Here is a 45750-nt window from a genome sequence, read left to right as displayed (position 1 = left end):
GGCCCGGGGATTGTCCCCGGGCCGCCGCCCTTCTGGTACGCCGGTGCCGCGTGGCTCAGCTGAAGGAGTCACCGCAGGCGCAGGAGCCCGTCGCGTTCGGGTTGTCGATCGTGAAGCCCTGCTTCTCGATCGTGTCCACGAAGTCGATGGTGGCACCGCCGAGGTAGGGGGCGCTCATGCGGTCGGTGGTGACCTTGACGCCACCGAAGTCCTTCACCACGTCGCCGTCGAGCGAGCGCTCGTCGAAGAAGAGCTGGTAGCGCAGGCCGGAGCAGCCGCCGGGCTGGACGGCGACGCGCAGCGACAGGTCGTCACGGCCTTCCTGGTCGAGCAGCGCCTTGACCTTGGACGCGGCGGCGTCGGTCAGGATGATGCCGTCGGTGACGGTGGTGGTCTCGTCCGATACGGACATCTACATCTCTCCCGGGTTGTACGGAGACTGCTTGCCGACGGTTCCAACCGGCAAGGCCGCGGATTCATTCCGGGGCGGGCCCGTGTCTTTCTCCCCGGGCTTCCCTTCATGCTCGCACACGCCCCGGGGAGCGGACAGCGGCTGCGGCACCGGGATTCACGTCACACCGACACTATGGGCATCGTCAAAGTGACGTGAACCGGTTATGATATATAGCGTCAGTTCGACGAAAAGTAGAAAGGGTGCGTGTCGTGACCACCGCCCAACCCCAGGAGCTCGACGTACAGCCGTCGCCCCTCGCCCTGCTGCTGCTCGGCCGTGAGGCCGACCCGAGGAGCGAGCGCGGCGTGGAGTGCCCCGGCGACCTGCCCTCGCCCTCCGACCCGGACCTGGTCGCGCGCGCCCGCGCGGCCAAGGAGAAGCTCGGGGACAAGGTCTTCGTCCTCGGTCACCACTACCAGCGGGACGAGGTCATCCAGTTCGCGGACGTCACGGGCGACTCCTTCAAGCTGGCCCGGGACGCCGCCGCGCGCCCGGAGGCCGAGTACATCGTCTTCTGCGGCGTCCACTTCATGGCGGAGTCGGCGGACATCCTGACCTCCGACGACCAGAAGGTGGTCCTGCCCGACCTCGCGGCCGGCTGTTCCATGGCCGACATGGCCACCGCCGAGCAGGTCGCCGAGTGCTGGGACGTGCTGACCGAGGCCGGGATCGCCGAGCAGGTCGTGCCCGTCTCGTACATGAACTCCTCCGCGGACATCAAGGCGTTCACCGGCAAGCACGGCGGCACCATCTGCACCTCGTCCAACGCCGAGCGGGCCCTGGACTGGGCCTTCGAGCAGGGCGAGAAGGTGCTGTTCCTGCCCGACCAGCACCTGGGCCGCAACACCGCGGTGCGGGACATGGGCATGTCCCTGGAGGACTGCGTCCTCTACAACCCGCACAAGCCGAACGGCGGGCTGACCGTCGAGGAGCTGCGCGCCGCGAAGATGATCCTGTGGCGGGGTCACTGCTCGGTGCACGGCCGCTTCAGCCTGGACTCGGTCAACGACGTGCGCGAGCGCATCCCGGGCGTGAACGTCCTGGTGCACCCCGAGTGCCGGCACGAGGTCGTGGCCGCGGCGGACCACGTCGGCTCGACCGAGCACATCATCAAGACCCTGGAAGCGGCCCCGGCCGGTTCCAAGTGGGCGATCGGCACCGAGCTGAACCTGGTCCGGCGGCTGGCGAACCGTTTCGCTTCCGAGGACAAGGAGATCGTCTTCCTCGACAAGACGGTCTGCTTCTGCTCGACCATGAACCGCATCGACCTGCCGCACCTGGTCTGGGCGCTGGAGTCCCTCGCCGAGGGCACCCTCGTCAACCGGATCGAGGTCGACAAGGAGACCGAGGCGTTCGCGAAGCTGGCACTGGAGCGGATGCTGGCGCTGCCGTAACGGTTCGCCGTACGACGAAGGCCCGCCGGGGCTCGGTCCGCGCCGAGCCCCGGTCCTCGTTCGGAGACAGATCCTTCTGAACTGTCCGATCACCGGACCGGGCGGCATCGCGGTACTAGGTTGGTGTCCCGACTCGTACACGCCAACCCGTAGGAGAAGCCGCCGTGTCAGACACCCACTCCCAGGTCGCCGCCGGCGCGGAGATACGGGCCCGGATCGACACCTCCAAGCCGCACTCGGCCCGCTTCTGGAACTACTTCGTCGGCGGCAAGGACAACTACGAGGTCGACCGGGAGATCGGGGAACAGATCAAGGAGATCTTCCCCGGCCTCGTCGACGTGGCACTCACCAGCCGGCTCTTCCTGGGGCGCGCCGTCCGCCACCTGGTCGAGGAGCAGGGCATCCGGCAGTTCCTGGACATCGGCACCGGACTGCCCACCGCCGACAACACCCACGAAGTGGCCCAGCGCCTGGCTCCCGACGCCCGGATCGTGTACGTCGACAACGACCCGATCGTGCTGACCCATGCCAACGCCCTGCTCACCAGCACCCCCGAGGGCCGCACCGCCTACCTGGACGCCGACCTCCACGCCCCCGACAGCGTCCTGAAGGCCGCCGCCGGCACCCTCGACTTCTCCCAGCCGATCGCTCTGATCATCCTCAACACCCTCGGCCACGTCGCCGACCACGAACAGGCCCGCGACCTGGTACGCAGGCTGATGGCGGGCCTCCCGTCGGGCAGCCACCTGGTCATCAGCGACAGCACCGCCACGAGCGAGGGCATGATCGCCGCCTCGAACGCCTACAACGCCAGCGGCGCGACGCCGTACTACGTGCGCAGCGTCGAGGAGATCGCCGGCTTCTTCGACGGACTCGACCTGGTCGCCCCCGGCGTCACCCAGGTCCCGTCCTGGCGCCCGGACCTCGAGACCCGCACCGGACCGGCCGCCGCCTCCGTCGACGCCTACTGCGGGGTCGCCCGCAAGCCGTGAACCGCGGGGCCGATGCCGCGCCGCACACGGCGAAGGGGGTCCCCCACGGATTCCGTGGGGGACCCCCTTCGCCGTTTCTGCCTGCGGTTTATCAGGCCTTCGCCGGCTCCGGCTCCTCCGAGGCGGGCGACTGGAGCGGCACGTCGCCGCCCTTCTTCGCCGCCCGCTTCTTCGCGCGCCGCTCCTTGCGCAGCTCCAGCATCGCGTAGAGGGTCGGGACCAGCAGCAGCGTCAGCAGGGTCGAGGTGATCAGACCGCCGATCACGACCACCGCCAGCGGCTGGGCGATGAAACCGCCCTCGCCGGTGACGCCCAGGGCCATCGGGAGCAGGGCGAAGATCGTCGCCAGGGCCGTCATCAGGATGGGCCGCAGACGGTGCCGACCGCCCTCGATCACCGCTTCGACGACGCCGTAGCCCTGCTTGCGGTACTGGTTGATCAGGTCGATCAGCACGATCGCGTTGGTGACCACGATGCCGATCAGCATCAGCATGCCGATCATCGCCGGGACACCCATCGGGGTGCCCGTCGCCAGCAGCAGGCCGATCGCGCCGGTCGCCGCGAACGGGATCGACACCAGCAGGATCAGCGGCTGGGCCAGCGACCGGAAGGTGCCCACCAGCAGCATGAACACGATGGCGACGGCCGCCAGCATGGCCAGGCCCAGGTTGACGAACGCCTCGTCCTGGTCGGCGGTGACGCCGCCGATGTCGGCCGTGGCACCGGCCGGCAGGTCCAGCTCCTTGATCTTCGACTGGAGCTCGGTGCCCACCGCGCCGGTGTTGTCACCGGTCGGCTTGGCGGTGACGGTCGCCGCGCGCTGACCGTCGATGCGGGTCATCGAGACCGGGCCGTCCACCAGCTGCACCGTCGCAATGTCGCCGAGCTTGGCCGGGCCCAGGTTCAGGGCCTTCAGCTCGGCCAGCGTCTCGGCCGGCCGGGCCGACCTGATGACGACGTCGCGCTCGGTGTCGTCCAGGATCGCCTTGGCGGCCGGGGTGCCGCGCACCGCCTGGGCGACGACCGCGCCGAGCGTCTGGTCGTTGAACCCGGCGGCGGCCGCCTTCGCGTTGGCCTTGACCGAGATACGCGGCACGCTCTGCGCCAGGTCACTGGTGACGTCGGTGACGTCGTCGAGCTCGGCGACCGTCTTGCGGACCTCCTCCGCGGCCTCGCGGAGGACCTGCGCGTCGGCCGCCTTGACGACCACGCTCAGGTCCTGGCTGCCGAAGCCGTCACCGGCGGCGACCGTGGTGGTGCCGATGCCGTCGAGCTTCGCGAGCCCGTCCTCGATGTGGTCCTGGACGTCCTCGTAGGACGCGGAGTCCTCCAGCATGATCTGGTACGAGGCCTGGTTGGTGTCCGTACCGCCGCCGAAGGCGGCCATGAAGCCGGACGAGCCGATGGTGACCTGGTAGTCCTTGATGCCCTCGGTGTCCCCGAGCAGCTTCTCGACCTTCTTCGCCTGGGCGTCCGTCGCGCCGAGGCTGGTGCCCGGCTTCAGCTCCTGCTTGATGCTGAGGACCTTCTGGTCGCCCTGGTCGAAGAAGTTGGTCTTCAGCAGCGGCGCCATGGCGAACGTGCCGATGAGCACGACGACCGCGATGGCCACGCTGGTGAGGCGACGGCGGGTGGCGAAGCGCAGGACGGGGACGTAGAAGCGCTGGAGGCGGCTCTTCGCCTCCTTCTCCTCGGCCAGCCGGCGGGCCTCGGCGGCGTCCTCGGGGGTGCCCTTCGGCGGGCGCAGGAACCAGTACGACAGGACCGGGACGACCGTCAGCGACACCAGCAGGGAGGCCAGCAGCGCCGCGGTGACGGTCAGGCTGAAGGAGCCGAACAGCTCGCCGACCATGCCGCCGACCAGGCCGATCGGCAGGAAGACGGCCACCGTGGTGAGCGTGGAGGAGGTGACCGCTCCGGCGACCTCGCGGACGGCCTTGAGGATGGCCTCCTGGCGCTCCTCGCCGTAGCCGAGGTGCCGCTTGATGTTCTCCAGGACCACGATCGAGTCGTCGACGACCCGGCCGATGGCGATGGTCAGGGCGCCCAGCGTCAGCATGTTGAGCGACAGGTCGCGCGTCCACAGGACGATCAGCGCCAGCACCACCGACAGCGGGATGGAGACCGCGGTGACCAGGGTGGAGCGGATCGACGCCAGGAAGACCAGGATGATCAGGACGGCGAAGAGCAGACCGAGGGCACCCTCGGTGGTCAGGCCCTCGATGGCCTTGGACACCGCGGGGCCCTGGTCGCTGACGACGGTGAGCGTCGCGCCGGAACCGAGCTGCTCGCGCAGGTCGGGAAGCTTGTCCTCGACGGCCTTCGAGATGGCGACCGCGCTGCCGTCGTGGTCCATCGTCACGGCGACGGCGAGGGAGGGCTTGCCGTCGGTGCGGGTGAGGGAGTCGGCCTTGGCCTCCTCCTCCTTGACGGTGGCGACGTCACCGAGGCGGACCGGCTTGTCGACGCCCTCGTCGGTGACCATGAGGTCCTGGATCTGCTTCACCGAGGTGAAGCCGCCGCCGACCTGGACGGTGCGGTTGGCGCCGCCCTCGTCGAAGGAGCCCGCGGGGACGGTCGCGCCGCCGGCCTGCAGGGACTGGGCGAGAGCCTGCGGGCTCACGCCGGCCTTGGCCAGCTTCGCCTGGTCGGGGGTGACGGTGACCTGGACGTCGCGGACGCCGTCGACCACGACCTGGGCGACGCCGTCGATGTCCTTCAGCTCGGTGACGACCGTCTTGTCGAGCTGGTCGGCCAGCGCCTGCTGGTCCTTGTCCGAGGTGACGGCGAGGACGACGGTCGGGATGTCGTCCGTCGAGCCGGAGATGACCTGCGGGTCCACGTCGTCCGGGAGCTGGGCGCGGGCCCGGTTCACGGCCTGCTGGACGTCGGCGACGAGCTGCTGGGTGTTCGGGCCGTAGTCGAAGGACGCCATGATGACGGCGTTGCCCTCACTGGCCGTGGAGGTGACGCCCGAGATCCCGTCGACCGCTTCGAGACTGTCCTCGATCGGCTCGACGACCTGCTTCTCGACCACGTCGGGCGAGGCGCCCTGGTACGGCGCCAGCACGGACACCATGGGCAGTTCGATGGTGGGCAGCAACTGCTGCTTGAGCTGGGGGATGGCGATCGCGCCGAAGACGAGCGCGACGATCGACATCAGGCCTATCAGGGCCCGTTGCGCGAGGCTGAATCTCGACAGCCAGGACATGGATCAGGGTCTCTCTTCTGTGGCCGAGCGGAGGGGACGGGGCACATCTGTACGCCCACCCCACCACCCTGGTCCATGGGTGCCCCCGGTTCCCTAGGCCCCAGGTCCATTTCCTTATGCGGCGTATACTGCCGCCGCAGTACACGCGGGCCGAGGTCACTCCACCCTTGGACGGACCAGCCCGGATTCGTACGCGATGACGACCAGCTGGGCCCGGTCGCGGGCGCCCAGCTTGGCCATGGCCCGGTTGACGTGCGTCTTCACGGTGAGCGGGCTGACCTCCAGCCGCTCGGCGATCTCGTCGTTGGAGAGCCCCCCGGCGACCTGGACCAGCACCTCGCGCTCCCGCACGGTCAGCAACTCCAGCCGCTCGGCGCGGGCGGGATCGCGGCCGGCATCGTCCGCCGCGCCCTGCTGGGCGAGGAAGCGGGCGATCAGCCCCTTGGTGGCGGTCGGGGACAGCAGCGCCTCACCGCCGGCGGCGACGCGGATCGCATTGAGCAGTTCCTCGGGTTCGGAGCCCTTGCCGAGGAAGCCGGAGGCGCCCGCGCGCAGCGACTGCACCACGTAGTCGTCGACCTCGAAGGTGGTCAGTATGACCACGCGGACATGGGCGAGGGCCGGGTCGGCGCTGATCAGGCGGGTGGCGGCCAGGCCGTCGGTGCCGGGCATCCGGATGTCCATCAGCACCACGTCGGCCCGCAGTTCGGCGGCCAGCCGGGCCGCCTCCGCGCCGTCGGACGCCTCCCCCACCACCTCCATGTCGGGCTCGGAATCGACCAGCACCCTGAAGGCGCTGCGCAGCAACGCCTGGTCGTCGGCGAGCAGGACACGGATCGTCATACGGGGTCCTCCGCTGGATCGGTGCGGTTCCTGACCGGAAGGATCGCATGGACCCGGAAGCCGCCTCCGTAGCGGGGACCGGTGGTGAGGGTGCCGCGCACCGCGGTGACGCGCTCGCGCATGCCGAGCAGCCCGTGCCCGCCGCCGTCGGTGGACGCGCCCCCGTCGGTGGACGCGCCGCCCTCGCCGGTCCCGTCGTCGAGCACGGTGACCTCGATGTCGGGCCCCACGCGCACCACGCTGACCTCCGCCTTCGCCCCGGGCCCCGCGTGCTTCTGCACGTTGGTCAGGGCCTCCTGGATGACGCGGTACACGGCCAGGTCGACGGCGGCGGGCAGTTCGGTGCCCTGGTCGGCGCGGGCCACCTCGACGTGGAGCCCGGCGTGGTGGAAGGTGCCGACGAGTTCTTCGAGGCGGTGCAGGCCCGGGGCGGGCTCGGTCGGCGCCTCCGGCTCGCCGGACTGGCGGAGCAGGCCGACCGTGGCGCGCAGTTCCCCCAGTGCGGAGCGGCTGGCCGCCCGTACGTGGGCGAGGGCCTCCTTGGCCTGGTCGGGCCGCTTGTCCATGACGTGGGCGGCGACCCCGGCCTGGACGTTGACGAGGGCGATGTGGTGGGCGACGACGTCGTGCAGGTCGCGGGCGATGCGCAGCCGCTCCTCGGCGACCCGGCGGCGTGCCTCCTCCTCACGGGTCCGCTCGGCCTTCTCGGCCCGGTCCCGGATGGCCTGGACGAAGGCGCGCCGGCTGCGGACCGCGTCCCCGGCGCTGGCGCCGATGCCGGTCCAGGCGAAGACGGCGAGGTTCTCCTGCGCGTACCAGGGCAGCGGCCCGGCCAGCATGGCGGCGCCGGTGAGCACCGTCATGGTGAGCAGGCCGACCCGCCAGGTGGTGGGGCGGTCGGTGGAGGCGGCGACGGTGTAGAGGGCGACGACGGTGGACATGACGACGGGGGCGCGGGGGTCACCGGTGACGCTCTCGACGACGGAGACGCCGCCCGTGACCGCGAGGACCGTCAGCGGGGCCCGGCGACGGAACGCGAGCGCGGCGGCGCCGGCGGTCATCAGGAACAGGCTGAGCGCGTCGGGGGTGCGAAAGCCCCAGCTGACGCCTTCGGGGCCGTGCGGGTCCACGAACGAACCGGCGACCATGCACACCAGGACCGCGGCCGCGAGGGCCGCGTCCAGCGCGGAGGGGTGGGCGCCGAGTCTGCACCGGGCGCGGGCGAGGGTGCTCACGGAGTTTTACGGTAGCCGGAGCGGGCGTCCGTCCGTGTCGCGTCCGGCGTGCGGTGGCCGTCGACCCGGGGACTGCGCCCCCGGACCCCCGCTGTCGGCCTGAACGGCCTCGCCCTCGAACTCCCCCACTCCCGGCCCCGCTCGAGCGGGGGGACCCCCACGACGGGCCGGAGTGCCTGACCGGCGTCCGTCAGGCACCCCCTGGGATCAGGCCGTCGTCACTCAGCATCTCCTGGACGTCCTCCAAGGTGGCGTCCGAGGACGGGAGGATCAGGTCGGACGGCTCCAGGCTGTCGTCCGGCAGGGGCTCGCCCAGCTCGCGGACCTTGGCCAGGAGGGCCTGGAGGGTCGCGCGGAAACCGGGACCGTCGCCGTTCTCCATCTCGGCCAGGAGTTCGTCGTCCAGTTTGTCCAGCTCGGAGAGCCGGCCGTCGGCCAGCGTCAGCTGTCCCTCCCCCATGATCCGTACGATCATGTCGCCCTCCTAGGCGTGGGCTACTGCTTGTCGAAGCGCGGGGTGTCCTGCGACTGCTGCTGGGACTGCGCCTGGCCCTGACCGCCCTCGATGGCCTGCCGGTCACCGGAGCTGCCGCCGGCCAGCTCGGCCTTCATGCGCTGCAGTTCCAGCTCTACATCCGTACCACCGGAGAGCCGGTCCAGCTCGGCCTGGATGTCGTCCTTGTGCATGCCGGACTGGTCGTCCAGGGCGCCGGAGGCGAGCAGTTCGTCGATGGCGCCGGCCCGGGCCTGGAGCTGGGCGGTCTTGTCCTCGGCCCGCTGGATCGCGAGGCCCACGTCGCCCATCTCCTCGGAGATGCCGGAGAAGGCCTCGCCGATGCGGGTCTGCGCCTGGGCCGCGGTGTAGGTGGCCTTGATGGTCTCCTTCTTCGTGCGGAAGGCGTCCACCTTGGCCTGGAGGCGCTGGGCCGCCAGGGTGAGCTTCTCCTCCTCGCCCTGGAGCGTGGCGTGCTGCGTCTCCAGGTCGGTCACCTGCTGCTGGAGCGCGGCACGGCGGGAGAGCGCCTCGCGGGCCAGGTCCTCACGGCCCAGCGCCAGCGCCTTGCGGCCCTGGTCCTCCAGCTTGCCCGACTGGGACTGGAGCTGGTTGAGCTGAAGCTCCAGGCGCTTGCGGCTGGTCGCCACGTCGGCGACGCCGCGGCGCACCTTCTGCAGCAGCTCCAGCTGTTTCTGGTACGAGTAATCGAGGGTCTCGCGCGGGTCCTCGGCCCGGTCAAGGGCCTTGTTGGCCTTTGCGCGGAAGATCATCCCCATACGCTTCATGACACCGCTCATGGGCTTCGCGCGCCCCCTTCTGACCGACTCCAGCTCCAGGACTGCAACAGAACCCACAGTACGGGCCCTGCATCCATTACCGCACTGTTCGGGGACGGATGCGCTCATCCCCAAGGACGACTGCGTACGCTCCCGGTCCCGCGTAGGGAGTAGGTGCTCCCCGGGGTTGTCCGGAAAGCCGGTGTCCGGGCTGTGCGCATCGTCCCCTCTGTCCTCATACAGACGACCGGCGTTGCCGGATCGTTCCCCACCGGGCTGCGGTCCACACCGCAGCACCCCGTACCCTTGGGTTTTGTGTTCCGTAGCCGTGCCAAGGAAGAGAAGGCCCAGAGCGTCGTCAAGGCGCCGGTGACCGACTCCAAGCAGCCCCGCGACCCGCAGGCCCCGAAGGGCAGGCCCACGCCCAAGCGCAGTGCGGCCCAGTCCCAGCGCCGCAGCGTCTCCAACACGCCGATGACGCGCAAGGAGGCCGCCAAGCGACAGCGCGACGAGCGCCGGACCGCGATGGCGCGCCAGCGCGAGGCGCTGGCGAGCGGGGACGAGCGGTACCTGCCGGCCCGTGACAAGGGTCCGGTCCGCAAGTTCGCCCGCGACTTCGTCGACTCCCGGTTCAACATCGCGGAGTACTTCCTGCCGATGGCCGTGGTCATCCTCGTGCTGAGCATGGTCCGGGTGGCCTCGCTGCAGAACATCGCGCTGCTGCTGTGGCTCGTCGTGATCGTGCTGATCGTGCTCGACTCGCTGGTCACCGGCTTCCGGCTGAAGAAGCGCCTCGCCGAGCGCTTCCCCGACGACCGCAGGCGCGGCGCGGTCGCCTACGCGCTGATGCGCTCCCTCCAGATGCGTCGGCTCCGGCTGCCCAAGCCGCAGGTCAAGCGCGGGGAGCGGCCCTGAGCACGACGCCGTTCGCCGGGGGCGCGGCCGATGCCTGGCTGGGCGGGCTCGGCGGTCTGCGGGACGTCGTACGGCAGGAACTCGTGGCCCGGCAGCTGGACGAGCAGATAGCGGGGCGCTTCCCGGTCGGCAAGCGGCTGCGGGTGCTCGACGTCGGCATGGGTCAGGGCACCCAGGCGCTGCGGCTGGCACGGGCCGGGCACCAGGTGACCGGCCTGGAGCGGGACACCACGATGATCGCGGCGGCGCGCGAGGCCCTGGCCGGCCAGCCCGAGGGCATCCGGGAGCGGATGCGGATCATCGAGGGGGACGGCCGGGACACCGGCGTGCACTTCCTGCCGGGCAGCTTCGACGTGGTGCTGTGCCACGGCGTGCTCATGTACGTGGAGGAGCCCGACCCGCTGCTCGCCGGACTGGCCCGGATGCTCGCCCCCGGCGGGCTGCTGTCGCTCCTGGTGCGCAACGGCGACGCGCTCGCGATGCGCCCCGGCCTGTACGGCGAGTGGGCGGGCGCCCTCGCGGCCTTCGACACCACCGCTTACCGCAACCGGCTGGGCCTCGACGTCCGCGCGGACCGGCTCGCCACGCTGACGGCCAAGCTGGCCGGCATCGGCGCCCCGCTGCACACCTGGTACGGCGTGCGGGTCTTCACGGACACGGCGGCCGACGACGCCGCGGTCCCCGACGACGTGGAGACCCTGCTGGCCGCCGAGGAACGGGCCGGCCGGACCGATCCGTACCGGGGCGTCGCGGCGCTGCTGCATCTGTGCGGCGTACGGGGCTGAGCGCGTCGACCGGAGCGCGCCGGCGCCGCTCTCGTCGGCGTCGGCCCTCGTCCGGCCCCCGTCCGGGCGGCCCGTCCGGGCGCCCATTCGGATGAGTACCGGGAGCCGGGCCCCCCGCGCGCGGTGAGACTCGGGGCATGGACGCTTCCCGCACCCGTGTGTTCCGGCTCGGTGCTCCCGTCGCCGCGCTGGCGTGCTCCCTGCTGTTCGTCACCGGCTGCTTCGGAACGGGTTCCGGTGCGGGCGCCCGGGACGAGGACCGCACGGCACGGGCCGCCGCGCCGCTCGCGGCCAACGACCTCCAGGACGACTACCTGCGGGTCATCAGGGACGTACTGCCGTCGGTCGTCCAGATCCAGGCCGGGGACGACCTGGGGTCGGGGGTGGTGTACGACGACCGGGGGCACGTCGTCACCAACGCGCACGTCGTCGGGGACCGGGAGACCTTCCGGGTGACGACCGCCCACAGCGAGGAAGCGCTGGCCGCGACGCTCGTCTCGTCCTACCCCGAGCAGGACCTGGCCGTCATCAAGCTGGACGAGGTGCCCGACGGGGTGCGGGCGGCCGGTTTCGGGGACTCCGCGAAGGTCGAGGTGGGGCAGATCGTGCTGGCGATGGGCTCGCCGCTCGGGCTGGCGTCCAGCGTGACGCAGGGCATCGTGTCGGCGACCGGGCGGACCGTCACCGAGGGCAGCAGCGGGGGCGGTACGGGCGCGACCATCGGCAACATGGTGCAGACGTCGGCGGCCATCAACCCCGGCAACAGCGGCGGCGCCCTGGTGAACCTCGACGGCCGGGTCGTCGGCATTCCGACACTGGCCGCGATCGACCCGGGCCTCGGTGACAGCGCGGCGCCCGGCATCGGCTTCGCCATCCCGGCATCGATGGTGAAGACGGTCGCCGACCAGATCATCGCGGACGGCCGGGTCACCGACTCGGGCCGGGCGGCACTCGGCATCACCGGCCGTACGGTGGTCGACGACTCCTACCGGCCCGCGGGCGTGGCCGTCGTCGAGGTCGGTTCCGGCGGGGCCGCCGACCGGGCGGGGCTGCGGGCCGGGGACGTCATCGTCCGGCTGGGTGACACGGACATCACCACGATCACCTCGCTCGCCGAGGAGCTGGCGGCGATGAACCCGGGTGACCGGACGAAGGTGACGTACCGGCGCGACGGCCGCGAACACACCGTCGAGGTGACGCTGGGAGAGCACTGACGGGAGGCCGGGGCCGGCCCGGTCGGGGCCGGCCCCGACCGCCGGTCAGGCCTCCGCCTCCTCGGCGTGCAGGCTCATCGGGCCGTAGATCTCGGTGGAGTCCTCGAACAGCCGCACCTGGTCGGCGCCGCCCTCCTCGAGGTCCTTCCAGTGCTCCCCGATCCAGGACTCGGCGTCCCCTTGCGTGGTGAACTCCTCGGGCTGCACCGCGGGCTGGACCTCCGTCCCGTCGGCCGTCTCGAACCGCCACGTCCATGCCGCCATGTACGCCTCCAAGATGTGAGCACATGCAGAGCGGAGGCCGGATCTTGGTCCGGCTCCCGGTCGCAGCCTATGCGCTGAGCCGGGCGCGCCGTGGACAACGGGGAGACAAACGGGGGGTCGAATGGTGGGACGAGCGGGGAGTCAAGTGGGGAGACACGGTGGGGAGACGAGAACGTGCCGTCCCGCGCCCTTCAGGGGCCTCGGGCGCGCATGTCGTCGCGTGACCGGCGAAAATCGGTGCGTGGACGTGACTCTGCTCGGCACCGGTGCCCCCGCGGGACTCCCCCGCCCCGACTGTCCCTGCGCGGCCTGTGCCGTGGCGCAGGGCGAGCACGCGCGCGCGGCGACCGCGCTGCTGGTGGACGGGGCGCTGCTGCTCGACCTGACGCCCGGCGCCGCGTTCGCCGCGGCGCGGGTCGGTCGCTCGCTGGCCGGCGTACGGCAGGTGCTGCTGTCGCACCCGCACGACGGACCGGCCGTGGAGGTGCCGGCCGGGCTGCCGCAGCCGGGGCGGGTGCCGGACGGGCGGGAACTGGCGCTGCTGACCGGGCACCGGGTGCGGGCGGTGGCGATGGACGCCCCGGGCACCGGGTACGCCGTGACCGGTCCGGACGGGCAGCGGCTGCTGTATCTGCCGCCGGGCTGCGCGCCGGCCGGGCTGGAGGAGCCCGCGGAGCCGTACGACCTGGTCCTCGCGGACGTCGTGGGGCGGCCGGACGCGCTGGCGAAGCTGCGGGCGGTGGGGGCGGCGGGCCCGACGACGGACGTAGTCGCCGTCCATCTGGGTCACGACGTGCCGCCGGGACGGGAGCTGGGGCGCCGGCTCGCGGCGGCCGGGGCGCGGGCGGTGCCGGACGGGACGACGCTGGTGGTGGGCTCGTACGAGGACGTGCCCGACGTACCGCGGCGGACGCTGGTGCTGGGCGGGGCCCGGTCGGGCAAGTCGGTGGAGGCCGAGCGGCGGCTGGAGGCCTTCCCCGACGTGCTCTACGTGGCCACCGGCGGGTCCCGCAACGGCGACACCGAGTGGGCGGCACGGGTGTGCGCCCACCGGGAGCGGCGGCCGGGGTCGTGGCGCACCGCCGAGACGTGCGACCTGGTGCCGCTGTTGAAGGACGACGGGCCGCCGTTGCTCGTCGACTGTCTGTCGCTGTGGCTGACGGACGCGATGGACGCCGTCGGGGCGTGGGACGACGCGGAGTGGGCCGACGGCGGGGAACGGGCCCTGCGGGACCGGGTGCGGGAGCTGACGGAGGCGGTGCGCGCCACCCGGCGCACCGTCGTCGCCGTGTCGAACGAGGTGGGGTCGGGCATCGTGCCGGCCACGGCGTCCGGCCGCCGCTACCGGGACGAACTCGGCCGGCTGAACGCGGCGTTCGCCGCGGAGTGCGAGCAGGTGCTGCTGGTGGTGGCGGGGCAGGCGCTGGTGCTACGGGGCTGACGCCTCCTTGCGCGCGATGACCCGGGGGGCCCGCCCGCCGGTGAGCACGGTGCAGCCGCGGGCCGCGAGTTCGGCCCGCAGTCCCGCCGGGTGCGAGGTGCCGGGCGGGAGGACGAACAGGCGGCGCGGGTCGGCCACGTCGACGAGCAGATGGCCGCCGGGGCGGAGCACGTGGAGGGCGGCGCGCAGTTCGGCGCGGGGGTCGGGAACGCGTTCCAGCTGCTGGAAGAGGCTCACCACGTCGTAGCGGGCCCTCAGACGGGCGGCGATGTGCGGGTCCGTCAGACGGCCGACGAACGCCTCCTCGACGCGTTCGACCGCGCGGGCCCGCAGGACACGGTGGGTGGGGTCCAGTCCGTCGAACGAGGTGTACGGGAAGTACGCGCGCGCGATGCGGGGGAAGTCGGCGTCGCCGGTGCCCACGTCGAGCCAGCTCTCGGGCTCGGGGCAGCGGGCGAGGATCGCGCGGGCGGCCAGGCGGTGGCGCAGGCCCGCGCCGGCGAGGCCCGACGGGTGCTCCGTCGCCGAGGTGAGCGAGGGGTTGCGGAAGACGTGCCGGCAGTCCCGGCACCGGGCGAGGACGGAGCGGCCGGGTACGGCCCGACGCGAGCGGGCGCGCAGCCGGCGCGAGCCGCACCAGGGGCAGTCCTCGCGGTGCGGTCCGTACAGCGGCATGGGAGGCACCGGCGGTACGGGAGGCGGCGCCGAAGGGGCGGAGGGTGCGGGCATGGGCGGCTCCCGACGCGAGGGGACGTACGAAGAGGGCGGGCGAGGTGAGCGGGGCGGGCCAGGTGAGCGAGGTGAGCGACAATCCACCCAAAACGTTACGTAAGGGATCGTGCTCCGGGGTGCAACGACGCCGCCCTGGCGCGGTGCGGACGGGCCCGCCGTCGTGTTCGACCGAGGCCGGTACTGTTCGGCGAATGAGCTCGCTGAATCTCGACGACTTCACCGATCTGATCGAGCGCCCCGACGGCGGGGTGCGCCGCGACGCCGAGGAGCGCCGTGCGCGTCAGGTCGTCCCGCCCGGATCGCTGGGCCGCCTGGACGACCTGGGCGAGTGGCTGGCCTCGGCGCAGTCGGCCGTACCGGTGCGTCCGGTGGAACGGCCCCGGGTGGTGCTCTTCGCCGGTGACCACAAGGTCGCCGAGCTGGGCGTCTCGGCACGCCCCGCGGGCGGTGCCGGCGAGCTGGTGCGCGAGGTGCTGGAGGGCGGACGGCCCGTCTCCGTGCTGGCCCGGCGCCTCGGTGTGCCGGTGCGGGTCGTCGACATGGCGCTGGACTGCGACCCGGACACGCTGCCGGCCGAGGTCGTACGGCGCCGGGTGCGGCGCGGCGGCGGGCGCATCGACGTCGAGGACGCGCTGACCGTCGAGGAGGCGGAGGCCGCCTTCCGGGCGGGGATGGCGGTGGCCGACGAGGAGGCCGACTCCGGTACGGATCTGGTGGTGCTCGGCGATGTGAGCGTGGGCGGGACCACGGCGGCGGGCGTCCTGGTCGCGGCACTGTGCGGGACGGACGCGTCGGTCGTCACCGGGCGCGGTGGGCTGGCGATCGACGACCTGGCCTGGATGCGCAAGTGCGCCGCGATCCGCGACGCGCTGCGGCGCGCACGGCCCGTGCTCGGGGACCAGCTGCGGCTCCTCGCGACGGTGGGCGGCGCCGACCTCACCGCGATGACGGGCTTCCTGCTGCAGAGCGCGGTGCGGAAGACGCCGGTGATCCTGGACGGGGTGGTGACGGCCGCCTGCGCGCTGGTCGGGCAGCGGGTCGCGTTCCGCGCGCCGGACTGGTGGCTGGCCGCGCACGACAGCGGGGAGCCGGGCCAGGCCAAGGCGCTGGACCGGATGGCCCTGGAACCGCTGCTGTCCCAGGGCGTGACCGTGGGCGAGGGCGCGGGGGGCCTGCTGGCGCTCCCCCTGGTCCAGGCCGCGGCGTCCCTGGCGGCGGAGCTGCCGGAGACCTCCGACAAGGACGAGCCCGAGGACGAGGGCGAGGACGAGGGCGAGGACGAGACCAAGGGCGACCGCACCGACGCATGACCGGGCGCCCCGGCGTGGGTGCGGGGGCGGTGAGCCGGGGTCGCTCCCTGGGCGGCGTCGGCGGCGCGGTGACCGACGGGTAGTCTGCGCCGGTGTTCAGGACCCTCTCCCCCGACGGCCTCCGTTTCGCGTTCGGCACCCTCACCGTGCTCCCCGTCAAGGTGACCCGCTGGGACAGGGAGGCCGCGCGCGGCGGCATGCTGTGCGCGCCGCTGGTCGGAGTGGTCGTCGGGGTCGCCGCCGCCGCCGTCGGGCTTCTGCTGCTGCTCCTGGGCGCCGGGAGCCTGCTCGCCGCGGTCGCCAGCGTCGCCGTACCCGCCGTACTCACCCGTGGGCTGCACCTGGACGGGCTGGCCGACACCGCGGACGGGCTCGGCAGCGGGCAGCCCGCCGAGGACGCGCTGCGGATCATGAAGCAGTCGGACATCGGGCCGTTCGGCGTCCTCAGCCTCGTGTTCGTGCTGCTGGCCCAAGTGGCCGCGCTGGCGCAGGCGTACGACGATTCCTGGGCGCGCGGCGCGCTCGCCGCCGTCGTCTCGGCGACCGCCGCCCGGCTGGCGCTGACGCTGGCCGCCCGGGCGGGGGTGCCGGCCGCGCGTCCGGAGGGGCTGGGCGCGGCGGTCGCCGCAGTGGTGCCGGCCCGCGCGGCGGTCGGCGTGGCCACCGCGGTCACGGTGGCCGCCGCGGCGGCGGGCGCGTTCCTCGGACCGTACGACGCGTTCCGTACGGCGCTCGCCGTGCCGGTCGCGGCCGCCGTCGCCGGACTGCTGCTGCGGCGCTGCGTGCACCGCTTCGGCGGGGTCACCGGTGACGTCTTCGGCGGGGTGGCGGAGACGGCGGCCACGGCCGCACTGGTCGTGCTGGTCCTGGGCTGAGCCGAGCCCGGCCGGGGCCGGCTCCCGGCGGCGACTCAGCAGGCCTCCCGCCACACCCCCAGTTCGTACTTCTTCAGCATCGAACTCAGCCGCAGCTCACGGGACTCGGCGCAGAAGCGCTCGGTCGGCAGCTCGTACTCGACGTGGAAGACGGCCTTGTCCGCGTCGATGAACGGCTTGTTGTCGGCGCACTCGCCGAACTGGGCGCACTGCTCGTTGACCGCGAAGTCGAAGTCGTCCACCAACTCGGGGATCTGGTCCAGGTCGTTCTTGAGGCCGACGGCCATGCCGCGGTCGTGGGCGAGCTGGGCGATCAGCCGGTTGTAGCGGAGCTGGTCGTCGGCGGTGAGCGGGAAGCCGGTCTCGTTCTTGTAACCGTCCATGTTGTCGGGTTCGACGGCGTCGAAGCCCTTCTCGCGGCACATGTCGATGCGCTCGGCCATCAGCGGCTCCAGGACGTCCGTCTCGCGGATGTCCAGCCAGCGTTCGCCCTCCCACCCGTTGCCCTTGCCCAGCACCGACTTCGGGAACTTCTCCGCGTCGGGGCGGAAGTCCTCCCAGGCGCCGGTGGACAGGTAGCAGATGACCTTGCGGCCGTCGTCGTGCAGGCCGGCCACCGCGGCCCTGGTGTGATTGAAGCCGTCGATGTCGTAGACCGGCACGTCCACGGAGGTGTCGAGCCTGCCGCTGAGCTGCCACTGCCAGGCGGTGCCGGGGCGGGGCTGCCAGTGGCCGGCGGCTTCCGCCCCGGCGTCGGAACCGGCGGCCTCCTGCTGGTCGGAACCGGCGGCCTCCTGCTTGTCGTCGGACGGCGACGAGCAGCCCGCGAGCAGCAGCAGGAGAAGGGCCGTCGACAGGACCGGGCGTCTCACGAGGGGCTCCAGATGTGTGGGGGGCGGTGCGGTGCGTACCCGGGAATGATCTCCCATCCCCGGTGCCGCGCGGGAAACCGCGGCCCCGGGGGCGCGAGCGGACGCGGGCGCGAGCGTAGGCTCGTGCCGGGTGTTCGCCTGCCCAGGTGGGCACCGCACCGCAGGAGGGATCTAGGGTCGGTTGTCGGGCCCGGTCGACCCACCCGCATTCGGCCACACCAGACTTCATACGGAAGCGAGAATTCACCACCGTGACTGCTCTCACTCTCTCCACCGCCGCGGCGGCCGGCCTGCGGGCCGACGCGATCGTGATCGGTGTCGCCAAGGGCGACCGCGGCCCGGTCGTCGCACCGGGCGCCGAGGCCGTGGACAAGGCGTACGACGGCCGGCTCGCCGGCGTCCTGGAGACCCTCGGTGCCACCGGGGCCGAGGGCGAGGTGACGAAGCTCCCCGCGCCGTCCGGCTTCAAGGCACCCGTCGTGGTGGCGGTGGGCCTGGGCGCCCAGCCCGAGAAGGACGCCGGTTTCGACGCCGAGGCACTGCGCAGGGCCGCCGGCGTCGCCGCCCGCGCCCTGAACGGCTCGAAGAAGGCCGCCTTCGCCCTGCCGCTGGGCGACGCCGCCGACGCCGGTGCCGTCGCCGAGGGCGTGCTGCTCGGCGCGTACTCCTTCGACGCGTACAAGGAGCAGGGCCGTCAGGCGCAGGGTGCCGCCAAGGGCAACGGCAAGGCCCCGCTGGCCGAGGCCGCGCTGCTCGGCGGCAAGCCCCGTGACAAGGCGTACAAGGCGGCGATCGAGCGTGCCGCGGCCGTCTCCGAGGAGCTGAACCGCGCCCGCGACCTGGTCAACACCCCGCCGAACGACCTCAACCCCGAGTCGTTCGCGGCGATCGCGCAGGCCGCCGCCAAGGAGCACGGCATCAAGGTGCAGGTGCTCGACGAGAAGGCGCTCACCAAGGGCGGCTACGGCGGCATCCTCGGCGTCGGCTCCGGTTCGGCGTCGGGGCCGCGCCTGGTGAAGCTGTCGTACACGTCGTCCAAGGCGACGAAGTCCCTCGCGTTCGTCGGCAAGGGCATCACCTACGACTCGGGCGGCATCTCGCTGAAGCCGGCCGGGCACAACGAGACGATGAAGTGCGACATGGCCGGCGCCGCCGCCGTGTTCGCCGCGGTCGTCGCCGCCGCGCGTCTCGGCCTGGAGGTCAACGTCACCGGCTGGCTGGCGCTGGCCGAGAACATGCCGTCCGGCTCCGCCACCCGTCCGGGTGACGTGCTGCGCATGTACAGCGGCAAGACGGTGGAGGTCCTCAACACCGACGCCGAGGGCCGGCTCGTCCTGGCCGACGCCCTGTGGGCGGCCTCGCAGGACAAGCCCGACGCGATCATCGACGTGGCGACCCTGACCGGCGCGATGATGCTGGCGCTGGGCAGCCGCACGTACGGGGTCATGGCGAACGACGACGCGTTCCGCGCCGCGGTGCACGAGGCGGCGGAGGAGGTCGGCGAGCCGGCGTGGCCGATGCCGCTGCCGGAGCACCTGCGCAAGGGCATGGACTCGGCGACCGCCGACATCGCGAACATGGGTGAGCGGATGGGCGGCGGGCTGGTGGCCGGTCTGTTCCTGCGCGAGTTCGTCGGCGAGGGGATCACCTGGGCCCACCTGGACATCGCGGGTCCGGCCTTCAACGAGGGCGGGCCGTTCGGTTACACGCCGAAGGGCGGGACCGGAACGGCCGTGCGGACGCTGGTGCGGGTCGCCGAGCTGACCGCCGCGGGTGATCTGGGCTAGGGGCGCCCGAGAGCTCGGGGGTGCGGGGGATTGCGGCGGCTGCGGGCCCGTTGTGGCTTGGCGCGCCCACGCGGCGCAGCCGCGGATCAAGCACAGCCCCGCGCCCCTGGGCCGGCTGTCCGTCGGCCGACCCGGACGAAACCGTGAACCGGGCGCGCCCAGCGGCGCAGCCGCAGATCAAGCACAGCCCCGCGCCCCTCGCGGCCTTGTCACCGCCCGCACCGAGTGAACGTGGGGCGTCTCACACACCAGCCCCACGTCTCGTCCGCCCCCTACAGGTGCGAAGATGGGGCTCGGCAGGACAGGGCCCCACCTAAGGGCCGAGAACAAAGAGCGGCCGGACACCAGCCGCCGACCGGTCACTGGAGACCGGCGTGGCGCACATGCATGGAGGACGTGACGTGGCGAACGACGCCAGCACCGTTTTCGACCTAGTGATCCTCGGCGGTGGCAGCGGTGGTTACGCCGCGGCCCTGCGCGGGGCGCAGCTGGGCCTGGACGTCGCCCTGATCGAGAAGGACAAGGTCGGCGGTACCTGCCTGCACAAGGGGTGCATCCCCACCAAGGCCCTGCTGCACGCGGGCGAGATCGCCGACCAGGCCCGCGAGGGCGAGCAGTTCGGCGTCAAGACGACCTTCGAGGGCGTCGACATGGCGGGCGTGCACAAGTACAAGGACGCCGTGATCGCCGGCCTGTACAAGGGCCTGCAGGGCCTGGTCGCCTCCCGCAAGGTGACCTACATCGAGGGTGAGGGCCGGCTGTCCTCCCCGACCTCGGTGGACGTCAACGGCCGGCGGATCCAGGGCCGCCACGTCCTGCTGGCGACCGGCTCCGTGCCGAAGTCGCTGCCGGGCCTGGAGATCGACGGCAACCGGATCATCTCCTCCGACCACGCCCTCGTCCTGGACCGCGTGCCGAAGTCCGCGATCATCCTGGGCGGCGGCGTCATCGGCGTCGAGTTCGCCTCCGCGTGGAAGTCCTTCGGCACCGACGTCACCATCGTCGAGGGCCTCAAGCACCTCGTGCCCGTCGAGGACGAGAACAGCTCCAAGCTGCTGGAGCGCGCCTTCCGCAAGCGGGGCATCAAGTTCAACCTGGGCACCTTCTTCCAGAAGGCCGAGTACACGCAGGACGGCGTCAAGGTCACCCTCGCCGACGGCAAGGAGTTCGAGGCCGAGGTCCTGCTCGTCGCCATCGGCCGCGGCCCGGTCTCGCAGGGCCTGGGCTACGAGGAGGCCGGGGTCGCCATGGACCGCGGCTACGTCCTCGTCGACGAGTACATGCGGACCAACGTCCCGACCATCTCCGCCGTCGGTGACCTCGTCCCGACCCTCCAGCTCGCGCACGTCGGCTTCGCCGAGGGCATCCTGGTGGCGGAGCGGCTGGCCGGTCTGAAGACCGTCCCGGTCGACTACGACGGCGTGCCGCGGGTGACGTACTGCCACCCCGAGGTCGCCTCCGTCGGCATCACCGAGGCCAAGGCCAAGGAGATCTACGGCGCGGACAAGGTCGTCGCCCTGAAGTACAACCTGGCCGGCAACGGCAAGAGCAAGATCCTCAAGACCGCGGGCGAGATCAAGCTCGTCCAGGTCAAGGACGGTGCCGTGGTCGGCGTCCACATGGTCGGCGACCGCATGGGTGAGCAGGTCGGCGAGGCCCAGCTGATCTACAACTGGGAGGCGCTGCCGGCCGAGGTGGCCCAGCTCATCCACGCCCACCCGACGCAGAGCGAGGCGCTCGGCGAGGCGCACCTGGCGCTGGCCGGCAAGCCGCTGCACTCCCACGACTGACCACCCTCGGTCACTGGGCGCGACGACACAGACTTCCGCAATTCCTAAGGAGCAACCGAAACCATGGCGGTTTCCGTAACCCTTCCGGCGCTCGGCGAGAGCGTCACCGAGGGCACCGTCACCCGTTGGCTGAAGGCCGAGGGTGAGCGCGTCGAGGCCGACGAGCCGCTGCTCGAGGTCTCGACCGACAAGGTCGACACCGAGATCCCGGCGCCCGCCTCCGGCGTGCTGTCCTCCATCAAGGTCGCCGAGGACGAGACGGTCGAGGTCGGTGCCGAGCTGGCGCTGATCGACGACGGCAGCGGCGCCCCCGCGGCCGAGGCCGCTCCGGCCGCCCAGCAGGTCGCCGAGCCGGCCCCCGAGCCGGCGCCGGCCGCCCCGTCCACCGAGCAGGCCGCCCCGGCGCCCGCTCCGACCGCCCAGGCCGCGGCCGGCGGCTCCGCCGAGGGCACGGACGTGGTCCTGCCCGCGCTCGGCGAGTCCGTCACCGAGGGCACCGTCACCCGCTGGCTGAAGTCGGTCGGTGACAGCGTCGAGGCCGACGAGCCGCTGCTCGAGGTGTCCACCGACAAGGTCGACACCGAGATCCCGGCCCCCGCCTCCGGCACCCTGCTGGAGATCGTGGTCGGCGAGGACGAGACGGCCGAGGTCGGCGCCAAGCTGGCCGTCATCGGTGCGGCCGGTGCTGCTCCGGCCGCCGCCCCCGCCGCTCCGGCCGCCCCGGCCCAGCCCGAGCCCACCCCGGCTCCGGCTCCGGCTCCCGCGCAGGCCGCCGCTCCGGCTCCGGCTCCGGCCGCCCCCGCCGCTCCGGCCCCGCAGGCCCCCCCGGCGCCCGCGCCGGCCCCGGCCGCCGCTCCGGCCGCTGCCCAGCCGGTGGACGACGGCGCCTACGTCACCCCGCTGGTGCGCAAGCTCGCCGCCGAGAACGGCGTCGACCTGTCCGCCGTCAAGGGCACCGGCGTCGGCGGTCGTATCCGCAAGCAGGACGTCATCGCCGCCGCCGAGGCCGCGAAGGCCGCCGCCCCGGCTCCGGCCGCTGCCGCCGCGCCCGCCGCGCCCGCCGCGAAGAAGGCCCCCACCCTGGAGGCCTCCCCGCTGCGCGGTCAGACCGTCAAGATGCCGCGCATCCGCAAGGTCATCGGCGACAACATGGTCAAGGCGCTGCACGAGCAGGCGCAGCTGTCGTCGGTCGTCGAGGTCGACGTCACCCGCCTGATGAAGCTGCGCGCCCGCGCCAAGGACGCGTTCGCGGCGCGTGAGGGCGTCAAGCTCTCGCCGATGCCGTTCTTCGTCAAGGCCGCGGCCCAGGCGCTGAAGGCGCACGCGCCGATCAACGCCAAGATCAACGAGGCCGAGGGGACCATCACCTACTTCGACACCGAGAACATCGGTATCGCGGTGGACTCCGAGAAGGGCCTGATGACCCCGGTCATCAAGAACGCCGGTGACCTCAACCTGGCCGGCATCGCCAAGGCGACCGCCGACCTGGCGGGCAAGGTGCGGGCCAGCAAGATCAGCCCGGACGAGCTGGCCGGCGCGACCTTCACCATCAGCAACACCGGTTCGCGCGGCGCGCTGTTCGACACGATCATCGTGCCGCCGGGCCAGGTCGCCATCCTCGGCATCGGCGCGACGGTCAAGCGCCCGGCCGTCATCGAGACGGAGGAGGGCACGGTCATCGGCGTCCGCGACATGACGTACCTGACCCTGTCCTACGACCACCGCCTGGTGGACGGCGCCGACGCCGCCCGTTACCTGACGGCGGTCAAGGCCATCCTGGAGGCGGGCGAGTTCGAGGTCGAGCTCGGCCTCTGACCCCCGTCGGTGTGCCTGTACGGTGCCCCCGCCCGGAGCTCTCCGGGCGGGGGCACCGTCGTGTTCCGGGGCGTCGCGCCGTGTAAGTCTCGTCTCACCTGCGTGAAGCGCCCCCGTGCGCCCTTCCCGCCCGCCGCGACGGCCGTATTGTTTCTCAACGTCAAACGCCCCAGGGGGCCGAAGGGGCCCCTCCCGAAGGAGCCCACATGACCGCGCCCGTCGTCCACTCGCTGCGCGAACAGATCCGCGAGCACATCCTGGAAGGGATCATCAGCGGACGCTGGCAGCCGGGCGAGCGGATCGTGGAGCGGCGGATCGCGACCGAGCTGGAGGTCAGCCAGACGCCGGTGCGGGAGGCGCTGCGGGAGCTGGAGTCGCTGCGGCTGATCGAGTCGGCGCCGAACAAGGGCGTGCGGGTGCGCAATCTGACCGCCGCCGACCTGGAGGAGAGCTACCCGGTCCGGGCCGGTCTGGAGGCCATCGCGGCGGAGCTGGCGGCGGAGCGGCTCGCCGTGGACTGCTCGGCCCTGGAACCCCATGTCGCCGCGCTGTACGAGGCCGACCGGGTGTCCGACGGGACGGGCCAGGTCCGGCACACGGTGGGTTTCCACCGGGAGCTGGTGCGCGCGGCGGGCAACTCGGTGCTGCTGCACACCTGGGAGGGCCTGGGCATCGAGGTGTTCACGGCGCTGTCGATACGGTGGCTGGGCACGGTGCAGCAGTCGTACGCGGAGGAGCACGAGGAGTTGGTGGCGGCGTTCCGGCGTCGGGATCCTCGTATCGCGGACCTGGTCAAGTCCCACGTCCTGGGCTGCGCCCCCCGCGCCTAGTGCCGCAACAGGCAACGTTCGCCCCGTCGCGACGCCCGGCACGCACTCTCGCCGCACCGGCCGAAAGCCCGAGTACGTCCAGTACGAGGGCTTCCGGCCGGCACGCCGAGAGCACGCACCGGACGCCGCTCCTTACCGGGCAAACGTTGCCTGCCGCGGCACTAGTTTTTCGCCCCCGCCGCCCCTTCCCCTCCCGACCCCGGGGGCTGCGCCCTCAGACCCCCCTGTTCGCGCAGTTCCCCGCGCCCCTGAAGGGGCGCGGGGCTGTGTCGATATGCGGCTCCGCGATGCGCCCGCCCCCGCCGCACAGCCGAAACCACCCGAGCTCCACGGCGCTCACCTGCGCAAATCCCCGAAGGGACCGTCACCCCGTGCCATCGCCTGAGGCACCGCGTGCCTACTTTCTCGAGATCGAGAGGTTTTGGCCCTCAACCCTTTGATCGATCATCGATCAGGGAGTTACAGTCACCCTCGGGCTTCCACCAGAGCCCCAGCCCTGTCCTGCCAAAGACCTAGGGCACCCCCGAACCCTTGCCGATGAGGGAACCCCCTTCGACTGAGGAAGGCGGCGACACATGACCGACCCCAAAGCCATCCAGGCCAGCGAGCTCGACCAGCTCCCGGACCGCGATCCGGAGGAGACCGCCGAGTGGCAGGCCTCCCTGGACGCCGTCACGAAGGCGGCCGGGCCGCACCGTGCCGCGTACCTGATGCGCCGCACACTGGAGCGCGCCGAGGGCGCCGGCCTCGCGCTGCCGAAGCTCCTCGAGACGGACTACGTCAACTCCATCCCGACCGCCGACGAGCCCGCTGTGGACGGCGACGAGGACCTGGAGCAGCGGATCACCGCCTGGAACCGCTGGAACGCGGCGGCGATGGTGACCCGCGGCAGCAAGTACGGCGTCGGCGGCCACATCGCCACCTTCGCCTCCGCGGCCTGGCTGTACGAGACCGGCTTCAACCACTTCTTCAAGGGCAAGGAGGGTGACGGGTCCGGCGACCAGCTCTACGTCCAGGGCCACGCCTCCCCCGGAATCTACGCCCGCGCCTTCCTCGACGGGCGGCTGAACGAGGAGCAGCTCGACAACTTCCGCCGCGAGTCCGGCGGCAACGGCCTGCCGTCCTACCCGCACCCGCGGCGCCTGCCCTGGCTGTGGGAGTTCCCCACCGTCTCCATGGGCCTCGGTCCGATCTCCGCGATCTACCAGGCGCGGTTCAACCGCTACCTGACCAGCCGCGGCATCAAGGACCTGACGAACTCCCACGTGTGGGCGTTCCTCGGTGACGGCGAGATGGACGAGCCGGAGTCCACCACCGCGCTCACCCTCGCCTCCCGCGAGGGCCTGGACAACCTGACCTTCGTCATCAACTGCAACCTGCAGCGCCTCGACGGCCCGGTCCGCGCCAACTTCAAGATCGTGCAGGAGCTGGAGGCCCTCTTCCGGGGCGCCGGCTGGAACGTCGTGAAGTCGCTGTGGGGCACGGCCTGGGACGAGCTGTTCCAGCTCGACACCACCGGCGCGCTGGTACGCCGGCTGCGCGAGGTACCGGACGCGCAGGTGCAGACGTACCAGACGCGCGACGCCGCCTACATCCGCGAGGACTTCTTCGGCAAGGACCCGGCGCTCGTCGAGATGGCGAAGCTGCTGAGCGACGACAAGATCCTCGAGTGCTTCCACTACTCGCGCGGCGGCCACGAGTCCCGCAAGGTCTACGCCGCGTACAAGGCCGCGCTCGCCCACAAGGGCGCGCCGACCGTGATCCTGGCCCAGACGGTCAAGGGCCACACCCTCGGCACCGGCTTCGCGTCGAAGAACGCCAACCACCAGATGAAGAAGCTCTCGGTGGACGAGTTCAAGGACATGCGCGACCTGCTCGGCCTGCCGATCAAGGACAGCGACTTCGTCGACGGCGTGGTCCCCTACGGCCACCCGGGCGCCGACTCCCCCGAGGTCCGCTACCTCCAGGAGCGCCGCGCCGCCCTCGGCGGTCCGGCCCCGGCCCGCCGCGTGCACCCGCTCGCGCCGCTGCCCGCGCCCGCCGACAAGGCGTTCGCGTCCTTCGACAAGGGCTCCGGCACGCAGAGCGTGGCCACCACCATGGCGTTCGTCCGCCTGGTCAAGGACCTGGTCCGCGACAAGGAGACCGGCAAGCGCTGGGTGCCGATCGTCCCCGACGAGGCGCGCACCTTCGGCATGGAGTCGCTGTTCCCGTCGCTGGGCATCTACTCGCCCAAGGGCCAGACGTACGAGCCGGTCGACCGCGACCAGCTGATGTACTACAAGGAGGCCACGAACGGCCAGATCCTCAACGAGGGGATCACCGAGGCCGGTTCCATGGCCGACTTCATCGCCGCTTCGACGTCGTACGCGACGCACGGCGAGGCGATGATCCCGTTCTACATCTTCTACTCGATGTTCGGGTGGCAGCGCACGGCCGACCAGATGTGGCAGCTCGGCGACCAGCTCGGCCGCGGCTTCCTGGTCGGCGCGACGGCCGGCCGCACGACGCTGACCGGTGAGGGCCTCCAGCACGCGGACGGCCACTCCCCCGCCATCGCGGCGACCAACCCGGCGGCGCTGTCGTACGACCCGGCGTTCGCGTACGAGATCGCGACGATCGTCAAGGACGGTCTGCGCCGGATGTACGGCGAGGCGGCTCCGGGTGAGGACCAGGACGTCTTCTACTACCTGACCGTCTACAACGAGCCGATGCCGCAGCCGGCCAAGCCGGCCGTCCCCGGCGTCGACGAGGGCATCGTCAAGGGTCTGTACCGCTTCAACACGGCGGAGTCGGCGGGCCTGACCCCGGCCGCGAACGCCCCGCGCATCCAGCTGCTGGGCTCCGGCACGGCGATCCACTGGGCGCTGAAGGCGCAGCGGCTGCTCGCCGAGGAGTGGGGCGTGGCCGCCGACGTGTGGTCCGCGACCTCCTGGACGGAGCTGCGCCGGGACGCGATGGACGCCGACGCGGCGCTGCTGCGCGGCGAGGAGCGGGTGCCGTACGTCCGACGCGCGCTCCAGGGTGCCGAGGGCCCGGTGCTCGCGGTCTCCGACTACATGCGCCAGGTCCCGGACCAGATCGCGCAGTGGGTCGAGCAGGACTGGGCTTCGCTCGGCGCCGACGGCTTCGGCCTGTCGGACACGCGTGACGCCGCCCGCCGCCACTTCGGTGTGGACGCCGAGTCCATCGTGGTCGCGGCCCTGGCCCAGCTCGCCAAGCGCGGCGAGGTCAAGGCGACGGCCGTGAAGGAGGCGCGCGAGCGCTACGGCCTGTAGGGATCGGGCATGAGGTGAGGAGGCCCCCGCTGCGGCGGGGGCCTCCTGCGTTGTCCTGCATGATGTGGGGCATGCGCGCTGCCCGCCTCATCAAGATGGTGCTGCTCCTCCAGTCCCGCCCGGCCATGACCGCCGCCGAGCTGGCCCAGGAGCTCGAGGTGTCGGAACGGACCGTGACGCGGGACGCGCAGGCGCTGTCGGAGGCGGGCGTACCGGTCTACGCGGAGCGGGGCCGGGCCGGGGGCTTCCGGCTGATCGGCGGGTACCGCACCCGCCTGACCGGACTGGCCCGGGGCGAGGCCGAGGCGCTGTTCCTGTCCGGGGTGCCGGGGGCACTGCGCGAGATGGGCCTGGAGGACGCGGCGTCGGCGGCGCGGCTGAAGGTGTCCGCCGCCCTGCTGCCCTCCCTCCGGGACGCCTCCCGCACGGCGGCGCAGCGGTTCCACCTGGACGCGCCGAACTGGTTCCGGGAGCCGGAGACGCCCGAGCTGCTGCCGGCGGTCGCGGACGCGGTCTGGGACGACCGGCGCGTCGGCGCGCGCTACCGGCGGGGGGAGGACGAGGTCGTCCGGGAGCTGGAGCCGTACGGGCTCGTGCTGAAGGCGGGCGTCTGGTACCTGTGCGCGCGGGTCGCGCGGGCGGCGGGCGACGGGACCTTCCGCGTGTACCGGATCGACCGGTTCACGGCGGTGGAGGCGGGCGAGGAGCGTTTCGCGCGGGACGACGACTTCGACCTGCCCGCCTTCTGGGCGGCGCGGGCCGAGCAGTTCGCGCGGTCGATCCTGCGGGCGGAGGTCGTGGTGCGGCTGTCGGCGGCGGGCGTGCGGGGGCTGCCGCACGTCGTCGACGCGCCGGCCGCCCGGGCGGCGCTGGAGAGCGCGGACGCGCCGGACGCGGACGGGTGGGTGACGGTGACGCTGCCCGTGGAGTCCGAGGAGATCGCGCACGCCCAGCTGACGGGACTCGGGCCGGAGGCGGAGGTGCTGGCGCCCGAGGAGTTGCGGGAGCGGTTCGCGCGGGACGCGCGGCGGCTGGCGGCGCTGTACGGCGACCCGGACCCGTCCGGGCGTGACGCGACCCAGCCCGGAACGTGACGCGGACCCGTCCGGGACATAACGATCCACTGCACTCCGCGTGCGTCGTACCCGTGCAGGGACGATGCTGGACGCGTGATGGACGAGACGGAGTTCTGGGAGCTGATCGACGCCACCCGCCAGGGTGCCGACGGCGATCCCGAGGACCAGGCCGACCTGCTCGTGGAGCGGCTCGTCGGGATGGACCCGGACCTCGTGCTGGACTTCGCCCGCCATTTCGAGGCCCGTTACAACCGCGCCTGCACCTGGGACCTGTGGGGCGCCGCGTGGGTGCTGCTCGGCGGGGCGAGCGACGACGCCTTCGACTTCTTCCGGTGCTGGCTGATCGGCCAGGGCCGCGAGGTGTACGAGGGCGCGGTGCACGAGCCCGACTCGCTCGCCGAGCTGCTGGACGACTTCGACGAGGAGCTGGACGGCGACGGCGAGGAGCTGGGTTACGCGGCCGACGAGGCGTACGAGCAGCTCACCGGTACCGTCGCCCCGGACCTGGGCATCGCGCCCGCGCCCGCCGAGCCGCTGGGCACGCCGATCGACCTGGAGAACGACCGGGCCGTCGCCGAGCGGCTCCCGCGCCTGTGGGAGCGGTTCGGCCGGGAGTGAGCCGGGCGGGGGGCGCTCGCCCCTGTGCCTGTCCTGTGGGGTCGGGTGTGCCTGTCCTGTGGGATCAGGTGGTCCTGCCCTGAAGCCGGGCCGCCAGCTCCCTGATGTGCGGGAGGCGGGCGGTGAGGGCGGCGCCCGGGCAGCTGGTCTGGTAGCCGTCGTCGTGCCCGGCCACGGCGGGCAAGGCCGCGGTGGCGCCGGCGGCGTACCGGCTGAGGCCGTTGCTGGAGACCAGGCCGACCCTGGCGCGCGGGTCGGTGTCGGCCGGGCCGAGTTTCCAGGCGGCCAGCGCGGCGATCGCGTCGGTCAGCGCGTCCGGTACGGGCACGCCGGCGGTGAAGGTGCCCAGGGCGGCGATGCCGGTGGTGCGGTGGTTGAAGCCCTGGGTGTGGGCGCCGGTGACGGGGCGGTCGATGCCGCCGGCGCGGCCCTCGTAGATGGTGCCGCAGCGGTCGACGACGAAGTTGTAGCCGATGTCGTCCCAGTCCCGGGCACCGGTCTGGCCCGTGTAGACCCCGCGGAGGATGGCCGGCACGTCGGCGCAGTCGTAACCGTTCGGCGTGTCGGTGTGGTGGACGAAGACGGCGAGCACCTTGTCGTCGTAGCGCGGGGGCGGCTGTTCGCGGGCGGCGTCGCCCAGCCAGACCGACCGGGGCACCACGGGCGGCCGGGGCGCGGTGTGCTGCGCGGCGGCGGCCGGGTGGGTGCGCGTCGCCGCCGCTCGTTCCACGCCGTTCGCGCACAGCACCAGCGCGGCGACGGCGGCCAGGCCCGGCAGACAGCCGAGCAGCACCAGCGCCGCGCGCGGTGGACGGACCGCACGCCGCTCCCGGGCCCCGCGCGGTCCTCGGAAGACACGCATGGTCCCACTGTCCGGTGGATCCGGCCTGCCCGCGACATGGGCTGTGCCGCCCGGTGGAACCCCCGTCCCGGTCCACGGCCGTTTCCCGGCTGCTCGCCCGTGCGGCCTTTCTCAGACAGCCGCGGGCGAGCCGGTCATGTCGTGAGCGTCGGCCCGGTCGGCGCGGTCGGACCGGTCAGCGACTGGCCCATCAACACGTCGTCGACGTACTCGCCGTCGAGGTGGAACTCCTCCGGCTGCACACCCTCGACGACGAAGCCCTCGGACTCGTACAGCTTGCGGGCGGCGGTGTTGTGGCCGAGGACGCGCAGGGTGAGGCGCCGGGCGCCCAGACGGCGGGCCTCCTCCACGGCGGCCCGGACGAGGGCGCGGCCCACGCCGTGCCCACGGGCCGCGTCGGCGACGGCGAGGCCGCGGATCTGGCGTACGTGGGCGTTGGAGGCCAGGGGTGTGGGGAAGCCGAGACGGAGGTAGCCGACGACGGCGCCGTCGAGTTCGGCGACCAGGTGGTCGGCGGGGCCCGAGTGCTCGCGGAAGAAGGGCTCGTCCAGCCCCGGCGGGGGCGAGACGGCGTGCAGGTAGGACCAGGTGTCGCGGTCGAGGCGGCGCAGTGGCTGCTCGTCTTCGGACCTGGCGTGGCGTATGTGCGCAACGGGCATGTGGATCACTGTACGACGCGGAACCGGGAGGTGGCTCCGGGGTTTTTCCGGGGTCTCCCGGCAGGATGGGCGCATGGACGATGGACGTTTGGGCGGGGAACGCTCCCGCGTCGCGGTGGCCGGTGCGTCCGGTCTCATCGGCAGCGCACTGGTGCGGTCCCTCGCCGCGGACGGGCACGAGGTGGTGCGCCTGGTACGCCGCGCGCCCCGGGACGCGGACGAGGTCCGGTGGGACCCCGAGAACGGGCGGGTGGACGCGGCCGCACTCGCCGGGTGCGACGCCGTGGTCAACCTGGCCGGGGCCGGGGTGGGGGACCGCCGCTGGACCGACGCGTACAAGACGCGCATCCGCAGCAGCCGGGTGCACGGCACGACGGCGCTCGCGGAGGCCGTCGCCTCGCTGGAGCGCCCGCCGCGGGTCTTCGTGAACGGCAGCGCGATCGGGTTCTACGGGGAGACGGGTGACCGGGCCGTCGACGAGAGCGCGCCCCCGGGCGAGGGCTTCCTGCCGTCCCTGTGCGTGGAGTGGGAGGCCGCCGCGGCGCCCGCCCGGGAGGCGGGGGTACGGACGGTGTTCGCGCGGACCGGCCTGGTCGTCGCGAGCGGGGGCGGTGCCTGGGGCCGGCTCTTCCCGCTCTTCCGGGCCGGGCTCGGCGGACGGCTGGGCGACGGGTCCCAGTACTGGTCCTTCGTGGCGCTGCACGACGAGGTGGCGGCGATCCGGCACCTCCTGGACCGCGAGGACCTGTCCGGCCCGTTCAACCTGACCGCCCCGCACCCGCTGACGAACCGTGAGATCACCGCGGCCATGGGGCGTGTACTGCACCGGCCGACCCTCTTCGCCGTGCCCGCGCCGGTGCTGCGCGCCGCGCTCGGCGACATGGCCGGCGACGTCCTGGGCAGTGCCCGGGTCCTCCCGACCCGCCTGCTGGAATCGGGCTTCCGCTTCGCGTTCCCGGAGATCGACGGGGCGATCCGGGCGGCGCTGTGACGTCCGGACGGTGACGTGGGCACGGTGACGTGGGCACGGTGACGTGGGCACGGTTGCGTGGGCACGGTTGCGTGGGCACGGTTGCGTGGGCACGGTGCGGTCGGACGGAGCGACCGGCCGTCGGGGCCGTGAGGCCCGCTGCTCCGGTCCCGGCGCACGGCCGCGCCAGCCGTGTCCCGGCCCGTGACCGGCCCGCTCAACACCGGCCCGCCACCGTTTCCTGGCATCTCCTGCCACTTCCCGACCACATGCATGCCACATATTGCCCATATGGCACCTGCATGCGACCGCCGTGCGACCGTGCTCTACCTCTGTGCGACTCCCGTTGACCGTCCCGGGCCCTAACCTCGAACCGAACTCGGGTATCCCTCAGGCCGGTTGGGGGCATGACGTCTCCAGCGGCCGCGCAACCTCGAGGAGGGGCACGTGCTTGAGCCCGCGTACCAGGCGGACGTCGTCGTCGTGGGGGCCGGAATCGCCGGTCTCGCCGCGGCACATCGGCTGACCCGCGCAGGAGTGACGACCACGGTCCTGGAGGCCGCCCATGGCGTGGGCGGCCGGATGGCGACCGAGAAGGTCGACGGATTCCGGCTCGACAGGATCGGACAGCTGCTGTCCACGGCGTTTCCCGAACTGCACCTCACCCCCGGGCTGGACGGCCTCACGCTGCTGCCCTTCGCACCCGGGGTCCTGCTGCACAGCGAGGGCCGTCACCACCGTGCGGGCGCCCCGGCGGGCGCACGGGGTGCAAGGGGCGCACTCCATACGGTGCGCGCCCTGGCGAGCGCCCCTCGGCCGGGGCCCGCGCCCCGGCGCCCGGTCACCGTGCCCCGAGTGCCCGGGAGGACGGCGCCCGCGCCCCGCACCCGGGCGGGCGCCCCGCTCGGCACCGCCGTCGACCAGGCCCGGCTCGGCGCCGCGCTGACCCGCCTGGCGGGCACGCCGGTCGAACGGCTGCTGGCCCGCCCGGAGCTGCCGGCCGGGCAGGCCCTGGCGGCCCGCGGGCTGCCGGCCCGCACGATCGACGGCTTCCTGCGTCCGCTGCTCGCCGCGCTGCTCTGCGACCCGGACCTCACCACCTCCAGCCGGTGCGCCGACCTCGCCCTGCGGGCCTTCGCGAGCGGGCGGCCGGTGCTGCCGGCGGGCGGCGCGGAGGCCCTGCCGGAGCTGCTGGCGCGGACGCTGCCGGCGGGCACCGTGCACACCGGCGTCCGGGTCACCTCCGTCGCCACCAACGCCGTGACCACCGCGGAACACGGCGTGATCCGCTGCCGGGCCGTCCTGGTGGCGACCGACGCCCGCGCGGCGGCCGAACTGCTGCCGGGCCTCAGGGTGCCGGACTTCCACCCGGTGACGGTGCTGCACCACACCACGGACGAGCCGCCGGCCACCGGCGCCCACCTGCTGCTCGACGCGGACCGCGGCGGCCCGGTCGCGCACACGGCGGTGGTCAGCCTCGTCGACCCGTCCCGCGCGCCCGGCGGACGCACCCTCGTCTCCTCGACGGTCCTCGGCCCTCCCCCGTCCGACGTCGACACCGCCGTACGCATCCATCTGTCCCGCCTCTACGGCACCCCGACCTCCCGCTGGGAGACCCTCGCCGTGCACCACACGGCCGAGGCGGTGCCCGCGATGCGCCCACCGCACGACCTGCGCAGGCCGGTACGGCTGCTGGCCGGCCTGTACGTGTGCGGCGACCACCGCGACACCAGCACCGTCCAGGGCGCGCTCCACTCGGGCCACCGGGCCTCGGCGGCGATCCTGACGGACCTGGGGGCGGGCCCCTCGATGCACACGGCGGAGACGGTGCGGGCGGCGGCGTAGGGCTCGTTCGCCGCGGCAGAGCCACCGAAGCACTCAGGGGACCGCCGAAGACCGGAGCAGGGCCACCGGCCGAAGCCGGTGGCCCTGCCCACCGTTCACCATGTCGGGACGGAACCCGCGGATCAGCGCCAGGCGTCAGGAACACGCGCCAGCTGGACCAGCACGTCCCACTTCACCGGCCGGGCGGTCGGATCCGCCCACCGCGCGCCGAGGGCCGCCCAGTATCCGCGACGGGCCCTGATGCCCCGTAGCGTGTCCCAGTCCCCCGGCGTCCCGAGATCATCGATCCCGGACTCGACCCCGCACGACGGGCAGACCGTCTCCGTGGGTATCCCGTCACGCCAGAAGACCTCGCCCGAAAACCCGCAGACCCGGCACACGGTCTCGGTGCCGAGCGAGCCGGAGGACGCCCGCTCGGCGATCCGGCGGGCACGGTCGACCGGAGGCGGAGCAGCGGTGCGCCACTGCGGCGGGATGTTCTCGAGTTGCCGGAGGACGTCCCAGTCACGTGGCTTCTGGCGGGGCCGCTCCCATCGGGCTCCGAACCCGAGCCACCAGCCCCGGAACGCGTGCAGCCCTTCCACTCCGCTCCACACGCCGGGCGTCGCGCCCATGTCGCCGATACCCGACTCGTTGCCGCAGCAGTCACAGATCGTGTTGGTCGGCCAACCGGCCTCCCAGAACCTGTCCTCATCGTATCCGCACATGCGGCAGAAGTCCTCGGCCGCGGACACCGCTTCCTCCTCCGGCATCTACCGCTCCGTTCCTTGCGCCTTCAGGTAGTCCTCCAGTGTTGGATAGGCCTGCGGATCGTACCCGCGAGGGTTGGCGTCGCTGCGGGGCGCGGGGCGGTTCATGCTCATGGGGAGGTCGTCCTTGGTGAAGGCGGTCAGCGTGTTGCTTTTCTTGTCGTAGACGATGTAGTTCCCGTTGGATCGGTCCCAGACGCGGTACCCCTGAGGCGGCTGCGGCAGCTTGGCCGCGTTGCGGTATCCGTGCGCCATCTCCACGTACTCCTTCGCGCTGCCCAGTTCCGGGAACTCCGCCTTGTGGTTCTTCCAGTGGATGAACGCGTTCTGGGCGTTGCTGTAACCCTTCGAAGGCTTGCCGGTGGCCCAGATGTGCGGAGTCTTCCCGTTGGCCCGCATGGACTTGGCGAAGGCCTCGACGGCCGAGTAGCCGCTCTTGCCCCACTTCGTGCCGACGGCGCCCCAGCCGAGGATCGGGACGGCGGCGGCGCAGGAGAGGCTGGAGTTGAGGGCGTCGCCCTCCGCTCCGTACCAGCCGCAGTTGATGAGGTCGAAGCCCTCACCGAGACCGGGAACCATGCCCGCCGCGTCGAGGAGGGTGTGGCCGACGGTGGTCAGGTCCCACCAGTCGTTCTCCTCGTCCGCCACCGCGTCGGCGAAGGCGTCCTCGAGCTCCTCGAGTGCCGCCAGGTCGGCCCGGTCCTGCTGTTCCATTTCCTTGCGCCACTGCTCCTGCTCCGCCCACGCCTTGGTGGCCGCCGCGAACAGTGCCTCGCTCATGGCCCTTGCGGCTGCTGCGGCGTCCTTGCCCGCCGCCTCGGCGGACGCGCGGGCCTCGCCCGCGGCGACCCACGCGACGGCGGCCGAGCCGGCGGCGGCGTTCGCCGAGGCCTGGGCGTGGGCGGCGGAGTTGTCGGCATCGCGGGCGGCACGGTGGGCGTCCGCTTCCGCCGCACGTGCGGCCTTCGCCGACGCGGCGGCGTCGGCGGCCGACTTCTCGGCGTCGTCGGCGGACGCGTCCGCCTGCTCGGCGTAGTCGGCGGCCAGGTCGGCGGAGTCCTCGGCCTGCCGCGCGTACTCCTCCGCCAGGGCGGCGGCGTCGTTCGCGGTGGCCGCGGCGCGGCCGGCTTCGGCGGCGAACTGCTGGGCGGTCGCGGCCACGGCGGACGCATCGGCGATGAGCCCCTGGACACGCGCCACGTGAGTCGACGTCAGCAGGTCCTGGCGCTTGGCCTTGTACTGCCCGGTCTCGGTGAACGCGTGCAGGACCTGCGGCGGCCCCTCCAGCGCGATCCGAGCCGCGGCGGAGACCTCCGGAGTGCCCGACTCCTCCAGCTGGACGGCGCGTACCCGCTCGTCCTGGGTGCGCTGGGTGTAGTAGTCGGTGGAGATGAAGGCGCGCAGGCTGTCGGGGGAGCCGTCGTTCAGGGCCGCCTGCCCGGCTGCCCGCACGCCGGGCCCGGCACCGTTCATGAGCTGGGTGACGGTGACCCGGTAGTCGTTGGCCGCGGCCTGGTGCTGGCCGGTGGCGAGGAAGTCCGCGACCGTCGCCGCGTCACCGTCGAGTGCCGCCTCCGCCGCCACGCGGACGGCCGCGGATTCCGAGTCGGTGGCGAGGCGGTTGACCCGTGCCCGGTTGTCGAGCTCCAGGGCCTTGTCCCGGCCGGTGCGGACGTACTCGATGATGTCCTGGTCGGAGCCGGCCAGGGCGACCTCCGCCGCGGCAACGCTCCACGGGCCGCGTGTCTTCACTGTGTTCAACGCGACCTTGCGGGCCTTGGCCGCGACGGTCGTGACGTCGGCGTCCGGCTGCGTGACCTCGGCGGCCAGCCGGTCCGCCTCCTCGTCAAGGTCCTGGGACGCCTTCGCCTGCTCGGCTTCTGCGGCCTTGCGCTCGTCGTCGAGCGTTTTGAGCGAACGGGCCTGCTCGATCGCTCCCGCGGTGCGGCTGGTCAGTCCCTCCTTCTCGATCTCACGAGCGAGCGTGAAGGTAGTCTTCGCCTTCGTGACCGCCGCCGTCGCCGCGTCGGCGGCCTCCTTGGCGGCATTGGCGTGCTTCGTGGACTCTGCGGCGGCGGTGGCCGCATTGCCCGCGTGATCGGCCGCCTCGTCGGCGGCGGTCGCGGCCTTCTCGGCGTGCGCAGCGGCGGAATTGGCGGCGTCCCGGGCCTCGTGCGCGGCCTTGGCCGCCTTGCCGGCCAAGGTCTCCGCCCGGTTCGCGGCGGCGGTGGCCTGGGCGGCGTGGCGATGGGCCTCGGCCGCCGCTGCCTTGGCCCGGGCGGCCTGAGCGCCGGACACGCCGGCCTGGCCACTCGCCTCCGCCGCCGCGCCGGCCGCGGCGTCCGCGTTGGCTCCCGCGCCGGCCGCCGCCTTGGCGGCATTGGCCGCCTCGAACGCGGCGGTTCCGGCGTAGTCGGCGGCAGTCGCGGCCTTCTGCGCCCCCTTGGCGGCATTACGCGCGTCCTCGGCCGCCGCACGGGCAGCGGAGGCCTTGCCCGCGTCGGTCGCTGCTGCGGCGGCGGCCTTGCGGGCGTTGGAGGCGGCCTGCGCGGCCGCCGCGGCGGCGGACGCGGCCTGCGCGGCGGCGTTGGCGGCGACGCGGGCCGAGGTGGTGGCGGCGTTGGCGGCGTCGATGGCCTGCTGCGCGGCACGCGCGGCGCCCCTGGCGGCATCGGCGGCCCTACCGGCCGCGCTCGACGCCTTCTGGGCGTCCTCCTTGGCAGCTTCGGTCTCCTTCGCCGCCTTCTGCGCCGCTTCCTTGGCGAGTTGCGTCGCCTCGACCGCGCGGGCCGACGCCTCCTTTGCCTTCTCCGTCTCGGCCTTGGCCTGCCGGCCCGCCTCGGTGGCCCACTCGGCGAGCTGGGCGACGGTCGCGTGTTCCTGGTCCCGCGCCCGCGCGATGTGCTGGCCGACTTCGAGGAACTCGCGGACGTCGTTGATGTCCCCGCCGAGGGCCACCCTGGCCGCTTCACGGGTCGCGTCCCCGCCGGTGCTCATGATCTGGACGACCTGCACCCGGGCATCGTTGTCGGCGGCGGTGTACTGCCCCTCGTTGAGGAAGGTCCGCACGTCCTCGATGGTGCCGTCAAGCGCCTTCTGACCGGCCTCCTTGACGCCGCGTCCAGAGGCTGCCGAGATGACCTGCACGGCCTGGACCCGCTGGTCCTGCTCCAGCGGGGCCTGCCAACCGTCCTTGAGGAAGGAGCGCAGATCCTCGGGCGTGCCTGCGAGCGCCGTCTGCGCGGCGGCACGCACTTCCCGCCCGCCCAACGACAGGATCTGGACGGCCGCCACCCGGTCGTCGCTGAGCTGGGCGATCTCCTTCTCGCCGGCGAGGAACTTCTGCACGTCCTCGTCGGTCCCGAGCAACGCCGCCTCGGCCGCCGCTTTGGCGGCCGGCCCACCGGACTGCCACACCTCGAGCACCCTGCCGCGGTCGGTGGCAGGTATGTACTCGGTCACCTCCTCGTCGCCGGGCAGCTCGTCGTCCGCGGACGCCGGGACGGCGCCCAGCGCGCCCAGCAGCAGGGCGATCAGGAGGCTGATGCACAGCGCGCGCAGGGAGGCGAGCCTCCATAGCGGCTCGCCGCGATTTCCGTCCACATGCACACGCATCCGGGGAACTATGCGTTTGGTGAGTCTTCGACTCAAGAGACTCATATCCTCTCACTGACCGACAACTCGCCTGTCGGTGGCCGTACTTCGGCACCGAGAGCCTACGTGTGTACTGAATGTGGGCCATATGTAAGCGAGTTGTGAGCGCGTGATACGTTGCGCCATCGGTACGCCGCGAAGGAGGCGAGACAGGGGGCTGGTTCGCGGTCACCGGTCAGGGGATCAGCGCTGTCCGAATTCGCACCAGCCGATGTCATTCGACCTTCGGTGTGCCATGCATGCACGTTCACGGCAATACACGTCGCCCGGAACGGACATGTGCGACAGATACAGCCTCGCCCCAGAAGGGAATTCTGGTGAAACCCCGAATTCGCACGTCACTTCTTGCCGGACTCGTCGCCGTCTGCGCGATCACGGGTGCTTCGGCCTTCGGCTACGCCGCCACCGGTTCCGGTACCTCGCCGACCGCCGCTCAGGCGGCCGCGGCGGAGCAACCGCCGTACGCGGTGGAGGACTTCCAGCACCCCGGCGCCGATCGCATCCTCGCGGAGAAGGGCATCACCCTCCACCGAGGGGACGGACACGTCTTCTTCGCGGAATGTGACGGTTCTCCGGAGCAGATCCAGGTCTGGACCCGCAAGAGCAGCGAGGGCACGTACTGCTTCCAGACCACTTCCACCACGGGCTTCCTCAGTGTGGAGGTGCCTGAAGTCTATGCCCTGCAGACCGAGGAAACGGCCATTCACGCCGAACTGAGCGCAGAAGGCAAGACCCAGGAAATCGACCTGACCAAGAATGACTTCCAGGGCGTCGGTGAGGGGGTGGGCGGGGCTCCCACCGTTCTGCTGGAACTCCGCGTCACCGGCTGACCCGGCTCCTCACCCATTGCCCACCGAAAGGATCGAGTACCGCACCGTGTCACGCATCCGTTCCCGCGCCGCGATCACCGCGGGCCTGATGGCCACCGCGGTGGCCGCCAGTTGCCTCACCGCCGGCACCGCCCAGGCCGCCACGGGCCCCGCCGTCACCGACGGCGGCTTCGACTTCGCCGCCCGCCTGCAGATAGGCGACAACCAGCGGGCCTGCACCGCCGTGCTGGTCGCCTCCCAGTGGCTGGCCACCGCCGCCAGTTGCTTCGCCGACGACCTCGGCGGCGGTCAGGTGGCGGCGGGCAAGCCCAAGTGGAAGACGAAGGCCGTCCTCGGCCCCGCCCCGGGTACCAACCGGCCCGTCGACGTCGTCGAGCTCGTGCCCCGCGCCGACCGCGACATGGTCCTGGCCCGTCTCGCCACCCCGGTCTCCGGTACCCCCGTCCCGTTCGCCACCACCCCGCCCGTCGCGGGCGAGGAGCTGACGGTCGCCGGGTTCGGCAGGACCAAGGACGAGTGGGTGGCGGTCTCGCGGCACACGGCCTCCTTCACGGTCCAGTCGGTCTCCGACACCACGATCGCCCTCGACGGCAAGACCGACGCCGACGCCATCTGCGCCGGAGACGCCGGCGGCCCCCTCGTCCGGCAGAAGAACGGGAAGTTCGAGCTGGTCGCACTCGCCAGCCAGTCCTGGCAGGGCGGCTGCTGGGGCTCCGACCCGGCGGAGAAGCGGAACGACGCCGTCTCGCCCCGGCTCGACAACGTCGCCGGCGGCAACACCCTCACCCCCGGCGCCGTACTCAGGGCCGGCGACAGCCTCATCGCCAACGCCGCCCGCCTCACCCTGCAGGCCGACGGCAACCTGGTCGTCGTCTCCAACGGGGCCAAGACCCTGTGGTCCACGGGCACGGCGGGCCACCCCGGTGCCACCGCCCGGTTCGACACGAACGGCAACCTCGCCGTCCTCGACGCCGACGGCAGCACCGTCCTGTGGGAGTCCGGGACCACCGCCCCCGGCGGCAGGGCCGTCCTGCAGAACCGCGGCAACTTCGTCATCCAGGACGCCCGGGCCGTGTCCCAGTGGGCCGCCGGCACCGTCGTCCGCCACGACTACACCGGTGACGGCCGCAGCGACCTGGCCGAGTGGTACGACTACGGCGACGGCCACGACGAGATCCACGCCTTCCCCGCCAAGGCCGACGGCGGCTTCGACAGCCCCGTGCACGGCTGGGACGTCGCGGCCGACAACTACTGGGCCGAGAACATGAAGCGCTTCACGGGCGACTTCAACGGTGACGGCATCGGTGACGTGGCCGCCTTCTACGGCTACTCCAACGGCGACGTCGGCCTGATCACCTGGCTCGGCCAGGGCGGCGGGTACTTCTCCGCCCCGCTGCACTCCTGGAAGGTCACCGAGGGGTGGTCCTTCTCCCGCATGACCGTCAACTCCGGTGACTTCAACGGCGACGGCCGCGACGACGTCGCCGTCTGGTACGACTACGCCGACGGCAGCGACAAGCTCCACACCTTCCTCGCCAAGGCCGACGGGGGCTTCAACAACCCCTTCTCCTCCTTCAGCCGCACCGAAGGCTGGAGTGCGTCGAACATGAAGTTCACCACCGGCGACTACAACAGCGACGGCCGCGACGACCTCGCCGCCCTCTACGGTTACGCCACCGGTGAGGTCAAGCTCATCACCTTCCCCACCACGCCCGCCGGCGGCTTCGACGACACGGCCGTCCACGGCTGGAGCAGCACCGGCTGGAACTTCGGCGCCGTCAGCATGCACTCCGGTGACTTCAACGGCGACGGCCGCGACGACCTCGCCGCCTGGTACGACTACGGTGACGGCCACGACGCCGTGATCGGCTTCACCGCCGGTTCCGACGGCAAGTTCGGCAACCGCACCGAGCTCTGGAACACCCCGGCCGGGAACTACGGACGCAGCCAGATGAAGATCGTCACCGGTGACTACAACGGTGACGGCCGCGACGACCTCGCCTCCGTCTACGGCTACGCGGACGGCCGGGTCAAGACCATCACCTGGACCGCGAAGGCCGACGGCACCCTCAACTCGCCGCTGCACAGCTGGGAAGCCACCAGCGGCTGGACCTTCGACGCCGTGCACGTGATCGAGCGCTACAACAGCCCCGCCTGATCACTCCCGCAAGCGGTCCACGGGCCCCGCCACCCCACCGAGGGGCGGCGGGGCCCGTGGCCGTCCCCGGCCGGTGCGCCACCGTCGCGTCCTACCCCAGCGCCGCCACCTTGTCCCGGTACCCCCGCACCGGTGCCGCGTCCTTGTACGGCTCCAGCCGCCGTTCGAAGTCGCGCACGTACTCCGCCGCCCGGACCGACCGCATCTCGGCCGCCTGGCCGGCCGCCTCGGCGGCCAGTTGGCAGGCCTGGTCGAGTTCGCCGAGGCCGAGGCGGGCGGTGGCGAGGACGACCCGGCAGAACAGGCGGCTACGGGCGTACACGGGGGCGCGCAGCAACAGCGAGCGCTCCGCGTACTGGGCGGCGGCGCGGTACTGCTGCAGATCGCGGTGGCAGTGTCCGAACTCGTCGGCGAGCTGCGCCTCGTCGAAGAAGCGCGCCCAGTGCGGCACCTCGTCGCCGGGCCGGGCGGCCTCCAGGGCGCGCTCGGCGCGCACCAGCGCCGCCGTGCACGCCCGCACCTCCCCGAGGAGGCCGTGCGCCCGTGCCTCGGCCGCGTGCAGCAGCGCCTGCACGACCGGCGGCGCGGAGGTCCCCACGCCCTGCTGGGCCACGCGCGCGAGCTGCACCGCCTCGCGTCCGTGCCCCAGGTAGACCGCCTGACGGCTCATGGTGACCAGCACGTAGGAACCGTACGTCCGGTCCGCCGCCGCCTGCGCGAGCCGCAGCGCCTGCACGAAGTAGCGCTGGGCGAGGCCGTGCGCGGCGATGTCGTACGACGTCCAGCCGGCGAGCCGGGTCAGGTCGGCGGCGGCGGCGAACAGCCGGCGGCCGGTCTGCTCGCCGTAGGTGCCGCGCAGCATCGGCTCGAGTTCGTGCTCCAGGTAGCGGACCAGGGCCTGGCGGGCGTGGCCGCCGCCGTACCGGTCGTCCAGGCTGCGGAACAGCTCGCCGACCGAGCGCAGCGCGGCGAGGTCGCCGCCGGTGACCTTCTGGCCGGGGCCGCGCTCGGCCGGGGCCCGTCGGCGGGACGGGTCGAGCGGGGACGGGGTCCTGGCCCTGGGAGGCGCCGGGCGGCCCTGCGCGGGGATGCGGACGGGCACCTCGGCGCGGGCCACCTTCTCGTCGGGGCGGCCGATCAGCCAGTCCCGGCTGGGCACGACGAGCCCGGCGGCGGTGAAGGCGATCTTGCGCAGTTCGGCATGGCTGCCGGAGTCCTTGCGCCACAGCCCGCCGACGATGTCGACGGCCTCCTCCGGGGAGGCGGCGAACTCCAGTCCCGCGTAGACGGGCGCGCAGGCGTCCAGGCCGAGGTCCTGGGCGGTGAGGCGGCGGCCGAGGCGCCGGGTGAAGACCTCGGCGATCAGGGCGGGGGTGGTGCCGCGGGGCTGCTGGCCGCGCAGCCATCGGGTGACGGACGTCTTGTCGTATCTCAGGTCCAGGCCGTGTTCGAGTCCGAGCTGGTCGACGCGACGCGCGAGACCCGCGTTGGAGAACCCCGCTTCGGCGATGAGCGCGGCGAGCTGGCGGTTGGGGGTGCGCTGCGCGGGTCGTTCCGTCATGGTGCGGTGCGGTCTCCTGCCTTCCGGGCGTTCGATAAGCCCGGAGCGCCTGTGAGCAGCCCTTATGGCCTCGTGAACGGCGCGAATGTAGCGGAGAGTAAGCACCTCATCGCACTCTTCCGCAGGCATTCATCCGATCGTGTGAGGATTGCCCGCCCGGCTGACGGCAAGGGGACGGTCGTACAGTGGCGTGGGCACGGTTCGTGCCTTACGACCTTCCAGGGAGGCACTTGCCGTGAGTGAGCTGCGGTTCGTCCGAATGGGGTTCGGTGCCGAACGCGTCGAGTACCAGGAGGCGTGGGACGAGCAGCGCCGGGTGCACGCCGCGCGCTTCGCCGACGAGGTCCCCGACACCGTGCTGCTCCTCGAACACCCGCCGGTCTACACCGCCGGCCGGCGCACCGAGGACAGCGAGCGTCCGCTGGACGGCACGCCGGTCGTCGACGTGGACCGGGGCGGCAAGATCACCTGGCACGGGCCGGGCCAGCTCGTGGGCTACCCGATCCAGAAGCTCCCGCGCCCGGTGGACGTGGTCGCGCACGTACGGCGACTGGAGGAGGCCCTGATCCGCACCTGCGCGGAGTTCGGCCTGGAGACCTCCCGGGTCGAGGGCCGCAGCGGGGTGTGGGTCCTCGGCGACCCGGTGGAGCAGCGCCCCGCGCTCGGCGGCCTCTCCCTGGACTTCGACCCCCGGCTGACGGACGAGGAGTTCGACCCCCGCCTCAACGGCCCCGACTACGCCCCGTCCAACGCGGGCCAGCGCCGCGAGGACCGCAAGATCGCCGCGATCGGCATCCGGGTCGCCAAGGGCGTCACGATGCACGGCTTCGCACTGAACGTGAACCCCGACAACAAGTGGTTCGACAAGATCATCCCGTGCGGCATCCGCGACGCGGGCGTCGCCTCGCTCGCCAACGAGCTGGGCCGGGACGTCACCATCGAGGAGGTCCTGCCGGTGGCGGAGCGCCACCTGCGCGATGTCCTGGAGAACGCGGAGCTCAAGCCGCGGGTGATCGAGAAGACGCCCGCGTGAACCCGGCGCCGGCGGCATAAACCGAGCCTGTCCGGCGTTTGGGGACGAGGCCGTTCAGGCCGAAAGCGGGGGCCTGGGGGCGGCAGCCCCCGGCAAGGCCAGCACCACCGCCGACCAACAGAACAACGGGCGTACCCTGATGAACGCCGAAGAATCAAACGCTAGGGAGCCGGTCGTGTCCGCAGTCGCACCCGACGGACGCAAGATGCTGCGCCTCGAGGTCCGCAACAGCCAGACCCCCATCGAGCGCAAGCCCGAGTGGATCAAGACCCGGGCGAAAATGGGCCCCGAATACACCAAGATGCAGAACCTCGTGAAGAGCGAGGGTCTGCACACGGTCTGCCAGGAAGCCGGCTGTCCCAACATCTACGAGTGCTGGGAGGACCGCGAGGCGACCTTCCTCATCGGCGGCGACCAGTGCACGCGGCGCTGCGACTTCTGCCAGATCGACACCGGCAAGCCCGAGGCGCTCGACCGCGACGAGCCGCGCCGGGTCGGCGAGTCCGTGGTCACCATGGACCTGAACTACGCCACCATCACCGGCGTCGCCCGCGACGACCTGCCGGACGGCGGCGCGTGGCTGTACGCCGAGACGGTGCGCCAGATCCACCAGCAGACGGCCGGGCGCGAGGCCGGCCGCACCAAGGTCGAGCTGCTCGCCCCCGACTTCAACGCGGTGCCGGAACTCCTCCAGGAGGTCTTCGCCTCCCGCCCCGAGGTCTTCGCGCACAACGTCGAGACCGTCCCCCGGATCTTCAAGCGCATCCGCCCCGGCTTCCGCTACGAGCGCTCCCTGAAGGTCATCACCGAGGCCCGCGACTACGGCCTGGTGACCAAGTCGAACCTGATCCTCGGCATGGGCGAGACCCGTGAGGAGATCAGCGAGGCGCTGAAGCAGCTGCACGAGGCCGGCTGCGAGCTGATCACCATCACGCAGTACCTGCGCCCGTCCGTGCGCCACCACCCCGTGGAGCGCTGGGTCAAGCCGCAGGAGTTCGTGGAGCTGAAGGAGGAGGCCGAGGAGATCGGCTTCTCCGGTGTGATGTCGGGCCCGCTGGTGCGGTCCTCGTACCGGGCCGGACGGCTCTACCAGATGGCCATGGAGCAGCGTCACACCGCGACCGTGTGAGCCGTCGCCCGAGCTCGGTGTGAGCCGTCGCCGAGCACTGTGTGAATTCACGCACAAGGCCCTACTGGCCAGTAGTGGCCGACACGTCGCGGTCCCGACCGTCCTCGCAGATGAGGACACCGGTCGGGGCCGCGACGCCGTTCCGGACCCCGGCATCGTGGCTTCATGTCCGTTTGACCGGCGGGTCACGCCCTGGTAACACCAATCAGTGACCCTGGAATCACACCACGTACACCCGTCTCCGTGCCCGGAGCCGTACCGAGGGGGGACCTCCACGATGCAGGCCGCGCCCGTTCGCGCCACCGCCATCCCGTCGTTCACCACCGCCCTGCGGGCGGTCGAGTCGCTGCTCATGAGCGGCGGCCAGCGCACCGCCCGGCGCAACGCCTGGACCTCCGTGCTGGAGGACCGCCGCCGCGCCAAGGACCGCATCGAGACGGAGCGCGTGCTGCGGCAGTCCGTCGCCGGCCGGCCCTGACCACGCCCCGGTCCCTCCTCGGCCCCGCCCCGCCTCCCGCGCCGGGCACTGCCGTCGTCCGCGCTTTCGGGGGCACGTAGACTTCGTGGCATGGCGAGGAAGGAACCTGCAGCGGACGCTGCGAATCCCGGGCGACTGAAGCAGATCGCTCTGACCTACAAGATGACCCGCAAGGCCGACAAGAAGATCGGTCTTGTACTCGCGGGTGTCGGCATCGTCGTCTTCGGTGTCTTCCTCGCGATCGGTTTCCTGATCGGTCACCCCATCTATCTCGGCATCCTGGGCGTGCTGCTCGCCTTCCTCGCGACGGCGATCGTCTTCGGGCGCCGGGCCGAGCGGGCGGCCTTCGGTCAGATGGAGGGTCAGCCCGGCGCTGCGGCGGCCGTGCTGGACAACGTCGGCCGGGGGTGGACGACGACCCCCGCGGTGGCGATGAACCGCAGCCAGGACGTGGTGCACCGCGCCGTCGGCAAGGCCGGCATCGTGCTGGTCGCCGAGGGCAACCCGAACCGGGTGAAGACGCTGCTCGCGGCCGAGAAGAAGAAGATGAACCGCATCGTCGCGGACGTGCCCGTGCACGATCTGATCGTGGGCACCGGCGAGGGCCAGGTCGAGCTGAAGAAGCTGCGCACGACCATGCTCAAGCTCCCCCGCGTCCTGTCCGGCCCGCAGGTCACCGCGACCAACGACCGGCTGCGCGCCCTGGGCGACCTGATGAGCAACATGCCGCTGCCCAAGGGCCCGATGCCGAAGGGCATGCGCATGCCCAGGGGCGGCAACCCGAGGCAGCGCTGACCCGTAGGCGGCACGACGCCGGTA

Annotated in this window: 37 protein-coding genes; 23 read left to right on the top strand and 14 right to left on the bottom strand. The window is 72.4% G+C overall.

Annotated features, from left to right (window positions below):
* Positions 1 to 55 precede the first annotated feature (55 nt).
* Positions 56 to 412 carry a HesB/IscA family protein gene (locus RM812_RS34915; protein WP_217145526.1) on the bottom strand — a complete coding sequence of 119 codons (357 nt, stop codon included), beginning with the start codon at positions 410 to 412 and terminating at the stop codon, positions 56 to 58.
* Between the two features lie 251 nt (positions 413 to 663).
* On the opposite strand from RM812_RS34915, the gene nadA reads away from it, so the two are divergent.
* Both nadA and RM812_RS34905 read left to right on the top strand, forming a co-directional pair.
* Positions 664 to 1848, top strand: coding sequence for a quinolinate synthase NadA (nadA, locus tag RM812_RS34910; protein WP_311582412.1), 1185 nt, complete (start codon positions 664 to 666; stop codon positions 1846 to 1848).
* A gap of 164 nt (positions 1849 to 2012) precedes the next feature.
* Complete coding sequence (locus RM812_RS34905; protein ID WP_311582409.1) at positions 2013 to 2840, top strand: SAM-dependent methyltransferase; 828 nt, start codon at positions 2013 to 2015, stop codon at positions 2838 to 2840.
* Positions 2841 to 2931: 91 nt separating this feature from the next.
* On the opposite strand, the gene RM812_RS34900 is transcribed toward RM812_RS34905, so the two are convergent.
* From RM812_RS34900 to RM812_RS34880, 5 genes are all read right to left on the bottom strand, one after another.
* Positions 2932 to 6051 (bottom strand): efflux RND transporter permease subunit, encoded by a 3120-nt coding sequence (locus RM812_RS34900; RefSeq protein ID WP_311582407.1) that lies wholly within the window; start codon positions 6049 to 6051, stop codon positions 2932 to 2934.
* A gap of 156 nt (positions 6052 to 6207) precedes the next feature.
* Complete coding sequence (locus RM812_RS34895; protein WP_311582404.1) at positions 6208 to 6894, bottom strand: response regulator transcription factor; 687 nt, start codon at positions 6892 to 6894, stop codon at positions 6208 to 6210.
* Positions 6891 to 8129, bottom strand: a complete 1239-nt coding sequence (locus RM812_RS34890) for a sensor histidine kinase (RefSeq protein ID WP_311582401.1) — start codon at positions 8127 to 8129, stop codon at positions 6891 to 6893. The genes RM812_RS34895 and RM812_RS34890 overlap by 4 nt, the downstream gene beginning before the upstream one ends.
* A 190-nt stretch (positions 8130 to 8319) precedes the next feature.
* A complete protein-coding gene (pspAA, locus tag RM812_RS34885) occupies positions 8320 to 8604 on the bottom strand; it encodes a PspA-associated protein PspAA (RefSeq protein ID WP_311582398.1) in 285 nt (94 codons plus the stop codon).
* Between the two features lie 20 nt (positions 8605 to 8624).
* Positions 8625 to 9401 (bottom strand): PspA/IM30 family protein, encoded by a 777-nt coding sequence (locus tag RM812_RS34880; protein WP_311582428.1) that lies wholly within the window; start codon positions 9399 to 9401, stop codon positions 8625 to 8627.
* A gap of 237 nt (positions 9402 to 9638) precedes the next feature.
* Between RM812_RS34880 and RM812_RS34875 the strand changes: the two genes are divergently transcribed.
* The 3 genes from RM812_RS34875 (at position 9639) to RM812_RS34865 (ending at position 12315) form a co-directional block, all read left to right on the top strand.
* Positions 9639 to 10316 (top strand): DUF3043 domain-containing protein, encoded by a 678-nt coding sequence (locus tag RM812_RS34875; RefSeq protein ID WP_394816560.1) that lies wholly within the window; start codon positions 9639 to 9641, stop codon positions 10314 to 10316.
* Between the two features lie 83 nt (positions 10317 to 10399).
* The gene (locus tag RM812_RS34870; RefSeq protein WP_311582397.1) at positions 10400 to 11101 is read left to right on the top strand and encodes a class I SAM-dependent methyltransferase; all 702 of its coding nucleotides are present in this window, start codon (positions 10400 to 10402) and stop codon (positions 11099 to 11101) included.
* Positions 11102 to 11238: 137 nt separating this feature from the next.
* The gene (locus tag RM812_RS34865; protein WP_311582394.1) at positions 11239 to 12315 is read left to right on the top strand and encodes a S1C family serine protease; all 1077 of its coding nucleotides are present in this window, start codon (positions 11239 to 11241) and stop codon (positions 12313 to 12315) included.
* 45 nt (positions 12316 to 12360) lie between these two features.
* On the opposite strand, the gene RM812_RS34860 is transcribed toward RM812_RS34865, so the two are convergent.
* Positions 12361 to 12579, bottom strand: a complete 219-nt coding sequence (locus RM812_RS34860) for a hypothetical protein (RefSeq protein WP_311582392.1) — start codon at positions 12577 to 12579, stop codon at positions 12361 to 12363.
* A gap of 241 nt (positions 12580 to 12820) precedes the next feature.
* On the opposite strand from RM812_RS34860, the gene RM812_RS34855 reads away from it, so the two are divergent.
* A complete protein-coding gene (locus RM812_RS34855) occupies positions 12821 to 14020 on the top strand; it encodes a bifunctional adenosylcobinamide kinase/adenosylcobinamide-phosphate guanylyltransferase (protein WP_311582389.1) in 1200 nt (399 codons plus the stop codon).
* Here RM812_RS34855 and RM812_RS34850 read toward each other — a convergent pair.
* A complete protein-coding gene (locus RM812_RS34850) occupies positions 14009 to 14749 on the bottom strand; it encodes a class I SAM-dependent methyltransferase (RefSeq protein WP_311582386.1) in 741 nt (246 codons plus the stop codon). The two genes, RM812_RS34855 and RM812_RS34850, sit on opposite strands and share 12 nt — an antisense overlap.
* A 194-nt stretch (positions 14750 to 14943) precedes the next feature.
* Here RM812_RS34850 and cobT point away from each other — a divergent pair, with 194 nt between their 5' ends.
* Both cobT and RM812_RS34840 read left to right on the top strand, forming a co-directional pair.
* Positions 14944 to 16062 carry a nicotinate-nucleotide--dimethylbenzimidazole phosphoribosyltransferase gene (gene cobT / locus RM812_RS34845; RefSeq protein WP_311582383.1) on the top strand — a complete coding sequence of 373 codons (1119 nt, stop codon included), beginning with the start codon at positions 14944 to 14946 and terminating at the stop codon, positions 16060 to 16062.
* Between the two features lie 92 nt (positions 16063 to 16154).
* Positions 16155 to 16937, top strand: a complete 783-nt coding sequence (locus RM812_RS34840; RefSeq protein WP_311582380.1) for an adenosylcobinamide-GDP ribazoletransferase — start codon at positions 16155 to 16157, stop codon at positions 16935 to 16937.
* A 35-nt stretch (positions 16938 to 16972) separates the two neighbouring features.
* On the opposite strand, the gene RM812_RS34835 is transcribed toward RM812_RS34840, so the two are convergent.
* Entirely contained in the window at positions 16973 to 17809 is an 837-nt protein-coding gene (locus RM812_RS34835; RefSeq protein ID WP_311582378.1) for an endo alpha-1,4 polygalactosaminidase, read from the bottom strand.
* A gap of 251 nt (positions 17810 to 18060) precedes the next feature.
* Between RM812_RS34835 and RM812_RS34830 the strand changes: the two genes are divergently transcribed.
* The 7 genes from RM812_RS34830 (at position 18061) to RM812_RS34800 (ending at position 29003) form a co-directional block, all read left to right on the top strand.
* Positions 18061 to 19596 (top strand): leucyl aminopeptidase, encoded by a 1536-nt coding sequence (locus RM812_RS34830; protein ID WP_311582375.1) that lies wholly within the window; start codon positions 18061 to 18063, stop codon positions 19594 to 19596.
* A gap of 401 nt (positions 19597 to 19997) precedes the next feature.
* Positions 19998 to 21386, top strand: a complete 1389-nt coding sequence (gene lpdA / locus RM812_RS34825; protein WP_311582373.1) for a dihydrolipoyl dehydrogenase — start codon at positions 19998 to 20000, stop codon at positions 21384 to 21386.
* A gap of 63 nt (positions 21387 to 21449) precedes the next feature.
* Positions 21450 to 23201 (top strand): 2-oxoglutarate dehydrogenase, E2 component, dihydrolipoamide succinyltransferase, encoded by a 1752-nt coding sequence (gene sucB, locus RM812_RS34820; protein WP_311582370.1) that lies wholly within the window; start codon positions 21450 to 21452, stop codon positions 23199 to 23201.
* Between the two features lie 206 nt (positions 23202 to 23407).
* The gene (locus RM812_RS34815) at positions 23408 to 24031 is read left to right on the top strand and encodes a GntR family transcriptional regulator (protein WP_311582368.1); all 624 of its coding nucleotides are present in this window, start codon (positions 23408 to 23410) and stop codon (positions 24029 to 24031) included.
* A gap of 575 nt (positions 24032 to 24606) precedes the next feature.
* On the top strand, positions 24607 to 27309 hold the full coding sequence (aceE, locus tag RM812_RS34810) for a pyruvate dehydrogenase (acetyl-transferring), homodimeric type (RefSeq protein ID WP_311582365.1): 2703 nt from the start codon (positions 24607 to 24609) through the stop codon (positions 27307 to 27309).
* A gap of 71 nt (positions 27310 to 27380) precedes the next feature.
* Positions 27381 to 28403, top strand: coding sequence for a helix-turn-helix transcriptional regulator (locus tag RM812_RS34805; RefSeq protein WP_311582362.1), 1023 nt, complete (start codon positions 27381 to 27383; stop codon positions 28401 to 28403).
* 78 nt (positions 28404 to 28481) lie between these two features.
* A complete protein-coding gene (locus RM812_RS34800) occupies positions 28482 to 29003 on the top strand; it encodes a DUF4240 domain-containing protein (protein ID WP_311582422.1) in 522 nt (173 codons plus the stop codon).
* Between the two features lie 64 nt (positions 29004 to 29067).
* Here the strand turns inward: RM812_RS34800 and RM812_RS34795 are convergent, their stop codons facing one another.
* Complete coding sequence (locus tag RM812_RS34795; protein ID WP_311582418.1) at positions 29068 to 29796, bottom strand: peptidoglycan recognition protein family protein; 729 nt, start codon at positions 29794 to 29796, stop codon at positions 29068 to 29070.
* A 203-nt stretch (positions 29797 to 29999) separates the two neighbouring features.
* Positions 30000 to 30524, bottom strand: coding sequence for a GNAT family N-acetyltransferase (locus tag RM812_RS34790; protein ID WP_311582359.1), 525 nt, complete (start codon positions 30522 to 30524; stop codon positions 30000 to 30002).
* Between the two features lie 73 nt (positions 30525 to 30597).
* On the opposite strand from RM812_RS34790, the gene RM812_RS34785 reads away from it, so the two are divergent.
* Both RM812_RS34785 and RM812_RS34780 read left to right on the top strand, forming a co-directional pair.
* Positions 30598 to 31515 carry a TIGR01777 family oxidoreductase gene (locus RM812_RS34785; RefSeq protein WP_311582355.1) on the top strand — a complete coding sequence of 306 codons (918 nt, stop codon included), beginning with the start codon at positions 30598 to 30600 and terminating at the stop codon, positions 31513 to 31515.
* Positions 31516 to 31941: 426 nt separating this feature from the next.
* Positions 31942 to 33339 (top strand): NAD(P)/FAD-dependent oxidoreductase, encoded by a 1398-nt coding sequence (locus RM812_RS34780; protein ID WP_311582351.1) that lies wholly within the window; start codon positions 31942 to 31944, stop codon positions 33337 to 33339.
* Positions 33340 to 33461: 122 nt separating this feature from the next.
* On the opposite strand, the gene RM812_RS34775 is transcribed toward RM812_RS34780, so the two are convergent.
* Both RM812_RS34775 and RM812_RS34770 read right to left on the bottom strand, forming a co-directional pair.
* Positions 33462 to 34091, bottom strand: a complete 630-nt coding sequence (locus RM812_RS34775; RefSeq protein WP_311582348.1) for a hypothetical protein — start codon at positions 34089 to 34091, stop codon at positions 33462 to 33464.
* On the bottom strand, positions 34092 to 37703 hold the full coding sequence (locus RM812_RS34770; RefSeq protein WP_311582345.1) for a hypothetical protein: 3612 nt from the start codon (positions 37701 to 37703) through the stop codon (positions 34092 to 34094).
* A 278-nt stretch (positions 37704 to 37981) separates the two neighbouring features.
* Between RM812_RS34770 and RM812_RS34765 the strand changes: the two genes are divergently transcribed.
* The gene (locus tag RM812_RS34765) at positions 37982 to 38572 is read left to right on the top strand and encodes a hypothetical protein (protein ID WP_311582342.1); all 591 of its coding nucleotides are present in this window, start codon (positions 37982 to 37984) and stop codon (positions 38570 to 38572) included.
* A 46-nt stretch (positions 38573 to 38618) separates the two neighbouring features.
* Positions 38619 to 40730 (top strand): trypsin-like serine protease, encoded by a 2112-nt coding sequence (locus tag RM812_RS34760; RefSeq protein ID WP_311582339.1) that lies wholly within the window; start codon positions 38619 to 38621, stop codon positions 40728 to 40730.
* A gap of 91 nt (positions 40731 to 40821) precedes the next feature.
* On the opposite strand, the gene RM812_RS34755 is transcribed toward RM812_RS34760, so the two are convergent.
* On the bottom strand, positions 40822 to 42291 hold the full coding sequence (locus RM812_RS34755; protein WP_311582336.1) for a regulator: 1470 nt from the start codon (positions 42289 to 42291) through the stop codon (positions 40822 to 40824).
* Between the two features lie 235 nt (positions 42292 to 42526).
* Here RM812_RS34755 and lipB point away from each other — a divergent pair, with 235 nt between their 5' ends.
* The 4 genes from lipB (at position 42527) to RM812_RS34735 (ending at position 45726) form a co-directional block, all read left to right on the top strand.
* Complete coding sequence (gene lipB / locus RM812_RS34750) at positions 42527 to 43324, top strand: lipoyl(octanoyl) transferase LipB (RefSeq protein ID WP_311582333.1); 798 nt, start codon at positions 42527 to 42529, stop codon at positions 43322 to 43324.
* Positions 43325 to 43499: 175 nt separating this feature from the next.
* The gene (lipA, locus tag RM812_RS34745; protein WP_311582330.1) at positions 43500 to 44453 is read left to right on the top strand and encodes a lipoyl synthase; all 954 of its coding nucleotides are present in this window, start codon (positions 43500 to 43502) and stop codon (positions 44451 to 44453) included.
* Between the two features lie 277 nt (positions 44454 to 44730).
* Positions 44731 to 44931, top strand: a complete 201-nt coding sequence (locus tag RM812_RS34740; RefSeq protein ID WP_043373722.1) for an SCO2195 family GlnR-regulated protein — start codon at positions 44731 to 44733, stop codon at positions 44929 to 44931.
* Between the two features lie 90 nt (positions 44932 to 45021).
* The gene (locus RM812_RS34735; protein ID WP_311582323.1) at positions 45022 to 45726 is read left to right on the top strand and encodes a DUF4191 domain-containing protein; all 705 of its coding nucleotides are present in this window, start codon (positions 45022 to 45024) and stop codon (positions 45724 to 45726) included.
* Positions 45727 to 45750: the final 24 nt, after the last annotated feature.

The organism is Streptomyces lancefieldiae, assembly GCF_031845825.1.
GTDB lineage: Bacteria > Actinomycetota > Actinomycetes > Streptomycetales > Streptomycetaceae > Streptomyces > Streptomyces lancefieldiae.
This window is presented reverse-complemented; position numbering and strand designations above follow the sequence as displayed.

Excerpts from the sequence above, each read along its gene's own strand:
- RM812_RS34915 (WP_217145526.1), bottom strand. The coding sequence starts at position 412 with ATGTCCGTATCGGACGAGACCACCACCGTCACCGACGGCATCATCCTG.
- RM812_RS34900 (WP_311582407.1), bottom strand. The coding sequence starts at position 6,051 with ATGTCCTGGCTGTCGAGATTCAGCCTCGCGCAACGGGCCCTGATAGGC.
- RM812_RS34895 (WP_311582404.1), bottom strand. The coding sequence starts at position 6,894 with ATGACGATCCGTGTCCTGCTCGCCGACGACCAGGCGTTGCTGCGCAGC.
- pspAA (WP_311582398.1), bottom strand. The coding sequence starts at position 8,604 with ATGATCGTACGGATCATGGGGGAGGGACAGCTGACGCTGGCCGACGGC.
- RM812_RS34880 (WP_311582428.1), bottom strand. The coding sequence starts at position 9,401 with ATGGGGATGATCTTCCGCGCAAAGGCCAACAAGGCCCTTGACCGGGCC.
- RM812_RS34865 (WP_311582394.1), top strand. The coding sequence starts at position 11,239 with ATGGACGCTTCCCGCACCCGTGTGTTCCGGCTCGGTGCTCCCGTCGCC.
- RM812_RS34860 (WP_311582392.1), bottom strand. The coding sequence starts at position 12,579 with ATGGCGGCATGGACGTGGCGGTTCGAGACGGCCGACGGGACGGAGGTC.
- RM812_RS34850 (WP_311582386.1), bottom strand. The coding sequence starts at position 14,749 with ATGCCCGCACCCTCCGCCCCTTCGGCGCCGCCTCCCGTACCGCCGGTG.
- cobT (WP_311582383.1), top strand. The coding sequence starts at position 14,944 with ATGAGCTCGCTGAATCTCGACGACTTCACCGATCTGATCGAGCGCCCC.
- sucB (WP_311582370.1), top strand. The coding sequence starts at position 21,450 with ATGGCGGTTTCCGTAACCCTTCCGGCGCTCGGCGAGAGCGTCACCGAG.
- RM812_RS34815 (WP_311582368.1), top strand. The coding sequence starts at position 23,408 with ATGACCGCGCCCGTCGTCCACTCGCTGCGCGAACAGATCCGCGAGCAC.
- aceE (WP_311582365.1), top strand. The coding sequence starts at position 24,607 with ATGACCGACCCCAAAGCCATCCAGGCCAGCGAGCTCGACCAGCTCCCG.
- RM812_RS34805 (WP_311582362.1), top strand. The coding sequence starts at position 27,381 with ATGCGCGCTGCCCGCCTCATCAAGATGGTGCTGCTCCTCCAGTCCCGC.
- RM812_RS34800 (WP_311582422.1), top strand. The coding sequence starts at position 28,482 with ATGGACGAGACGGAGTTCTGGGAGCTGATCGACGCCACCCGCCAGGGT.
- RM812_RS34790 (WP_311582359.1), bottom strand. The coding sequence starts at position 30,524 with ATGCCCGTTGCGCACATACGCCACGCCAGGTCCGAAGACGAGCAGCCA.
- RM812_RS34785 (WP_311582355.1), top strand. The coding sequence starts at position 30,598 with ATGGACGATGGACGTTTGGGCGGGGAACGCTCCCGCGTCGCGGTGGCC.
- RM812_RS34775 (WP_311582348.1), bottom strand. The coding sequence starts at position 34,091 with ATGCCGGAGGAGGAAGCGGTGTCCGCGGCCGAGGACTTCTGCCGCATG.
- RM812_RS34770 (WP_311582345.1), bottom strand. The coding sequence starts at position 37,703 with ATGCGTGTGCATGTGGACGGAAATCGCGGCGAGCCGCTATGGAGGCTC.
- RM812_RS34765 (WP_311582342.1), top strand. The coding sequence starts at position 37,982 with ATGCACGTTCACGGCAATACACGTCGCCCGGAACGGACATGTGCGACA.
- RM812_RS34755 (WP_311582336.1), bottom strand. The coding sequence starts at position 42,291 with ATGACGGAACGACCCGCGCAGCGCACCCCCAACCGCCAGCTCGCCGCG.
- RM812_RS34740 (WP_043373722.1), top strand. The coding sequence starts at position 44,731 with ATGCAGGCCGCGCCCGTTCGCGCCACCGCCATCCCGTCGTTCACCACC.
- RM812_RS34735 (WP_311582323.1), top strand. The coding sequence starts at position 45,022 with ATGGCGAGGAAGGAACCTGCAGCGGACGCTGCGAATCCCGGGCGACTG.